The organism is Zobellella taiwanensis (genome assembly GCF_003012795.1).
Lineage (GTDB): Bacteria > Pseudomonadota > Gammaproteobacteria > Enterobacterales > Aeromonadaceae > Oceanimonas > Oceanimonas taiwanensis.
On the sequence record NZ_PXYH01000013.1, the window covers coordinates 57,672 to 99,893 of the forward strand.

43 protein-coding genes and 1 pseudogene (2 of these 44 running past the window's edge) are annotated in these 42,222 nt (G+C 60.5%); 16 read left to right on the forward strand and 28 right to left on the reverse strand.

Translation table 11 applies throughout. The features are described 5' to 3' along the window. Window positions 1-8, reverse strand: the start of a protein-coding gene (locus C7I36_RS10575) for a LutB/LldF family L-lactate oxidation iron-sulfur protein (RefSeq protein WP_106453684.1). The gene continues 1,411 nt to the left of window position 1, outside the view; 8 of the gene's 1,419 nt are visible here — the first part of the coding sequence; it begins with the start codon at window positions 6-8; the stop codon falls past the left edge of the window. Then, a protein-coding gene (locus C7I36_RS10580) for a (Fe-S)-binding protein (RefSeq protein ID WP_106453685.1) crosses the window boundary here: on the reverse strand, window positions 1-771 show its 5' portion. It extends 3 nt beyond the left edge of the window; 771 of the gene's 774 nt are visible here — the first part of the coding sequence; it begins with the start codon at window positions 769-771; its stop codon lies off the left edge, out of view. Before C7I36_RS10580 ends, C7I36_RS10575 begins: the two co-directional genes overlap by 11 nt. A 255-nt stretch (window positions 772-1,026) precedes the next feature. Next, a complete protein-coding gene (locus C7I36_RS10585) occupies window positions 1,027-2,727 on the reverse strand; it encodes an L-lactate permease (protein ID WP_245880093.1) in 1,701 nt (566 codons plus the stop codon). Window positions 2,728-2,885: 158 nt separating this feature from the next. On the opposite strand from C7I36_RS10585, the gene C7I36_RS10590 reads away from it, so the two are divergent. Beyond that, window positions 2,886-3,791 carry a LysR family transcriptional regulator gene (locus C7I36_RS10590; protein WP_181256353.1) on the forward strand — a complete coding sequence of 302 codons (906 nt, stop codon included), beginning with the start codon at window positions 2,886-2,888 and terminating at the stop codon, window positions 3,789-3,791. 9 nt (window positions 3,792-3,800) lie between these two features. Continuing rightward, window positions 3,801-4,838, forward strand: coding sequence for a Gfo/Idh/MocA family oxidoreductase (locus C7I36_RS10595; RefSeq protein WP_106453687.1), 1,038 nt, complete (start codon window positions 3,801-3,803; stop codon window positions 4,836-4,838). A 12-nt stretch (window positions 4,839-4,850) separates the two neighbouring features. Here the strand turns inward: C7I36_RS10595 and C7I36_RS10600 are convergent, their stop codons facing one another. Then, window positions 4,851-5,426 carry a TetR/AcrR family transcriptional regulator gene (locus C7I36_RS10600; RefSeq protein WP_106453688.1) on the reverse strand — a complete coding sequence of 192 codons (576 nt, stop codon included), beginning with the start codon at window positions 5,424-5,426 and terminating at the stop codon, window positions 4,851-4,853. A 142-nt stretch (window positions 5,427-5,568) separates the two neighbouring features. On the opposite strand from C7I36_RS10600, the gene C7I36_RS10605 reads away from it, so the two are divergent. Continuing rightward, window positions 5,569-6,615: an alkene reductase gene (locus C7I36_RS10605; RefSeq protein WP_106453689.1), complete on the forward strand. Its 1,047-nt coding sequence runs from the start codon at window positions 5,569-5,571 to the stop codon at window positions 6,613-6,615. Window positions 6,616-6,654: 39 nt separating this feature from the next. Here C7I36_RS10605 and C7I36_RS10610 read toward each other — a convergent pair whose 3' ends face one another. Together C7I36_RS10610 and C7I36_RS10615 are read right to left on the reverse strand one after the other, a co-directional pair. Then, window positions 6,655-8,292 carry a methyl-accepting chemotaxis protein gene (locus C7I36_RS10610; RefSeq protein ID WP_106453690.1) on the reverse strand — a complete coding sequence of 546 codons (1,638 nt, stop codon included), beginning with the start codon at window positions 8,290-8,292 and terminating at the stop codon, window positions 6,655-6,657. Window positions 8,293-8,377: 85 nt separating this feature from the next. Beyond that, window positions 8,378-9,127 (reverse strand): polyphosphate kinase 2 family protein, encoded by a 750-nt coding sequence (locus C7I36_RS10615; protein WP_106453691.1) that lies wholly within the window; start codon window positions 9,125-9,127, stop codon window positions 8,378-8,380. A gap of 333 nt (window positions 9,128-9,460) precedes the next feature. Here C7I36_RS10615 and C7I36_RS17980 point away from each other — a divergent pair, with 333 nt between their 5' ends. Together C7I36_RS17980 and C7I36_RS10630 are read left to right on the forward strand one after the other, a co-directional pair. After that, window positions 9,461-9,709 carry a type II toxin-antitoxin system RelE/ParE family toxin gene (locus C7I36_RS17980; RefSeq protein ID WP_425445046.1) on the forward strand — a complete coding sequence of 83 codons (249 nt, stop codon included), beginning with the start codon at window positions 9,461-9,463 and terminating at the stop codon, window positions 9,707-9,709. Window positions 9,710-9,723: 14 nt separating this feature from the next. Next, the gene (locus C7I36_RS10630) at window positions 9,724-10,053 is read left to right on the forward strand and encodes a HigA family addiction module antitoxin (RefSeq protein WP_106453721.1); all 330 of its coding nucleotides are present in this window, start codon (window positions 9,724-9,726) and stop codon (window positions 10,051-10,053) included. A gap of 6 nt (window positions 10,054-10,059) precedes the next feature. Here the strand turns inward: C7I36_RS10630 and C7I36_RS17565 are convergent, their stop codons facing one another. The 13 genes and pseudogenes from C7I36_RS17565 to C7I36_RS10685 all read right to left on the reverse strand — a co-directional run bounded on the left by C7I36_RS17565 (window position 10,060) and on the right by C7I36_RS10685 (window position 20,504). Continuing rightward, complete coding sequence (locus C7I36_RS17565; protein WP_219899640.1) at window positions 10,060-10,326, reverse strand: hypothetical protein; 267 nt, start codon at window positions 10,324-10,326, stop codon at window positions 10,060-10,062. Next, a complete protein-coding gene (locus C7I36_RS17570; RefSeq protein WP_425445047.1) occupies window positions 10,292-11,416 on the reverse strand; it encodes a DEAD/DEAH box helicase family protein in 1,125 nt (374 codons plus the stop codon). The genes C7I36_RS17565 and C7I36_RS17570 overlap by 35 nt, the downstream gene beginning before the upstream one ends. Before the next feature lie 210 nt (window positions 11,417-11,626). After that, window positions 11,627-12,245, reverse strand: a pseudogene (locus tag C7I36_RS17575) (TOTE conflict system archaeo-eukaryotic primase domain-containing protein); the annotation flags it as partial. A 206-nt stretch (window positions 12,246-12,451) separates the two neighbouring features. Beyond that, entirely contained in the window at window positions 12,452-13,540 is a 1,089-nt protein-coding gene (darG, locus tag C7I36_RS10640) for a type II toxin-antitoxin system antitoxin DNA ADP-ribosyl glycohydrolase DarG (protein WP_106453692.1), read from the reverse strand. Window positions 13,541-13,566: 26 nt separating this feature from the next. Then, window positions 13,567-14,211, reverse strand: a complete 645-nt coding sequence (gene darT, locus C7I36_RS10645; protein ID WP_106453693.1) for a type II toxin-antitoxin system toxin DNA ADP-ribosyl transferase DarT — start codon at window positions 14,209-14,211, stop codon at window positions 13,567-13,569. An 18-nt stretch (window positions 14,212-14,229) separates the two neighbouring features. Beyond that, entirely contained in the window at window positions 14,230-15,591 is a 1,362-nt protein-coding gene (mnmE, locus tag C7I36_RS10650) for a tRNA uridine-5-carboxymethylaminomethyl(34) synthesis GTPase MnmE (RefSeq protein ID WP_106453694.1), read from the reverse strand. Between the two features lie 118 nt (window positions 15,592-15,709). Beyond that, window positions 15,710-17,371 carry a membrane protein insertase YidC gene (yidC, locus tag C7I36_RS10655; protein WP_106453695.1) on the reverse strand — a complete coding sequence of 554 codons (1,662 nt, stop codon included), beginning with the start codon at window positions 17,369-17,371 and terminating at the stop codon, window positions 15,710-15,712. A gap of 3 nt (window positions 17,372-17,374) precedes the next feature. Beyond that, entirely contained in the window at window positions 17,375-17,620 is a 246-nt protein-coding gene (yidD, locus tag C7I36_RS10660) for a membrane protein insertion efficiency factor YidD (protein ID WP_106453696.1), read from the reverse strand. Continuing rightward, window positions 17,581-17,943 (reverse strand): ribonuclease P protein component, encoded by a 363-nt coding sequence (gene rnpA, locus C7I36_RS10665; protein WP_106453697.1) that lies wholly within the window; start codon window positions 17,941-17,943, stop codon window positions 17,581-17,583. Before rnpA ends, yidD begins: the two co-directional genes overlap by 40 nt. Beyond that, window positions 17,943-18,077: a 50S ribosomal protein L34 gene (rpmH, locus tag C7I36_RS10670; protein ID WP_082633349.1), complete on the reverse strand. Its 135-nt coding sequence runs from the start codon at window positions 18,075-18,077 to the stop codon at window positions 17,943-17,945. Before rpmH ends, rnpA begins: the two co-directional genes overlap by 1 nt. Before the next feature lie 250 nt (window positions 18,078-18,327). Next, a complete protein-coding gene (locus C7I36_RS10675) occupies window positions 18,328-19,068 on the reverse strand; it encodes an amino acid ABC transporter ATP-binding protein (protein ID WP_106453698.1) in 741 nt (246 codons plus the stop codon). A gap of 9 nt (window positions 19,069-19,077) precedes the next feature. Beyond that, window positions 19,078-19,743, reverse strand: coding sequence for an amino acid ABC transporter permease (locus C7I36_RS10680; RefSeq protein WP_106453699.1), 666 nt, complete (start codon window positions 19,741-19,743; stop codon window positions 19,078-19,080). A gap of 2 nt (window positions 19,744-19,745) precedes the next feature. After that, window positions 19,746-20,504: an amino acid ABC transporter substrate-binding protein gene (locus C7I36_RS10685; RefSeq protein ID WP_106453700.1), complete on the reverse strand. Its 759-nt coding sequence runs from the start codon at window positions 20,502-20,504 to the stop codon at window positions 19,746-19,748. Window positions 20,505-20,880: 376 nt separating this feature from the next. Here C7I36_RS10685 and dnaA point away from each other — a divergent pair, with 376 nt between their 5' ends. The 6 genes from dnaA to C7I36_RS10715 all read left to right on the forward strand — a co-directional run bounded on the left by dnaA (window position 20,881) and on the right by C7I36_RS10715 (window position 27,987). Continuing rightward, entirely contained in the window at window positions 20,881-22,245 is a 1,365-nt protein-coding gene (gene dnaA / locus C7I36_RS10690; RefSeq protein WP_106453701.1) for a chromosomal replication initiator protein DnaA, read from the forward strand. Between the two features lie 13 nt (window positions 22,246-22,258). Beyond that, a complete protein-coding gene (gene dnaN, locus C7I36_RS10695) occupies window positions 22,259-23,362 on the forward strand; it encodes a DNA polymerase III subunit beta (protein ID WP_106453702.1) in 1,104 nt (367 codons plus the stop codon). 1 nt (window position 23,363) lies between these two features. Further along, entirely contained in the window at window positions 23,364-24,464 is a 1,101-nt protein-coding gene (gene recF / locus C7I36_RS10700; protein WP_106453703.1) for a DNA replication/repair protein RecF, read from the forward strand. Continuing rightward, window positions 24,461-26,878 carry a DNA topoisomerase (ATP-hydrolyzing) subunit B gene (gene gyrB, locus C7I36_RS10705; RefSeq protein WP_106453704.1) on the forward strand — a complete coding sequence of 806 codons (2,418 nt, stop codon included), beginning with the start codon at window positions 24,461-24,463 and terminating at the stop codon, window positions 26,876-26,878. Before recF ends, gyrB begins: the two co-directional genes overlap by 4 nt. A 194-nt stretch (window positions 26,879-27,072) precedes the next feature. Continuing rightward, window positions 27,073-27,498 carry an Hsp20 family protein gene (locus C7I36_RS10710; protein WP_094038887.1) on the forward strand — a complete coding sequence of 142 codons (426 nt, stop codon included), beginning with the start codon at window positions 27,073-27,075 and terminating at the stop codon, window positions 27,496-27,498. A gap of 45 nt (window positions 27,499-27,543) precedes the next feature. Further along, the gene (locus tag C7I36_RS10715; RefSeq protein WP_106453705.1) at window positions 27,544-27,987 is read left to right on the forward strand and encodes an Hsp20 family protein; all 444 of its coding nucleotides are present in this window, start codon (window positions 27,544-27,546) and stop codon (window positions 27,985-27,987) included. A 50-nt stretch (window positions 27,988-28,037) separates the two neighbouring features. Here the strand turns inward: C7I36_RS10715 and C7I36_RS10720 are convergent, their stop codons facing one another. The 4 genes from C7I36_RS10720 to glyQ all read right to left on the reverse strand — a co-directional run bounded on the left by C7I36_RS10720 (window position 28,038) and on the right by glyQ (window position 32,830). After that, window positions 28,038-29,291 carry a valine--pyruvate transaminase gene (locus C7I36_RS10720; protein WP_106453706.1) on the reverse strand — a complete coding sequence of 418 codons (1,254 nt, stop codon included), beginning with the start codon at window positions 29,289-29,291 and terminating at the stop codon, window positions 28,038-28,040. A 125-nt stretch (window positions 29,292-29,416) separates the two neighbouring features. After that, window positions 29,417-29,758, reverse strand: a complete 342-nt coding sequence (locus C7I36_RS10725; RefSeq protein WP_106453707.1) for an antibiotic biosynthesis monooxygenase family protein — start codon at window positions 29,756-29,758, stop codon at window positions 29,417-29,419. A gap of 86 nt (window positions 29,759-29,844) precedes the next feature. After that, entirely contained in the window at window positions 29,845-31,914 is a 2,070-nt protein-coding gene (gene glyS, locus C7I36_RS10730; RefSeq protein WP_106453708.1) for a glycine--tRNA ligase subunit beta, read from the reverse strand. Window positions 31,915-31,918: 4 nt separating this feature from the next. After that, the gene (gene glyQ, locus C7I36_RS10735; RefSeq protein WP_106453709.1) at window positions 31,919-32,830 is read right to left on the reverse strand and encodes a glycine--tRNA ligase subunit alpha; all 912 of its coding nucleotides are present in this window, start codon (window positions 32,828-32,830) and stop codon (window positions 31,919-31,921) included. Between the two features lie 101 nt (window positions 32,831-32,931). On the opposite strand from glyQ, the gene C7I36_RS10740 reads away from it, so the two are divergent. Beyond that, complete coding sequence (locus C7I36_RS10740; RefSeq protein ID WP_106453710.1) at window positions 32,932-33,501, forward strand: DNA-3-methyladenine glycosylase I; 570 nt, start codon at window positions 32,932-32,934, stop codon at window positions 33,499-33,501. 86 nt (window positions 33,502-33,587) lie between these two features. Further along, window positions 33,588-34,238: an OmpA family lipoprotein gene (locus C7I36_RS10745; protein ID WP_106453711.1), complete on the forward strand. Its 651-nt coding sequence runs from the start codon at window positions 33,588-33,590 to the stop codon at window positions 34,236-34,238. Between the two features lie 46 nt (window positions 34,239-34,284). On the opposite strand, the gene C7I36_RS10750 is transcribed toward C7I36_RS10745, so the two are convergent. The 4 genes from C7I36_RS10750 to fadB all read right to left on the reverse strand — a co-directional run bounded on the left by C7I36_RS10750 (window position 34,285) and on the right by fadB (window position 39,040). Beyond that, the gene (locus tag C7I36_RS10750) at window positions 34,285-35,211 is read right to left on the reverse strand and encodes an AEC family transporter (RefSeq protein ID WP_106453712.1); all 927 of its coding nucleotides are present in this window, start codon (window positions 35,209-35,211) and stop codon (window positions 34,285-34,287) included. Window positions 35,212-35,290: 79 nt separating this feature from the next. Continuing rightward, window positions 35,291-35,536, reverse strand: a complete 246-nt coding sequence (tusA, locus tag C7I36_RS10755; RefSeq protein WP_106453713.1) for a sulfurtransferase TusA — start codon at window positions 35,534-35,536, stop codon at window positions 35,291-35,293. Between the two features lie 173 nt (window positions 35,537-35,709). Then, window positions 35,710-36,873, reverse strand: coding sequence for an acetyl-CoA C-acyltransferase FadA (fadA, locus tag C7I36_RS10760; RefSeq protein WP_106453714.1), 1,164 nt, complete (start codon window positions 36,871-36,873; stop codon window positions 35,710-35,712). 22 nt (window positions 36,874-36,895) lie between these two features. Then, window positions 36,896-39,040: a fatty acid oxidation complex subunit alpha FadB gene (gene fadB / locus C7I36_RS10765; RefSeq protein WP_106453715.1), complete on the reverse strand. Its 2,145-nt coding sequence runs from the start codon at window positions 39,038-39,040 to the stop codon at window positions 36,896-36,898. Window positions 39,041-39,269: 229 nt separating this feature from the next. Here fadB and C7I36_RS10770 point away from each other — a divergent pair, with 229 nt between their 5' ends. The 3 genes from C7I36_RS10770 to hemG are packed head-to-tail and all read left to right on the forward strand — an operon-like array spanning window position 39,270 to window position 41,904. Then, on the forward strand, window positions 39,270-39,890 hold the full coding sequence (locus tag C7I36_RS10770) for a YigZ family protein (protein ID WP_106453716.1): 621 nt from the start codon (window positions 39,270-39,272) through the stop codon (window positions 39,888-39,890). Between the two features lie 22 nt (window positions 39,891-39,912). After that, complete coding sequence (locus C7I36_RS10775; RefSeq protein WP_106453717.1) at window positions 39,913-41,370, forward strand: TrkH family potassium uptake protein; 1,458 nt, start codon at window positions 39,913-39,915, stop codon at window positions 41,368-41,370. Between the two features lie 9 nt (window positions 41,371-41,379). Next, window positions 41,380-41,904 carry a menaquinone-dependent protoporphyrinogen IX dehydrogenase gene (gene hemG / locus C7I36_RS10780; protein ID WP_106453718.1) on the forward strand — a complete coding sequence of 175 codons (525 nt, stop codon included), beginning with the start codon at window positions 41,380-41,382 and terminating at the stop codon, window positions 41,902-41,904. A gap of 7 nt (window positions 41,905-41,911) precedes the next feature. On the opposite strand, the gene C7I36_RS17580 is transcribed toward hemG, so the two are convergent. Next, window positions 41,912-42,222 (reverse strand): hypothetical protein (locus C7I36_RS17580; protein ID WP_219899643.1); only part of this gene is annotated, 311 nt, incomplete at its 5' end.

Below are 42,222 nucleotides of genomic sequence, written 5' to 3' on the forward strand. Positions count from 1 at the left end.
TTGTGCATGAGGTCCCTCCAGTCGTTCCAGCAGGAAGCTGGCCAGGTGAATGCCTTTCATTTCTTTCTTCTGGTATTCGAAGGCGCCGTTGATATTGAGCAGGCAGCCCCAGTCGGCGCTGATGAGCTGGGCGGCGCCGGTGTCGTTCAGGTGCTGGGTCTTGTCCTGCACCATGGCTTCGCTGATGGCCGGGTGGCGCACCGAGAAGGTGCCGCCGAAGCCGCAGCATTCGCTTTCGTAGGCCTGCTCGCGCAGCTCCACCCGGTCCAGCTGGCCCAGTAACTGGCGGGCGGTGATGTGCACCTTCATTTCCCGGCGGGCGGCGCAGGAGGTGTGCAGCACCACCGAGGTGGCCGGGCCCTGGTCGCTGAGCCGGATGCGGCAGACCTGGACCAGGAATTCGGTCAGTTCGAATACCCGATCACAGAATTGTTCGGCCTGCTGCTGGTGTTCGCTGCCGGCGAACAGCCGCCGGTAGTGGTGATGCATCATGCCGCCGCAGGAGCCGGACAGTACCACCACCGGCCAGGGCTCGGGGAACAACGCCATCTGGCTGAGGGCCGTGGTGCGGGCGTCGTCTTCGTAGCCGGAGGAGTAGGCGGGCTGGCCGCAGCAGGTCTGTTTGGGCACGTAGATGACTTCGACCCCGGCCAGCTCCAGCAGGCGGATGGCATCCAGCCCGCTCTGGGGCGAGAACATGTCCACCAGGCAGGTGGCGTAGATATACACCTTTTCTGGCTTGGCCGGGTAGATACGGATAGCGGACGACATAGACATTTACCTTCAGTTTTTAACAGAATTTGACAGCCCGGGAGTGGTCGACCAAAGGGCCGACTCCGCCGACACGCTGTAAATACATCCCTGTACGCTCGGACACGCCTTCCCTGGCGTGTCACGGTCGGCTGAGCCGGTCCCTTTGTTCTCCTTCCGGCCTTTGAGTGGCCTGCATGGGCCCGGAAGTCTGTCAGCCACCTGTATTGCTTCATCTTTTTATGCAGGGAGCCGGGTTTGTCCCGGCTCGGTCTGTCAGGATAACTTCAACAAGGGGTCCGAGATGCCCAGGCCATAGATGGCGATCATGCCGATGATGCCGATGGCCACCAGGTAGTAGAGGGTGGGCAGGGCGGTCTTGCGCAATGTGGTGCCTTCCCGGCCCAGCAGGCCGACGGTGGCCGAGGCCGCCACCACGTTGTGGATAGCGATCATGTTGCCGGCGGCGGCGCCCACCGCCTGCAGTGCCACTACCATGGCGGTGGACACGCCCAGGGTCTGGGCCACCTCGAACTGGAACTGGGAGAACATCATGTTGGACACGGTATTCGATCCGGCGATAAAGGCGCCCAGGGCGCCGATGACGCCGCTGATGGCGGGGAAGAAGTCGCCCACCAGATCGGCGGCCACCTTGGCGGTCATTACCGGCATGCTGGCGAGGTCGGCACCGTTGACCCCGGAGTTGATGAACAGGCGCACCATGGGCACGGTGAACATCAGTACGAAGCCGGCGCCGATCAGGGTTTTGGAGGATTCGCCGATCGCCGGACCAAAGGCCTTGAGGGAGCGGGTCTGGCTCAGCACCGCCACCAGGGAGACGAACACCAGTATGCCGCCGGGCAGGTACAGGGGCTGGATGCCGGCACTGATGCCCGCCTCGCCCAGAATGTTGCTGAAGGCGATGTTCCAGCCGCTGAGCAGGGCCTTGAAGCCCTCATGGGTGCGGCTCAGCACCAGCAGCACCGGCAGCAGCAGGTAGGGGAACCAGGCCAGGCCCAGGCTGATCGGCTTTTTGGTCAGATCGTCGGTGTTGATGGTGAGCGAGCCCAGCCATTCCGCCGGCCAGTCTTTTTCCTGCGGAAAGTCGAAGGTGCTTTTGGGCACCAGGAACCCCTTGCGGGCGGCGGTCACCACCAGGGCCAGGCCGACCAGGCCGCCAACCAGGGAGGGGAACTCGGGACCGAGCAGCACGCCGGTGAGGGCGTAGGGCACGGTGAAGGCCAGGCCGGCAAAGATGGCGAAGGGCAGGATTTCCAGACCTTCCTTCCAGCTTTTGTTGTTACCGAAGAAACGGGTCAGCATCATGCACATGAACAGCGGCATCAGGATGCCGACAATGGCGTGGGTAATGGCCACGTTGTCGGTGACGGTCTGCAGGTAGGCCTCCCAGCCGGAGCCGCCGGCGGTGAGGGTACTGTTGATGGCGCCATTGTCCAGGCCGGTGGTGACGCCCACGATAATGGGGGTGCCGACGGCGCCGAAGGAAACCGGTGTGCTCTGGATCAGCATGCCCATCAGCACCGCCGCCAGGGCGGGAAAGCCCAGTGCCACCATCAGCGGGGCGGCCACGGCGGCGGGGGTGCCAAAACCGGAGGCGCCCTCGATAAAGCAGCCGAAGCACCAGGCGACGATAATGGCCTGGATGCGACGGTCGGGCGAAATGGATGTGAAGCCGTTACGGATGGTAGTGATGGCGCCGGTATGCTTTAAGGTGTTGAGCAGCAGGATGGCACCGAAGATGATCCACAGCAGCGACAACGAGATCACCACGCCCTGCAGGGTGGAAGCAATCACCCGGGTGGTGCTCATGTCCCACACCCAGAGAGCGATGACAACGGTAAGCAGAAAGGCCAGGGGCATGGCGCGCTTGGCCGGCCATTGCAGGCCCACCAGCAGGACGGCAGCGAGCACTATCGGCGAAAACGCCAGCAGCGCCAGTAGGGTATCGTTCAGCATGGTTGGTCACATCCTTGATTTTGTAGGGTCATCACAGACTTGTTTTTACTATAGGGTACGTGTGCAAGCTTGTTGTTAAGCGGCTGTGACTTTAATTCCTTGTTTTTTGTGGATATATAGATTTAATGAAACTCATTGTTTCCAAAAGTGGATAAATAATGCCGAGAACCGACGATCTCATCCTGTTTGCCCAGGTGGTGGAGCAGGGGTCTTTCAGCAAGGCGGCGGAGGTGAGCGGACTGGCCAATTCGGTGGTCAGCAAGCGCATTGCCCGGCTGGAGGAAGAGCTGGGCAGTACCCTGATCCACCGCACCACGCGGCGGCTGACGCTGAGCGAAGCAGGCCAGGTGCTGTACCAGCGGGCACGTTTGGTGGCCCAGGCGGCACAGGAGGCATTCGACGCCGTTACCGGCTATAGCCAGGCACTGCAGGGCCACATTCGCATGTCGGTGCCGACCATTTCCGGCGAGCTGGTGCTGGCCCGGGCCGTTGGCGAATTTTGTGAACTGCATCCGGCTATCACGGTGGAAATGTCGCTGGAGAACCGCTTCGTGGATCTGATTGGCGAGGGCTACGACCTGGTGATCCGTACCGGCCACCTGGACGACTCCAGCCTGATTGCCCGACATATTCTGGACTCGCGCTGGACCATCTGTGCCGCTCCCGCTTATATTAGCCGTCACGGCAAGCCCCAGGTGCCGGAAGACTTACTCCAACATAACTGCCTTATCTATAGCTATCAGGAAAGCGGTGCCCGCGACTGGCTGTTTACCCGCCACGAAGAAATATACCCCCTGAGGGTGAGCGGCAACTTCTCCACCGACAATGCTGCGGCCCTGCGCCAGGCGGCCCTGTCCGGTTTTGGCCTGGCCTACCTGCCCCGCTGTCTGGTCTACCCGGATCTGCAGGCCGGCCGGCTGGTGGAGCTGCTGCCCCGACAGGTGGGCAAGGTACTCGGTATCTATGCGGTATATCCCTACAGCCGCCAGCCACCACGCAAAATAAAGCTGTTGATCGAGCATATCCGTGCCCGTTATATGGATATCAAGCATTACTTTGGATGAGGTTGAACCATGATTAAAACCGCAGTGATTGGCTACGGCCAGTCCGCCAGTATTTTCCACCTGCCCTTTATCGACAGCCTGCCGGAATTCGAACTGGTGGCCATCCATACCTCCAGGCCGGAAAGAGTGGCCAAGGACTGGCCCGAGATCGCGGTGTATACCGATGTGGACAAGATGCTGGAGGAATCCGGGGCCCGGCTGGTGGTGATTACCGCTCCCAACGAAGTGCACTACGAGCTGGGACGCAAGGCGCTCAATGCCGGCCTGCACGTGGTAATGGAAAAACCCATGGTCACCCAGATCCACCAGGGTGTCGAACTGATGAAACTGGCGGCGGCCAGGAACCTGTGCCTGATCCCCTTCCACAACCGCCGCTGGGACAGCGACTTTCTGACCATCAGGAAACTGCTGGAAGAGCAAAAGGTCGGGCCCGTTCACGCCTTCGAGTCCCACTTCGACCGTTTCCGGCCCACGCCGCGCCAGCGCTGGCGCGAGCTGCCCGGCGAAGGCGTGGGCACCTGGTTCGATTTGGGCGCCCACCTGGTGGATCAGGTGCTGGTGCTGTTCGGCAAGCCGCTGGCGGTGACCGGCCGCTGCCTGTCAATGCGTCCGGGCTCGCCGGTCACCGATTATTTCCATGTGCAGTTGCATTACAGCGACAAGGAGGTACTGCTGCACTCCAGCCCCTACCATCCCGGGCCCACACTGAGGTTCAAGCTGCAAGGCGAGCACGGTTGCTACATCAAGCGGGGGTTCGATCCCCAGGAGGAGCGGCTGCGCGACGGCATAGTGCCCGACTCTCCCTTCCTGGCGAAGGAGGCCGAAAGCGATTACGGCATCTTTTATTCAGACGAGGAACCCGAGGTGATCGAATCCGTGGTGGGGGGGTATCGCAATTTTTACCAGGCCACCGCCAGGGCCATTCGCGGTGAAGGCCCCTTGCCGGTGACCATCCAGGATGCCCTGGACGGGCTCAACATTATCAACCTGGCGGAAAAAAGCACGGCCGAGGGCCGCACTCTGCCGGTGGGTTCCACCACCTTCTGAGCCGCCTCTGCCCTAGGCCCGCAGCGCCGCCAGCAGCCGTGCAGCGGTTTCCTGCAGGCAATCCGGCGCCGGATGCTGGTGGGCGTAGGTACGCAGGCCGTAGATGCCGATCATCAGCAGCCGGGCCAGCTGCTCCGGGCTGGCGTCGGCGCGGGCCTCGCCGGCCTGCTGGGCCAGGGCCAGAGCCCGGGCCAGCCGCCGCTCCAGATCGTCCAGCAGGCCGCCCAGGCGGCGGGCGACATCGGCGTCCTGTTCGTTCAGCTCCTGCAGGGCCTTGGTCAGCAGGCAGTCCATGGAATTGCAGTGGCGGGTTTCTTCCACCACCTGCGCCAGGTAGCGCTGCAGGCCGGTAAAGGGCGAGACGCCCTCGAAGCAGGCCTCCAGCGCCCGCTGCCGGTCGGCCACATAATGATCCACCGCCGCCAGCAGCAGCCCCTTCTTGTTGCCGAAGGCGCAGTAGATACTGCCCGGGTGTAGCCCGGTGGCGGCCACCAGATCCTGCATGGTGGTGGCGGCAAACCCCTTGTGACGAAAGGCCTGCATGGCGGACCGTAAAACGTGGTCCCGATCGAAACTGGCTGTGCGCATCATTGTCCTCCCCGCTGGCCCCTAGTGTAACCCCGCCGGCGGTTTCGGCCAAAACACACTTGAATGAGCATTCAAATAACCCTTGAAAAGTGCCGGTCGCGCCCCTATCTTGAATAGGCATTCAAATTAACGGGAGCCCCTTATGTCTGCTCATCAATCCTTGTTCGAACCCTGTGTGCTGAACGCCAGCCTGACCCTGGCCAACCGCATCGTCATGGCGCCGCTGACCCGCTGCATGGCCGGCCCCGGCCTGGTGCCGACCCAGGCCATGGCCGATTACTACGGCCGCCGGGCCGACGCTGGCCTGATCATCAGCGAGGCCACCATTATCCGGCCCGATGGCCAGGGTTATCCGGACACCCCCGGCATCTACACCCAGGCGCAGATCGAGGGCTGGAAAAGGGTGACCGACGCGGTCCATGCTGAGGGCGGCAAAATTTTCCTGCAGCTGTGGCATGTGGGCCGCCTGGCCCATTCCCACTTTTCCGGCGAGCAGCCGGTGGCGCCCAGCGCCATCGCCTTTGAGGGCACGGTGCCGCGCATGCGTGATTTGAGCTACGAAACGCCCAGGGCGCTGGCGCAGGAGGACATTGCCCGGCTGGTGGAGGACTACGCTCAGGCGGCGGAAAACGCCATTACCGCGGGGTTTGACGGGGTGGAAATTCACGGCGCCAACGGCTACCTCATCGATCAGTTCCTGCATTTCGACACCAACCATCGCGACGACGACTACGGCCGGACGCCGGAAAACATGAGCCGGTTCGCGCTGCAGGTGGTGGATGCGGTGGTGACCCGGGTGGGGGCCGAGCGTACCGGCCTGCGCCTGACGCCGGGCGCCTACACCCACATGGCGGCGGACGCCCGGGACCGGGAGGTGTTCGATTACCTGCTGGCCCGGCTCAACGAGCGGGAGCTGGCCTACCTGCACCTGGGCATTTTTGATGACAGCCTGACCTTTGACTTTCTCGGCGGTCGCGCCAGCGAATACCTGCGCCGCCATTACAGTGGCACCCTGATCGGCGTGGGCGGGCTGACCCCAGAGAGCGCCAGCGAAGGGCTGGCCCAGGGCAAATTCGATCTGGCCGCCATCGGCCGGCCCTTTATCGCCAACCCGGACTATGTGCGCCGGGTTCAGCAGGCCGAGCCGCTGGTGGACTATCACCAGGACATGCTGGCCGAGCTCGTGTAATCAGGGGGCCGTCGCCCTGACGGCGACGGCCCTGCTTGCTCAGTGCCCGGCCAGGCTGAATTTCTGCACCAGCCGGTGCAGGTTGCCGGTCAGGGATTCCAGCTCCTGCGAGGCGGACGAGGTATGGCGGGCGCTGCCGGCGACCTGGTCCGACATGCGGTTGATGCCGGCCAGGCTGCCGTTGAGCTCCGCCGCCACCGCGCTCTGCTGCTCGGTGGCGGTGGCGATCTGCATGTTCATCGCCGTCATCCGCGCCACTGCCTCGCTGATCTGCTGAATGGAATCCGCCGCGTGGCGGGCTTCCTGTACTCCCCCCTCGATGATCTGCTGACTGTTGTCCATGGCCTGGGTCACGGCTTCTGCCTGCTGCTGCAGGCTGCTGATGGTCTGGTTGATCTCCGCGATCGACTGCTGGGTGCGCTGGGCCAGGTTGCGCACTTCCTCCGCCACCACCGCAAAGCCCCGGCCCGACTCCCCGGCGCGGGCCGCCTCGATGGCGGCGTTGAGCGCCAGCAGGTTGGTCTGCTCGGCAATGTCGCTGATAACCCGGGACACCACGCCGATGCGGGCGCTGTCCTGCTTCAGCGCCAGGGCCAGGGCGCCGGCCTGGCCGATTTCCCGGGCGGCCATTTCCACCTGGCGGGTCGACTGCAGCACCACCCGGTTGCTCTGCTCGGTTTGATCCGCCGCCTCGCGGGCCGCGCTGGCCGCATCCTGGGTATTGAGCGCCACGTCGCGAAAGGTGGTTTCGAGCTGGTGCATGGCGTCGGCGATGCGGGCGATTTCCTGCTGCTGATCATCCAGGGCGCCGGAAGACTCGACTGACATCTGGCGCAGCTGCACGGTGGCGCCGCCCAGGCGGTCGAGGCTGGTGGAAATTTCCTGCACCAGATCGTGGATGCCGGCCTGCATGTCGATAAAGTCGCCGGCGGCCTTGCCCAGCTCGTCCCGGGAGAAGTGGCGGCGATCGAGCCGGTCGCCGAGACGGCCGTTTTTCACCTTTTCCATCTGGGCGTTGAGCCGCGCCAGGGGCAGGCGAATGCGGCGGTTGATGATGATGCCCATGGTCAGCATAAAGGCGGCAAGCAGCAGGCACAGCACCAGCACCATGACGCTGATGCGGTCGATCACCGCCGATTCCCTGTCCTTGATGGCCTCCGCCTCGGCGGCGATCAGCCGCTGGGTGTCGCCGAGCAGGGCGACGATTGCATCAAAGGGCGCCAGCATGTCGGTCAGCATTTTTACCCGGGCCGCGTCTATGTTTCCCGCGTCGATCAGCCGCAGGTAATCGTCCTGCATGCCCTTGTAGGCGGTGATGCGGCGGCGGAAGTCGTCGATAAAGGCGCGCACCTCGGGGCTGTCGGCCTGGCGCTGCATGGCCTCCAGGTAACGCTCCACCTGTTGGTCGTTGTGGTTGATCTTGGCCAGGATGTCGGCGTGCTCGCGCCGGTCGGTGGTGAGGCCGTAGTCGAGGGCGAAACGGCGGTAGGTGACGGTGCTGTAACGCAGGTTGGAAATGGTCTGCAGCAGGCTGATGTTGCGTTCCACTATGCTTTCCATCTGCCGCTGTATGCCCTGCATGGACAGGTAGACATAAAAGCTGAAGGCCAGTACCGCCAGCAGCATGGCGCCAAACGAGGCGGTAAGCAGTGTCTTGATGGATAAACGCGCGATCATGTCCTTGACTCCCGAAATGGTGGTTTCGGGAGTATAAACAAGGGTTATTGAAAGATTAAATTTATATAATCTTTTGAACTAATCGTTATTTCCGATTGTTGGCAGTGTCGGTCTTGCCGAAGAAGTGGGCAATGTCCGGCGCCGGCTTGGGTGGGGTCAGATCGAGATTCTTGCCCAGCTGATCGATCAGCAGGCGGAAACTGTTCATCCTGGCCTGATGCTTGTTGTTGGCATCTATCCGATGCCAGGGGGCACCCTCGGTGTGGGTCAGTTCCAGCATCTGATCCCGGGCCTGCTGGTAGTCCTGCCATCTGGCCCTGTTGCGCAAATCTTCCGCCGTCAGTTTCCACTGTTTGGCCGGATCATCAAAGCGCGCCTGAAAGCGTGCCAGCTGGGTATCTTCGCCGATATCCAGCCAGATCTTCACCAGCCGGATATGCTCGGCGGTGATGCTGCGTTCGAACTCGTTAATCTCCCGGTAGGCCCGTTGCCAGGCCTGCGGTTCGGCGAAGCCTTCCACCCGCTCCACCAGTACCCGGCCATACCAGGAACGATCGAATACCGCCCAGCGTCCCTGGGACGGCAGCCGCTGCCAGAAGCGCTGCAGCCAGTGCTGCTCGCGCTCCCTGGCATCGGGGGCGGCGATGGGCCACACGCTGAGCCAGCGTGGATCCAGGCACCAGGCCAGGCGGCGGATGATGCCGCCCTTGCCCGCGGCGTCCGGCCCCTCCAATACGATAACGGCGCTCTGCCCCTGCCGGCCCATGGCCTGGTGGATCTGCGCCAGCTGTTTTTGCAGCGGCTTGAGCTCTTCCTTGTTCTTTTGCTTGTTCATCTTATGGTCCTTGTGCCCGCGGGAAGGCTGCAATGACGCTTCCCGCCTGTATGTTCGGTCGTTCACTCTCTGCCGGTCGTCAGCCGGGAAGATCTGGTTTTGACTCCTCCCAGTATTGAGTCGCGGATGTGGTCGGGGAAGTCGTTTGGCAACGGGTTACTGACCTTGTCAATGGAGGTATCAAAAGAGTCTGTTACCTTCGGCCAGAATAGTCGCCATTCCCTCCTGAGCAAAGCCTACCGTTTTTGCACAATGTTGTTGTGCATATATGGTTAAAAAATGTTTGGTTAACCATGGCAGTTGAATTCAGGGATGCATGGCTTGAGGCTTTCTATGAGGAGGACAAGGGCCATAAAAAGATACCCAGTATTATTGAAGCCGCTCTTCAGAAAGCTTCAGATCCTGGATGCGGCAGCTCAGGAAGCAGACTTGAAAATTCCGCCCGGTAACCGGTTTGAGCACTTGCAGGGGAGCCTGGCGGGATGGTGTTCCATCCGTGTGAACAAGTATCGTCTGATTTTTCGCTGGCAGGATGGAGTAGCCCAGGAGACGTATCTGGACCCGCATGTGTACAAGGGGTAATGGAGGTGAAGGCAATGAGAACTACAAAACGTCGTCCGGCGACAGTGGGGCAGATGCTTGCCACTGAATTTCTGGGGCCGATGAACATCGAAATCAGCGAGCTGGCTGATGCCATGGGCGTTCACCGGAACACACTGAGTCGCATCGTGCACGATAAGGGAGCCCTGACCGCCCCCATGGCGATTAAGTTGGCGGCTGCGCTGGGCAATACTCCCGAGTTTTGGCTGAATATTCAGCATGCGGTGGAGCTCTGGGATGTACGGCACAGCGCCTACGAGCAGGAAGCGAAAAATGTTCGCCGGGTGGAGCCTCATCTTTCCCATGGCAAGGCAATAGCCAGTTAAGAGGCGTTACAGCAGTGCGATTTGTTCCGATGTGACAAACCGGTAACCCATGGCCAGGTAGCCTTTCTCCCGCTTGTGGAACATTCTGAGTAGCATGGGCAGGCCGGTGTCGACATAGTCGTAGATGGTGACGGACTGCTTGCCTGTGGCCTCCCTGTGCAGCCGGCCGGCATATTGGGCCAAAGTGCCTTTCCACGCGATGGGCAGGGCCAGAAACAGCGTATCCAGCCGGGGCAGGTCAAACCCCTCGCCAATGTACTTGCCCGTGGCCACCACCACCTGCGCATCGGGCAGCGGCTTCCACTTTTCTGCGTTCCTTCGCGCCCATACCACCCCTGAGCACCACGGCGCTGAGGGCGGCATCGGACAGCATGCCAGCCAGCGTTTCGGCATGTTCCCGGCGCTCGGTCAGCAGCAGGCAATTCCCGCCTTGCTTCACGCTCGCTATCACATCCTGAATGACTGCTTCGTTGCGCGCCGGGTTCTCGGCCAGCCAGCGGTACACAGTGGCAATATGGGGGCGCTCTTCAGGTTGGCGGAGTTCGGCTGGCGGAGCTTCCTGGCGTTTTCTCACGATCACGCGCTGGTCAAAGCCTGACTGGTGATCGGACTGAGCCCGGTGACGGATTGGGCCGGCGGTCATCAGCATGATTTTCTGGTGTCCGTCCTGACGGTTTGGTGTGGCCGTCAGGCCAAGCACATATCTGGCGTTGAGTTCATTGAGCAGCAACTCATAGCGAGGGGCCGAGATATGGTGGCACTCGTCGATGATGATCTGGCCGTAATCGCGAACGAAGCCGGCAATGGTGTTGTCTTTCCGGTCGATCAGGCTCTGATAGGTAGCCACATCCACCTGGCCAGTGGCCTTTTTCCTGCCGCCGCCGAACACACCGACAGTGACTCCTTCAAGGACGCTTTCCAGCCGCTCCTTCCATTGATCCAGCAGTTGCCGGCTGTGGGTCAGCACCAGAGTATTGACCTTGCGGCTGGCAATTACGCCGATGGCGGTGATGGTTTTGCCAAAAGCCGTGGGCGCATGCAATATGCCGGTATCGTGTTGAGTGAGGGCATCGACGGCGGCTTGCTGGTTGTCTCGTAGCGGCAGCCTGAGTGCCAGCTGTGGTAAGGGCGAGCCTGTAACCCGGCGGTCTTCCATGTCCACTTGTATGTTCTGCTTGCGCAACAGGGCAAGCACCTCGTCCAGGCAGCCTCTGGGCACCGACAGGTAGCCCTGCTCGATGCGGGCGCAAGAGATATAGCGGGGAATGCCATGGGTGGAAAAGCGCAGCGCCTGGGTCTTGAAGAACACCGGGTTGGCAAAGCTCGCCAAGCGTTTGATGCGTGCCGCCAGCGGTGCAGGCATGTCGGCCAGCCTGATATAAACATGATTGGCCAGGGTGACGGTGATGCGTTCGGGGCAGTTCGGTACAGGCCCTTTCTCTATATGCAGCCCCTGTTCCCAGGGAGCGGTCTCATCGTTGTTGGAGGCAGGCTCTGGTGGCTCCCCCACCCATTCCTGCAGCTGGGCGGGGCTGACCCGTGTTAACTCGCGCAGAAATGCCCACTGGTCTTCATAAGGCTGCAGCTCGTCATTGACGAATACGCTGCCGCCACGGGCCCGAGCTTCGTATTGCAAGGGCAGGGCGATCAGGTTGCCAAAGCCACCCTGAGGCATTATGTCCTGATTAGGGAACAGACGGTCGTAGGAGTCAAAGGATAAACCGGGGTGCAGCTCCATGGCCTTGTCGAGCAGCCTGAAACCCAATGCCCGGGCAGACCATGCCGGCGCCGGTGCCGAGAAAAATATCCACACATGGGCTCCGGCCCCGGAGCGGGATATCTCCAGTGCATAAGGGAGCTGCTTCTGGCGGCAGATGCGCGATTGCCTTCACATCTGCCTTCCAGTCTGCCTTGTCAAAGTCCATCGCCAGCAAGTGGCAATGATGATCCGGCTGCATAGGGTAGAGGCCGGCAACCAGTTTTCCCGACAGGTGGGCGAATAGCACTTGGCTGTCCAGCGGAGTGAATCGGCGGTGAGGGCAATCGCCGCACTTGATTTTCGGCTTCAGGCAGATGCCCTGAACCCACTCATTGCTGCAGGCCACTGCATAACCAGCGCGGCCATCAGCTTTTTCCCAACGCACTGCATGCACATCGGTACGACCACGGAATAATCCCTGAAACAGCTCCACCTTTTGCTGCGGTGTCAGCAGTTCGTTAACAGGTTCAGATCGGAACAGCTCCTGTCTGCGGGCAAGCAGAGCCGCTTTTTCACGCTCCAGCTCCGCCAGTCGCGTATCAATCGTCTTTATTTCATCGTCTGGTTGGATGTCTGGGTCCTTCCATTCAGGTCGCAGGTTTACATGAAGGCAATAATTTCCGCGTATTTACCGATTACCTACATCCTTGAAATCGCCGCCTGTAAAGGCACCTGTTGCAGACGGTGCAGGGCCAGGCTCAACTTTGGCTGGTCAAATAACCTGAGCTTGCGTCGAGCCCAGGTCTCACCCGCTGGCCATTTACCAAGCCCCTCAAGCAGGGCACCGGGCTCGGGGGCGATGCGCTCTTTGGCCAGCAGCCAGTCTACGGTGGACAACAGCTCAAGCCCAAATGGGGACTCGAAGCCGTCAATCAGCCGGGTTGCCTTGTCCAGAGCAGGCAAATAATCCTTGGCGTTGGTGTTCAGATACTCTTCTATCTTGTCGCGCTTGGAATCGTTGAACCAGATGGTATCCAGTGGGTCGCAGTCGTTGATGCGTTTGTCGCTTTTCAGGTAGCTGCCATCCAGAGCACCCAGCAGGTGGCGCAAGCGGTCGGCATAGGGGCCATAGTTGCTGGCTTCAAAACGGAGGTCGAGAGGGTTTTTCAGGCCTTCGGCCTCAATGGCCCGCTCTAGAAACCAGGCCAGTTTCTGAATTTCCAGCAGGCTGCATTCCATGCCCAGCACCCAGTAGCGGCGCACCAGCTCGGCGATCAGGGCGCGGGCGGGGGTCAGTTTTTCCACGCCCTTGGGCTTGGAGACATTCTGATATTGGGCAGAGGGTTCATAGATAACAATCTCCACCCCCTCCAGATCGCCCAGTATCTTCTCGATATGAAGCTTCACTTCTGCCCACTTGAGGCCACCATTGCCTGCTCCCAGGGGAGGGATGGCAATGGAGCGCACCTGGTTCATTTCAATAAAGTGGCGCAGATCAGCCAGACCGTCGATAACCCACTGTAGCTGTGACTTGGCACGCCAGTGCTGCTTGGTGGGAAAGTTAACGATCCAGCGTGGGCCTATCAGCTCGCCGGTTTCGGTGACGAACATGCGGCCGGTCTTTACCTCACCAGCCTTGCAGGCGTTGGCGTAGGCGGCCATATTGGTGGGAAAGCGCTCCTTGAACATTAGCGCGATGCCCTTGCCCATCACACCAACCGTATTTACTGTGTTCACCAGCGCCTCTACCTCGGCGTCGAGCAGGTTGCCGGTGGTGTAGCTGATCATTTCGTTCTCCTTCAAACGGCCTGGTTTCAAAAGTACCACTGAGGCATGCAGTGAATATCCAGTTGGACACCCAGTGTGGCCGTCTGTTCTTGTAATTCTGTCTTAATATCCGGGGTATAGCACACCGCACCCAGCAGTGCCTGAACGGGTACCTGGTCATAAATTAGTGCTTCGGCCTGGTAGCGCTCTACCTTCTCGGGATCGTTCGGGTCACGTTGAAAGTTGCGCTGCTGCAGTAGCGGCCAGTCGATGGCATTCAGCCGGGATAGCTCATTATAGTAATTTGCGGTTATGGTGTACGCATGACGATCGGTAAACACGAAGGGCAGCCCCAGCTCGGTAATCCAGTGCAGACTGGACACCAGTATCACAATATCGGCGTTGGCAACATGGGCAACGCCACCTCGCCCAGTATGAATGTTGTACAACATGGGCGAAAATGGTGTGAAGTAAAAAGGCACATAATCGTTCAGCATGCCGTGCGGTGGCAGCGGTACCGGCCGGTGTGCACGGCGATCGATCAGCTCCAGGTTGCCGATGGTCATCCAGCCCGACGAGCGGACCGGGCTGTTGCCTGCATGCAGACCGTTGGCCAGAATCCACGGCAGGTTGTGACGGTGAGTAATCCGCCAGATAAGTGCCTTGCCGGGATTCAGGTTCGTGTATGCCATCAGTAAAAAGGCCTTAAGTTATTTCCCGATACAGAACGACGAGAAAATCCTTCCTAACAAATCATCTGAAGTGAATTCGCCGGTGATCTGGCTGAGCTGTTCCTGGGCCAGGCGCAGCTCTTCCGCCACCAGCTCGCCGGCCATGTACACCTCGAGTTGTTCCCTGGCCATGATCAGGTGCTGGTCGGCGTGGTGCAGGGCATCCAGATGGCGCTGGCGAGCGCTGAAGCCGCCTTCGCCGCCGCCCTGAAAGCCCATGCAGGCCTTGAGGTGCTCCTTGAGCGCCTCCACTCCTTCGCCGGTGCGGGCGGAGATGGGATAGACCGGATGCTCGCCGTCGCTGGTCAGGGTGAGCGGCTCACCGGTGAGATCCGCCTTGTTGCGCACCACGGTCAGGCCAATGTGGGCCGGCAGCCGGTCAACGAAGTCGGGCCAGATGTCCTTGGGGTGTCGCGCCTGGGTGGTGGTGCCGTCCACCATAAACAGAATGCGGTCGGCCTGTTCAATCTCGGCCCAGGCCCGCTCGATGCCGATGCGCTCCACCGCGTCGCTGGCCTCGCGCAGGCCGGCGGTGTCGATGATGTGCAGGGGCATGCCGTCCAGGTGAATGTATTCCCGCAGCACATCCCGGGTGGTGCCGGCGATGTCGGTGACAATGGCCGACTCCTTGCCGGCCAGGGCGTTGAGCAGGCTGGACTTGCCGGCGTTGGGCCGGCCGGCGATCACCACCTTCATGCCCTCGCGCATAATGGCGCCCTGGCGGGCTTCCCGCTGCACCTCGGTGAGCCGGTCCATGATGCCGTAGAGCTCGCCGGCGATCTTGCCGTCGGACAGAAAGTCCACTTCCTCGTCGGGAAAGTCGATGGCCGCTTCCACGTAAATGCGCAGGTGAGTGAGCGCTTCCACCAGGCCGTGCACCCGGGTGGAAAATTCGCCCTGCAGGGATTGCAGCGCCGAGCGGGCGGCCTGCTCGCTGGAGGCCTCAATGAGGTCGGCAATGGCCTCGGCCTGGGCCAGGTCCAGCTTGTCGTTGAGAAAGGCCCGCTCGCTGAACTCGCCGGCCCGGGCCGGGCGCAGGCCGGGCAGGGCCAGAATGCGGCGTACCAGCATGTCCAGCACCACGGGGCCGCCGTGGCCCTGCAGCTCGAGCACGTCTTCACCGGTAAAGCTGTGAGGGCCCTTGAACAGCAGGGCGATGCCCTGGTCCAGCACGGTGCCCTGTTCATCCTTGAACGGCAGGTAGTCGGCGTAGCGTATCTTGGGCACCTTACCGAGCACGGCCAGGGCCACGGTTTCGGCCCGTGGGCCGGAGACGCGGATAATGCCGACGCCGCCGCGTCCGGGGGCGGTGGCCTGAGCGACGATGGTGTCGTTGGACATGAGTTCTGTTACTCCGGAATTCGCTGTTCGGTTCAGTATGGCGGTGCTGCCTGCCAATAAAAAAGGCGGCCCTCAGGCCGCCCAGTGTATTGCGTTAATGCCGCTCAGGCCAGTGGCCTCAGGAGGCGGCCTTGCCGTGCAGGCCTTTCTTCTCCAGCTGGCGGAAGATGAACCACTGCTGGACTATGGTAACCACGTTGCTCACCAGCCAGTACAGGGTCAGGCCGGCGGGGAACCACAGGAAGAAGAAGGTAAAGATGATCGGCATAAACTGCATCACCTTCTGCTGCATCGGGTCGGTGACCGTGGTCGGGCTCATCTTCTGGATCACGAACATGCTGGCGCCCATCAGAATAGGCAGCACGAAGTAGGGGTCACGCACCGACAGGTCGTCAATCCACAGGAAGAAGGGCGCGTGGCGCAGTTCTACCGACTCCATCAGCACCCAGTACAGGGCGATGAAGATGGGCATCTGCACCAGTATGGGCAGGCAGCCGCCGAGCGGGTTGACCTTTTCCTTCTTGTACAGCTCCATCATGCCCTGGGACATCTTCTGGCGGTCGTCGCCGTAGCGTTCGCGCAGTGCCAGCAACTTGGGCTGCAGCATGCGCATCTTGGCCATGGAGGTGTACTGGGCCTTGGTCAGGGGGTACATGATGCCGCGTACCACGAAGGTGGTGAGGATGATGGCCAGACCCCAGTTAACAGCAAAGCTTTGCAGGAACTGCAGCAGTTTGAACAGCGGCTGGGCGATAAACCACAGCCAGCCGTAGTCCACGGTCAGATCCAGATTGGGAGCGACTTCGGCCATTTCGTCCTGCAGCTTGGGACCCAGCCACAGTTTGGCGGAAACGTGCTGCTCGCTGCCCGGTTCAACGGTGACCGGCGGCGCCTTAAAGCCGATGATGGCCTGGCCCTGGTTGGCGAGAAAACGGGTATACAGCTGGTTTTGCTGGTCCTGCGGGGCAATCCAGGCAGACACGAAGTAGTGCTGCAGCATGCTCACCCAGCCGCCTTCGGTGGTGCGGTTGAGGTTGGCCTCGCGCACTTCCTTGAAGTCGTACTTGCTATAGCGGGTTTCGCTGCTGGAGTAGGCGGGACCACGGTAGGCAGAGGCCATCAGCATGCTGCCGCCCTTGGCATCGGGATCGGTTTCGCTCTGCTTGAGCTGGCCGTAAAGCTGGACCTGTACCGGGTTGGCACTCTGGTTGTCGATCCGATAGCCTACTTCAACCACATGCTCATTGCGCTTGAGGGTGAAGGTCTTGGTGAACACCACGCCCTGCTCGTTGGTGAAGGTCATGGGCACGGTCAGGCTGTCCTGGCCCTCGGCAAGCTGGTAATCGCTCTGCTCCACCTGGTACACCGGGCGGCCCTCGGCGCGGCCGTCGGGGCCATCGCGGCCGATAAGCCCGCTCTGGGCCACATGTACAAAGCCTGAGGTGTTGCTCAGCAGGACGAACTTGTCGTCCGAATCCAGGGTTCTGTCGTGCTCGAGCAGCTCGGCGCGAACAATGTCGCCGCCCTGGGTGTCCACGGTCAGCCGGAGCGAGTCGGAACCGATGGTTACCAGGCGACGGCTGGCGGCGGCCGGTACTTCTCCGGTCGGGATTTCGCCACTGACCTGATCCGCTTCCGGAACGAAGGTTTCCTCACCGGCGCTGGTCTGGGTGCTTTGCGCCGTTTCTGGCTGCGGCGCCTTGTCCGTTTGCCACTGTTGCCAGATGAGGAAACTCACCAGCAGCAGAGCGATAAGAAGGATATTGCGTTGAGATTCCATAGTTTATTTTCTTCGCTTTGTCGGGACCGGATCGTGGCCGCTTGGACCTAAAGGATGGCATTTTAATAGACGTTTGACGGTTAACCAACCGCCTTTTAAAAAACCGTGGAGCCGGATGGCTTCAATGGCGTATTGGGAGCAGGTGGGGGTGAAACGGCACCTGGGACCGAGCAGGGGGCTGATAACCAGCTGATAAAAGCGGATAAGGCCTATGCTGAGCCATTGCAGCGGCGAGAAAGAGTGCGCCATAGTCTATCCAGCAGCTCGAACAGTTCGTCATTGGGCACATCCCCTATGCCTTTTTTGGCGACCACCACGATATCGATGGCGGGCAACTGGTGCTGTCGCAGGCGAAAGGATTCCCGTACCACCCGCTTGACCCGGTTACGCCAGACGGCACGTTTGAGTGCTTTTTTGGGCACGGCGAGTCCCAGTCTGGGATGACCCAGTTCATTCGGTTTGGCAAGCAAGGTGAGGTGGGGTGAGGCGGCTCTGACGGGGTTGTCGAAGACGTTTTTGAAGTGGGCGGGAGTTAGCAGACGTAACTCCCGTGTAAAGGCATGCCTGGCCATTAGGCGCTCAGACGGGCACGACCTTTGGCGCGGCGGGAAGCCAGTACCTTACGGCCGTTTTTAGTGGCCATACGAGCACGGAAGCCGTGGCTGCGCTTGCGCTTCAAATTTGAAGGTTGAAAAGTGCGTTTCATCGTTATTACCGCTTGTCAGTTTACTGTACAGTTTGACCGCAATGCCGGGAGATGCTGGCACCCACCGCTAACGGCCCCACAAAAGAGGCCGAATTCTAAACAGTTAAGCGCCCGGCGTCAATCGGCATGGCATGAATCTCGACACGGTCTCGCCGCATGCTGGCCTGACCGGATCGATCCGGGATCCCGAAGATCGCGGAGCCCGGATTATACAGGGCCGCGTCGCCTTGGCAAGCCGTTAGGTGCTTGCTCAGGCAGCTGGCAGCACCTTGCGCAGAAAGGCGCGGGTGCGGGGATCCTGGGGGTTGGTGAGCAGCGTGGCCGGCGGCCCCTGCTCCACGATACGACCGCCGTCCATAAAGATCACCCGGTCCGCCACGTCCCGGGCGAAGCCGATTTCGTGGGTCACCACCACCATGGTCTGGTGGGCCAGGGCCAGTTTCTTCATCAACCCCAGCACCTCGTCAACCCATTCCGGATCCAGTGCCGAGGTGGGTTCGTCGAACAGCATCACCTTGGCGTGGCTGGCCATGGCCCTGCCAATACCCACCCGCTGCTGCTGGCCACCGGACAACGAGGAAGGATAGGCGCCGGCTTTTTCTGCCAGGCCGATATCGCCGAGGATGCGCATGGCTTCGGCACGGGCTTCGGCTTTCGGCTTTTTCCACACGGTGATCAGCCCCTCGGCAATATTGTCGCGGGCGGTCTTGTTGGCGAACAGGGCGTAGTTCTGGAACACGAAGGAAGTGCGCTTGCGCAGTTCTATGGCCTGTTTGCCATTGTGCCGGGCCAGATCGATATGAAAGCCGTCGATCTCCAGGGTGCCGGCTTCCGGGGTTTCCAGCAGGTTGAGGCAGCGCAGCAGGGTGGATTTACCGGTGCCGGAGGGCCCCAGTATCACCACTATCTCCCCCTTTTGGATATCCAGGTCGATGCCGTCCAGTACCGTCTGGCCGTTGTACACCTTGGTCAGGTTACGCAGTGTGATCATGAGGGCCTCCTAATACGCCGAGTTCAGGCGCCGTTCCAGCCGCCCCTGCAGATGGGTGAAGAACACCACCACCGCCCAGTAGATCAGGGCTACGGCGATAAAGGCCTCGAAGAACTTGAAGCTGCTGGAGGCTTCCTTCTGGGCCGAGGCCATGATCTCGGCCACTCCCAGGGTGAAGGCCAGGGAAGTGCTCTTGATCATGTCGATGAAGTAGTTCATCAGCGAGGGCGTGGCGATGCGCGCCGCCTGGGGCAGAATGATGCGGCCCATGGCCTGGCCGCGGGTCATGCCGATGCTCATGGCCGCTTCCATCTGGCTCTTGTGGATACCGAGGATGGCGGCGCGGATCGACTCAGCCATGTAGGCGGCGAAGTGCAGGGTCAGGCCGATCACCGCGGCGGTGAAGGCGTTCATGCCAATGAATATCGGAAAAATCTGGGGCAGGCCGTAATACAGCAGAAACAACTGCACCAAGAGCGGGGTGCCGCGGAAAAATGAGATGAACAGCCTGGCCAGGGCATTGAGCCCCGGCAGTTGGAAGGTTCTGATCACCGCCAGCGCCACGGCGATGATCAGGGCGAACACAAAACCCAGCAGCGCCATTTCCATGGTGGTGCCCAGATACCTGAACAGGATGGGAAACAGCGCCAGGGTGTAGTCGAGATCAAATTGCATGCTTATTTACTGGTGATGTCCGCGCCCAGCCATTTCTCGGAGATTTGCGCCAGGGTGCCGTCGGCGCGCATCTCGGCCAGGGCCTGGTTTACCTCCGCCAGCAGCGCCTGTTGCTCCGGCTTCTTCACGAAGGGGAAGGCGTTTTCCATGGTCTCGAAGGGGTGGCCGGCCAGTTGCAGCGGCAGGCCCGCTTCCTTGATCAACTGGGCGGATCCGACCCTGTCCATCACGAAGGCATCGATCCGGCCCAGGGCTACATCCTGCTCCAGGTTGGTCTCATAGGTGATGATGTCGATCTCGTTGTTGGTGTCGTGCTGGCGCATCAGCTGTTCGAAGTTGGAGCCCAGGTTGACCGCCACCTTCTTGCCCTTGAGATCCTCCAGGCCCTGGATGCTGTCGTTGCCCCGCCGCACCACTATCTGGGCGCCGTCATAGACGTACGGGTCGGAGAAGTCGTATTTTTCCTTGCGCTCGGCGGTCACGGTGATCTGGTTGGAAATGGTGTCGATGCGGCCGGTTTCCAGCATGCCGAACAGGCCGGAGAAGTTGGTGGTCACAAACTCCACGTCCCGGCCGATGCGCTTGCCGATTTCGTTCCAGACGTCGACCTCGAAGCCCTGCAACTGGTCCTGTTGTACGAAGGTGAAAGGGAAATAGCGGCCCGACATGCCGACCTTGACCGCATCGGCGGCCATGGCGGGGGTCAGCAGGGTGGTGGACAGGGCCAGGGCGGCGCCCATCAGTTTCAGTGACTTCAACATGAGAATTCTCCCGGTGGAAATGGCATGACGGCAACAGGCGCAGTCATTATTGCTACAGCATATATGATGGTGCCCTTTTTATACCAGCAAAGGCGGTCTGGCCAGTTTTTTGCTGCAGGCCCGGCCGTGCTGGAAGGCGCCCAGTAAAAAGCTCAAATCGAGTCTGTCTATGGTTTATCAACAGGCTGTCCGGGAAAGGGATCCTGATGTGCGTAGCTTGTTTATAACATGGCGGATCCTGTGCATGAGGTTGTGATGATCCGACGGAAGTCAAGGATCATATTTTCCCGGATCGGCGCGATCCGGCTAGAGATCCCGCCCCCGGCTCAGTAGAATAACTGCCCCTTGATTGATCCCTTATGTTTCAGGAGTTCTGATGAGCGCTATGCTTTGGCAGCAGTGTCTTAACCGGCTACAGGATGAATTGCCTTCCGCGGAATTCAGTATGTGGATCCGGCCGCTGCAGGCGGAGCTGGGCGACGATACCCTGACCCTTTTTGCCCCCAACCGCTTCGTGCTGGACTGGGTGCGGGATAAGTACCTGATCCGGATCAACAGCCTGTTGGGGGAGTTCTGCGGCAGCCAGTGCCCCCAACTGAAGTTCGAAGTGGGCAACAAGCGCACCCAGATCAACCTGGTGGCCAATAACAAGCCTCAGGCCAGGGCCCAGGCAGCGCCTTCCTGGATCGAGCAGGCCGAAGACAAGCCCCAGATCAATCACAAGAGCAACATGAATCCCAACTATACCTTCGACAACTTCGTCGAGGGTAAATCGAACCAGCTGGCCAGAGCCGCTGCCCGCCAGGTGGCGGACAATCCGGGTGGGGCCTACAACCCTTTGTTCCTGTATGGCGGCACCGGCCTGGGCAAGACCCACCTGCTGCACGCTGTGGGTAACGGCATCCGTGCCCGCAAGGCGGACGCCAAGGTGATCTACATGCACTCCGAGCGTTTCGTGCAGGACATGGTCAAGGCGTTGCAGAACAACGCCATCGAGGAATTCAAGCGCTACTACCGCAGTGTGGATGCCCTGTTGATCGATGACATTCAGTTCTTCGCCAACAAGGAGCGCTCCCAGGAGGAGTTTTTCCACACCTTCAACGCCCTGCTCGAAGGCAACCAGCAGATCATCCTGACCTCGGATCGCTACCCCAAGGAGATCGACGGGGTGGAAGACAGGCTCAAGTCCCGCTTCGGCTGGGGACTGACGGTGGCGATTGAGCCGCCGGAGCTGGAAACCCGGGTGGCCATCCTGATGCGCAAGGCGGCCGAGAACAACATGCACCTGCCGGATGAAGTGGCCTTCTTTATCGCCAAGCGGCTGAGATCCAACGTGCGCGAGCTGGAAGGAGCACTGAACCGGGTGATCGCCAACGCCAACTTTACCGGGCGGGCCATCAACATCGACTTTGTGCGCGAGGCATTGCGCGACCTGCTGGCGCTGCAGGAAAAACTGGTGACCATAGACAACATTCAGAAGACGGTGGCCGAGTACTACAAGATCAAGGTGGCGGATTTGTTGTCCAAGCGCCGTTCCCGTTCCGTGGCCCGGCCGCGCCAGCTGGCCATGGCCCTGGCCAAGGAGCTGACCAATCATTCGCTGCCGGAAATCGGCGATGCCTTTGGGGGACGCGATCACACCACTGTGCTGCACGCCTGTCGAAAAATTGGCCAGCTGCGGGAAGAGAGTCATGATATAAAGGAAGATTATTCCAATCTTATCCGTACCCTGTCTTCCTGAACCGGAGAGCCCCATGCAGTTTACCATCAGCCGCGAAGCCCTATTGCGCCCCTTGCAATTGGTATCCAGTGCCCTGGGTGGCCGGCCCAACCTGCCGATTCTCAACAATATCCTGCTGAGTGCGGGGGCGGACTCGTTGTCGATGACCGGCACCGATACCGAGGTGGAAATGGTGGCCCGGGTGCCCCTGACGGCGCCGGTGGTGGAAGGGCGCACGACAGTGCCGGCGCGCAAGATGCTGGATATCTGCCGGGGCCTGCCCGACGGCGCCGAGCTGACCTTCACTCTGGAAGGAGAGCGGCTGCTGTTGCGTTCGGGGCGCAGCCGCTTCAATCTGTCCACCCTGCCGGCGGCGGATTTTCCCAATATAGAGGAATGGAGCTCGGAGCTGGAGTTCGACATCAACCAGCTGGCCCTGAAGAAACTGATAGAGTCCACCCAGTTTTCCATGGCCATTCAGGATGTGCGTTACTACCTCAACGGCATGTTGTTCGAAACCGAGGGGCAAAATCTGCGCACCGTGGCCACCGACGGTCACCGGCTGGCGACCTGCCAGCGGCCGCTGCTGGCGGAGGAATTGCCGGCCCAGCAGGTAATTGTGCCGCGCAAAGGGGTGTTGGAGCTGGTCAAGCTGCTGGAACACGAGGATCAGGACGTACGCCTGCAGATCGGCAAGAGTAATCTCAGGGCAGTGACCCCGGGCTTTATCTTCACCTCCAAGCTGGTGGACGGACGTTTTCCGGACTATCGCCGGGTACTGCCGCGGGAATGCGACAAAACCCTGATTTGCGGCCGGGAAGAGCTGAGGCAGGCCTTTACCCGGGCAGCCATTCTCTCCAATGAAAAATTCCGTGGTGTCAGGCTCAATCTGCTGGAACAGACCCTCAAGATCACCGCCAACAACCCGGAACAGGAAGAGGCGGAAGAGATGCTGGATGTGGACTACCAGGGCAGCCCGCTCGAGATTGGTTTTAACGTTTCCTATGTGCTCGACGTGCTGGGGACCCTGAAGTCCGACAAGGTCAGGATAAGTTTGAAGGATGCCAGCAGCAGCGGCCTGATTGAAGCGGAGGACAGCGGGGACGCCCTCTACGTGGTGATGCCGATGCGGCTGTAACATGGCCCTGCTCAACCTGCAGCTCAAGGATTTTCGCAATATCCGCCATGCCCGGCTGGTGCCGGCACCCGGCATCAACCTGCTGGTCGGCCCCAACGGCAGCGGCAAGACCAGCATACTGGAAGCCATTCACTACCTGGGGTTCGGCCGTTCCTTTCGCACCCACCTCACCGGCCGGGTGATCCTGCAGGGAGAGCAGGCCTTTACCCTGTTTGCCCGAGTGGCGAGGGAGCCGGAAAGCCTGCCGGTCGGCCTCAGCAAGACCCGGGGCGGCGGTACCCGGCTCAAGGTGGGTGGTCGGATCGCTGATCGGTTGGCCGACCTGGCCCATATCCTGCCCATTCAGTTGATCCATCCGGAAGGGTATAATCTGTTGACCGGCGGGCCCAAATTGCGGCGGGCCTACCTGGACTGGGGGCTGTTTTATTCCCATCGAGAATTCTTTGCCGCCTGGGGCCGCTTCCGGCGCCTGCTCAAGCAGCGCAACGCCCTGCTGCGCCAGCAACGGCCCTGGCGGGAGCTGAGCTACTGGGATACCCAGCTGGTTGCCGCCGGCGAGCAGTTGACCGGATTCCGGCAGCAATATGCCGAGGCCATCAGTCCGGTCATCCGGGATATTGCCACCGACTTCCTGCCCGAGTTTGATTTCACTTTCGATTTCTTCCGGGGCTGGGATCGCCAGTCCGAACTGGCCCGGGTGCTTGAGCAAGGCTATGAGCGCGATTTGTCGCTGGGTTATACCCAGTCCGGTCCCCATAAGGCCGAAATCCGCATCAAGGCCAGGGGCATGCCGGTGCAGGATTTATTATCGCGCGGCCAGCTCAAGTTGCTGGTATGTGCCATGCGCCTGGCCCAGGGACTGTATCTTAAGCAGCAGTCTGGCCAGGATTGTATTTTTTTGATTGACGACTTTGCGTCCGAGCTGGATGAGCAAAAGCGGAGCCTGCTGGCGGAGCGGTTGAATCAACTCGGTGCCCAGGTGTTTATTTCCGCCATCGACATTACCCAGCTTGGTCAAATGATCACACGGGACAACAGTAAGCTGTTTCACGTGAAACAGGGTGAAATCACCGAAAACCCAGGAGTGCGAGTAAGCCAATGAGTGAACACACTTACGACTCTTCGAGTATTAAGGTATTGAAAGGCCTGGATGCAGTCCGGAAGCGTCCGGGCATGTATATCGGCGACACGGATGATGGCACTGGCCTGCACCACATGGTGTTTGAGGTGGTGGACAACTCTATCGACGAGGCCCTGGCGGGTCATTGTAAGGACATTGTGGTCACCATCCATGCGGATGGCTCCGTTTCCGTGTCCGACGACGGCCGGGGGATTCCGGTTGATATCCACCAGGAAGAAGGGCGCTCTGCCGCCGAGGTCATCCTCACTGTACTGCATGCGGGCGGCAAGTTCGATGACAACTCCTACAAGGTATCCGGCGGTTTGCACGGGGTGGGGGTGTCGGTGGTGAATGCTCTGTCGGAAAAGCTGCAACTGACTATCTGGCGCAACGGCAAGGTACACGAGCAAACCTACCGCCATGGCGAACCCCAGGCACCCCTGGCTGCGGTGGGCGAAACCACCAAGTCCGGCACCTTGATCCGGTTTTGGCCCAGCCACGAAACCTTTACCGACACCGACTTCCATTACGACATCCTGGCCAAGCGGCTACGGGAACTGTCTTTCCTCAACTCGGGCGTGTCCATCCGCCTGCTGGACGAGCGCGACAACAAGGAAGCCCACTTCCAGTACGAGGGCGGCATCCAGGCCTTTGTGGAATACCTGAACCGCAACAAGACTCCTATCCATCCCAAGGCCTTCCATTTTTCCAACGAGCGGGAAGACGGCATTGCGGTGGAGGTGTCCATGCAGTGGAACGATTCCTACCAGGAAAATATCTACTGCTTTACCAACAATATCCCCCAGCGCGACGGCGGTACTCACCTGGCGGGTTTCCGGGCGGCGCTGACCCGCACCCTGAACAGCTACATGGATAAGGAAGGCTACAGCAAGAAGGCCAAGACCTCCGCTTCCGGCGATGATGCCCGGGAAGGTCTGACTGCGGTGGTTTCGGTCAAGGTGCCGGATCCCAAGTTCTCCTCTCAGACCAAGGACAAGCTGGTGTCGTCCGAGGTGAAGACGGCGGTGGAGCAGGCGATGGCCGAGCGGCTGAACGAGTTTTTGCTGGAAAACCCCAACGACGCCAAAATTGTGGTCAATAAAATCATCGACGCGGCCCGGGCTCGGGAAGCGGCGCGTAAAGCACGGGAAATGACTCGCCGCAAGGGCGCCCTGGATCTGGCGGGACTGCCCGGCAAGCTGGCCGATTGCCAGGAGAAGGATCCGGCCCTGTCCGAGCTTTACATAGTGGAAGGTGACTCGGCGGGCGGCTCCGCCAAGCAGGGGCGTAACCGCAAGTACCAGGCGATACTGCCGCTCAAGGGCAAGATCCTGAACGTGGAGAAGGCGCGCTTCGACAAAATGCTGTCTTCCCAGGAGGTGGCAACACTCATCACCGCCCTGGGCTGCGGTATCGGCCGGGACGAATACAACCCGGACAAGATGCGTTACCACCATATCATCATCATGACCGACGCCGACGTGGACGGTGCCCACATCCGTACCCTGCTGCTGACTTTCTTCTACCGGCAGATGCCGGAGATCATCGAGCGTGGCTATGTCTATATCGCCCAGCCGCCCCTGTACAAGGTGAAGAAGGGCAAGCAGGAGCAGTATCTGAAGGACGAGCCGGCCATGCTGCAGTTCCAGACCAGCCTGGCCCTGGACGGCGCTGCCCTGCACGTCAACGAGTCAGCTCCGGCCATCGCTGGCGAGGCGCTGGAGAAGTTGGTCAACGACTATCGCAAGGTGCAGGAGTTGATTACCCGGCTATCGCGCCGGGCGCCGGAAGTGGTGCTCAACGAGCTGATCTACCAGCCCGAGCTGAGCCTGGAAGCACTGATCGACGAGACACAGGTGCAGGCCTGGGTGGCGGCCATCAACCTGTCACTGGAAAACAACAACACCAATGGTGCCCAGTATCTACTCGATTACAGCTTCTTCGAGGAGCGCAACTGCTACCTGCCCAAGGTCAAGGTGCGCCAGCATGGCATGGAGCGGGAGTTCCCCATCAGTTATGATTTCTTCGCCTCCGGTGAGTACCGCAGTATAGTGGCCCTGGGCAAGGGGATCGCCAACCTGATCGAGGAAGGTGGTTATGTGAAGCGGGGTGAGAAGAGCAAACCGGTGACCAGCTTTGCCGAGGCGCTGGACTGGCTGATGAACGAGAGCAAGCGCGGCCTCTATGTGCAGCGCTACAAGGGGCTGGGCGAGATGAACCCGGACCAGCTGTGGGAAACCACCATGGATCCGGAAACCCGCCGTATGCTGCGGGTGACCATAGAGGACGCCGTGGCCGCCGACCAGCTGTTTTCCACCCTGATGGGTGACCACGTGGAGCCGCGCCGCGACTTTATCGAGACCAACGCCCTCAAGGTGGCCAACCTGGATATTTGATCCCGCCTTCCTTAATGGTTGAGCGCCGCCCACCGGGCGGCGTTTTTATTGCTGCAACAAAAATCCGGACAAGGCCCTTGAAAACCCTTTCGGCCTTCCCCATATAAACAATGAAGGCGCCGACAGGGCCTTCAGCAACCCCAAGCCCGTCGTAGAGAGGGCAACCACAGTATCGCTCATTGGAGGATATGATTATGTCACGCTTCGATTTTTCACCCCTGTACCGCTCCGCCATCGGCTTCGATCGCCTGGCATCCCTGATGGAAAACGCCGCCAGCGGCACCGGCAACAACGGCTACCCGCCGTACAACATCGAACTGCTCAGCGAGAACCAGTACCGCATCTCCATGGCCGTGGCCGGTTTTGGCCGCAACGAGCTGGAAATCACCAGCCATGAAAACACCCTGATGGTGAAAGGCCACAAGGAGCAGGAGCAGAACCCCAGGAATTATCTCTATCAGGGCATTGCCGAGCGCGGCTTCGAGCGCCGCTTCCAGCTGGCCGACCACATCCGGGTGGTGGGTGCCGATCTGGAAAATGGCCTGCTGCACATCGATCTGGTGCGCGAGGTGCCGGAGGCCGCCAAGCCGAGGACCATCGCCATCGGCCAGGCCGAGTAAAACCAACTCTGCACATCAACCTATTGCTTAATGGAGGATAGGAACATGAGCCGTTTTGACTTTAGCCCCCTGTATCGCTCCGCCATCGGCTTTGACCGGCTGATGGGCGATCTGGAAAACCTGCTGCAGCACAAGGGAGAGGCGTACCCGCCTTACAACATCGAGAAGCAGGACAACGATCACTACCGCATCAGCCTGGCGGTGGCCGGTTTCCGGGAGTCCGAACTGCAGCTTTCCGTGGAGCAGAACATGCTGCTGGTGAAGGGCAGCCGGGAAAAGTCCGCCGGCGACAGCCGCTACCTGTACCAGGGCATCACGGAGCGGGACTTTGAGCTGAAATTCCGCCTGGCCGATCATGTCCAGGTGGCCGGCGCCCGGCTGGACAACGGCCTGCTGGTAATCGATCTGCAGCGGGAGGTGCCGGACGAGCTTAAGCCCCGCCGTATTGAAATCGGCCAGGGCCGTACTCTGGAGCACAGTACCGAGTAAACCTGATTCTTGAATGACAACGCCGGCATCAGCCGGCGTTGTTGTTTCTGCTATGACTGGCCGTAAAGCGCCAGTATTTCCCGTGCCAGTATCGCGATGCCGGCCTGTACGTCCGCTTCCGGCTGGGCGTAGTTGAGGCGGATGCACTGCTTGCTGTGTGCCCAGCCTTCATCTTCTATACCGGGGAAGAAATAGTGCCCCGGCACCACCAGCAATCCTTGTTGCTTGAGGCGTTGGTACAGCTCCTGGCTGTGAATGGGCAAGTCCTCAAACCACAGCCACAGGAACAATGCGCCTTCCGGTTTGTGGATATGGAACTGGGGCAGGGGAATCGCCTCCTGCAGCCAGGCTACTGCCTGCTGGGCTTTGTGCTGGTAAAAGGGACGGATCACCTCGTTGCTGAGGCGGATAACGTCGCCGCTTTCCATCATCGGCAGGGTCAGGGCCGGGCCCATGCTGCCCGGTGCCAGGTTGACGATACCGCTGATGTTGGTGATGGCCTGGATGATGGTGGGGTTGGCCACCACTATGCCGCAGCGCACCCCGGGCAGCCCGAGTTTGGACAGGCTCATGCACAGTATGGTGTTGTCGTTCCAGAACGGTCTGGCATCGGTGAAGATGATGTTGGGGAAGGGCGTGCCGTAGGCATTGTCGATCAGCAGCGGTATGCCCTTGTCCCGGGCAAGCTGATCCAGGTGCACGATTTCTTCATCGGTGAGTACGTTGCCGGTGGGGTTGGTGGGACGGGATACGCAGATCAGGCCGATGTCGTCGCCCACCTCCAACTGCTCGAAGTCGACGTAGTATTTGAACAGGCCGTTTTCCAGCTTGCGGATATCCGGCTTGCAGGCGACAAAATGATCGTCGCTGAGTGCCCCGTCACCGTAGCCGATGTATTCCGGCGCCAGGGGGAAGAGCACCTTCTTCTTGCGGCCGTTGGCGAACTCGCCGGCCAGCAGGTTGAACAGGTAAAAAAAGGCGGTCTGACTGCCGTTGGTTAGGGCGATATGCTCGGGGCCTACCTCCCAGCCCAGCTCGCGGGACAGCAGGCCGGCCAGGGCGCGGATGAAACTGTCCTTGCCCTGGGGGCCATCGTAGTTGGCCATGGCCTTCAGCAGCTCACCGGTCTTCAGCAACTGCTGGGCTTGCCGGTCCAGATAGGCCAGCACCTCGGGAATGGCGGCCGGGTTGCCACCGCCCAGCATGATGGTGTTGGGGGCGGTCAGGCCCTGGTTGAGATCGTCCATCAACTGGGTGATGCCAGAATGGCGTGTGAATTTTTGTCCGAATGCGGAGAATTCCATGATCAGGCTACCGAAAGGGGTCTGTTGCGAAACGCCCACGTTAGCCGATATTGGCGAGGCTGTCGACCGGGCCCTGGACAGCCCGGCCGTTATTAAATCCCTGTTTCACGTGAAACAGGGAGGAATCAATAAGTGTAGGTTTGGGTTGGGCGTGCGTATTTTGATGGTTGCGCTTCATAGCTGACCTTGAGGGCCAGCACGGTGCATTTTTCGTCACTCTCGAGGAAGGGGGCCAGTTCGTTGAGCATGTGCTGCCGCTCGGATGAATCATGCCAGCGCTCCCAACTGCCGATATTTTCCCAGTTGGAGATCACATAGAAGTGGTTGGGATGATTGACGTCGCGATAAGCATCGCCCTTGAGGAAGCCGGGCCTGTCGGTGATCTCCTGCATCAGGCGGCGCACCGTTTCCTGATAAACCTCTTCCAATCCTTCGGCGACGTGACGTTCGATAATGACCTTGATCATGGGCAGTATCCTTGCTGCTGAGTGAATCTCTTAATATGTAACACAGATTGCAACAAAAAGCCCCGCACTGGGCGGGGCGGAGTGGTTTATTGCAGTAGCGAAATATCCGCAATCTGCAGGAAGAGGTTGCGCAACTGGTTGAGCAGGGCCAGGCGGTTGAGGCGAACGGCCTCGTCGTCGGCCATCACCATGACCTGGTCGAAGAAGCTGTCCACGCCCTCGCGCAAACTGGCGAGTTCATTCAGGGCGTTGCCGTAGTCGCCGGCGGCGAACAGGGGAGCAAGCCGGACAGAAAGTTCCGCAAGCTGAGTAGCCAGCACTTTTTCCGCCTCATCCTGCAGCAGGGCCGGATTCACTTCGGCGGGGATATCGCCGTCAAACTTGGTCAGGATATTGCCCACCCGTTTGTTGGCGGCGGCCAGGGCGGCGGCGGCTTCCAGCTGGCGGAAGGCACTCACGGCCCTGACCCGGGCGTCGAAGTCGGCGGGGCGGGTCGGCCTGCGGGCCAGCACCGCCTGGATGACGTCCACCTCGTGGCCCAGATCCTGGTACCAGGCGCGGAAGCGGCCGAGCATAAAGTCCAGCACCTCGTCGACCACCCGGTTGTTGGAGAGTTTGTCGCCGTAGAGAGTGCGGGCCTGTTCGATCAGCACCACCAGGTCCAGGTCGTAGCCCTTTTCGACAATGATGCGCAGGGCTCCCAAGGCGGCCCGGCGTAGGGCGAAGGGATCCTTGTCGCCCTTGGGGGCCTGGCCGATGCCGAAGATACCCACCAGGGTATCCAGCTTGTCGGCCAGGGCCAGGGCGGCGGAGATATCCTGGCCGGGCAGCTCGTCACCGGCGAAGCGGGGCTGGTACTGCTCCTTCAGGGCCAGGGCTACGGCCTCGGACTCACCATCGTGGCGGGCGTAGTGCATGCCCATCACCCCCTGGGTATCGGTAAACTCGAATACCATATTGGTCATCAGATCGCACTTGGACAGCAGGCCGGCTCGCTCTGCCAGGATCCTGTCGGCGCCGATGGTGGTCGCGATAAGGCCGGACAGGGCACTGATACGCTCGGATTTCTCCCGTACCGTCCCCAGTTGCTGTTGGAACAGTACATGGTCCAGCCGCTCCAGGCGGGAGATCAGCGGCGCCTTGCGGTCGGTATTAAAGAAGAACTCGGCATCAGACAGGCGCGGGCGCACCACTTTTTCGTTGCCCAGCACAATCTGGTTCGGATCTTTTGATTCGATGTTGGTGACGAAGATAAATTTCGGCAGCAGGCGGCCGTCGGCGTCGTATACCGGGAAGTACTTTTGATCACCCTTCATGGTGTATACCAGGGCTTCCGCCGGCACCGCCAGGAATTTCTCCTCGAAGGAGGCGGTGAGTACCACCGGCCATTCCACCAGGGAGGTGACTTCTTCCAGCAGCTCGTCATCCAGGTCGGCGACGCCGCCCACGGCGGCGGCGGCCTGTTCGACACCGTTCTGGATAATGGTCTTGCGGCGTTCAAAGTCGGCCAGTACCTTGCCGCGCTCTTCCAGCTGTTTCAGATAGTGATCCGCATGGTCCAGCTGGAATTCCGGCTCGCCCATAAAACGGTGGCCGCGAATGGTGCGGGCGGAGTCCACGCCCAGAATGGTAGCCGGCAACAATTGGCTGCCCAGCAGCAGGGTGAGGGTGTGCACCGGGCGGATGAACTGGGTGGTTTTGTCACCCCAACGCATGGCCTTGGGGATGGGAAGCCGGGCAAGGGCCTGTTCAACCATGGCCGGCAGCAATTCAGCGGCGGGTTTGCCCTTGACGTCGGCCAGGTGCACCAGCCACTCGCCCTTGTCGGTTTTCAGCCGGTTGGCCTGTTCCACACTGATACCATTGCCCCGGGCCCAGCCAATAGCTGCCTTGGTGGGATTGCCTTCTGCATCGAAGGCGGCCTGTACGGCGGGACCGCGCTTCTCGATTTGTTTATCGGCCTGGGCTGGTGCCAGGCCAACGACCTGCACCGCCAGCCGGCGAGGCGCGGCGTACCAGCGCACGGTGGCGAAGGGCAACTCGGCGTTGGTCAGCTCATGTTGGAGGTTGTCGGCGAAGGCTTCGCCCAGGGTACGCAGTGCCTTGGGCGGCAGTTCTTCGGTACCGATCTCTACCAGGAAATTCTGTTCGGCCATGCCCTTATCCTTCTTTTTTGCACATGGGGAAACCCAGGGCTTCGCGGGAAGCGTAGTAGGCTTCGGCGACGGCCTTGGTCAGGGTGCGGATGCGCAGTATGTAGCGCTGGCGTTCGGTCACTGAAATGGCCTTGCGGGCATCCAGCAGGTTGAAGGCGTGGCCGGCCTTGAGGATCCGTTCGTAGGCGGGCAGCGGCAGCGGTTTTTCCAGGGCCAGCAGGTACTGGCATTCTTTCTCGCACTGCTCGAAGAAACCGAACAGGAAGTCGACGTCGGCATGCTCGAAGTTGTAGGTGGACTGCTCCACTTCGTTCTGCTGGAAGATGTCACCATAGGTGGTTTTGCCCAGGGGGCCGTCGCACCACACCAGGTCGTAGACCGAATCCACCCCCTGGATATACATGGCCAGGCGCTCCAGACCATAGGTAATCTCGCCGGTCACCGGTTTGCACTCCAGGCCGCCCACCTGCTGGAAATAGGTAAACTGGGTTACCTCCATGCCGTTAAGCCAGACTTCCCAGCCCAGGCCCCAGGCGCCAAGGGTCGGGTTTTCCCAGTTGTCTTCCACGAAGCGGATATCATGTACCTGGGGATCCAGGCCCAGCGCCTGCAATGAACCCAGGTAGAGTTCCTGCAGGTTGTCCGGCGAAGGTTTGATCATGACCTGGAACTGGTAGTAATGCTGCAGCCGGTTGGGATTTTCCCCGTAGCGGCCGTCGGTAGGGCGGCGGGACGGCTGTACATAGGCGGTGGCGATGGGCTCGGGGCCAATTGCCCGCAGGCAGGTCATGGGATGGGAGGTACCGGCACCCACTTCCATATCCAGCGGCTGGACAATGGTGCAGCCTTGCCGGGCCCAGTAATCCTGCAAGGTCAGGATCAGCCCCTGAAAGGTATTGATATCGAATTTTTGCATGGTGTTCGCGCCTTGATATAGGTGCATTCGCAGTGTGAAACTAGGCCAAAGAGTATACCTGCTGACCCGGTGTGAATATAGGCTGAATTGGAGGACGGACCATGCTGGAGCGCTGTGCCTGGGTCAATCTGGACCCGCGTTATATCGATTATCACGACCATGAATGGGGGGTACCCGAATACGACGGCAAGACCCTGTTCGAGAAGCTGTGCCTGGACGGTCAGCAGGCCGGCCTGAGCTGGTTCACCATCTTGTGCAAAATCCCCGCCTACCGGGCCGCTTTTGCCGGCTTCGAGCCCGGGCTGATCGCCCGCTTTGATGAGCGGGATGTGGCGCGGCTGATGCAAGACAGCGGCATAGTGCGCAACCGGCTCAAAATCCAGTCGGTCATCAACAATGCCCGGGTCTACCTGGCGATGGAGGAAGACGGGATCGATTTTGGCACCTGGCTGTGGGACTTTGTCGGCGGTGAGCCGGTGGTGAACCGCTGGTCCTGCCCGGAACAGGTGCCGATCACCACGCCCGCATCGGACGCCATGGCGAAGGCGCTGAAGCAGCGGGGCTTTTCCTTTGTGGGCAGTACCACCTGCTATGCCTTTATGCAGGCGACTGGCATGGTGAACGATCACCTGCTGGGCTGCCATTGCCATCCGGATAACGTCAACTGCTGACAACCGGGATGATTGCAGACTTTGTCGAACGGCGGCTGCGGCGCTATATTGTCTGGTACTTATGCTTGTTATAAACGGAACCCGATATGAAAAAAGTCTGTTTGGCTCTGGCCGCCGCCATGGCCCTTTCTGCCTGTACCACCAACCCCTATACCGGTGAACGCCAGGCGTCCAAGGCCGCTATCGGCAGTGGCCTGGGCGCACTGGCCGGCGCCGTGATCGGCGGCGCTTCCGCCAGCTCCAGTGACCGGGAAAAAGGCATTCTGATCGGTGCCGCCAGCGGCGCGGCCCTGGGCGGCGGCGTGGGTTACTACATGGATGTGCAGGAGGCCAAGCTGCGGGATCAGATGCGCGGCACCGGTGTCAGCGTGTCCCGCAACGGCGACAATATCGTCCTCAACATGCCGAGCTCCATCACCTTTGCAGTGGACAGCGCCGACTTGTCACCCAGCTTCTACAACACCCTGAGTGGCGTGGCCATGGTGTTGAAGGAATACGAGAAAACCTGGGTCAATGTGGTCGGCCATACCGACAACACCGGCTCAGCCAGTTATAACCAGGCTCTGTCCGAGCGCCGCGCCGCTTCCGTGGGCCAGTTCCTGATCAGCCAGGGCGCAGCCGCCAACCGTTTCAATATCCGCGGTGTGGGCTTCAACCAGCCGGTGGCCAGCAACGATACCGAACAGGGGCGGGCGCAGAACCGCCGGGTGGAGATTACCCTGAGCCCCATGCAGTAGGCTCGCTGCATCACTATCATGATCCATGCCCGCACCGCGGGCATTTTTATGCCTGCAACCAGGCCAGCAGCGACATCCATACCGGCAGTACCGCCATGGCCAGCAGGGTTTGGCCGGTAATGATGGCGGCCATCAGGGGAGCATTGCCGCCCATCTGCCGGGCCAGGATATAGGACGAGGTGGCGGTGGGCAGGGCGGTGAAGAGCACCACCACCCCCAGCTCTGTTTCGCCCAGCCCGCTCAGCCAGCCGATCAGCAGGGCCAGCAGGGGCAGGGCGGCGAACTTGATGGCGCAGGCCTGCCAGAAGGCGGGGCCGGTGCCGCGCAGTGCCTTCAGTTGCAGCGCCACGCCTACGGCAATCAGTCCCAGTGGCAGGGCTGCCTGGCCGGCCAGGCTCAGGGTATCCCGGCTCCAGCCCGGCAGGCCTATGCCGCTGATATTGAGGGCAATGCCGACCACGCAGCCCAGCAGCAGGGGATTTTTGGCCAGGGCCTTGATGGCGCTCCACAGGCCAGACTGGCCGCTGCCGTCTGTGCCCACGAATACCAGCACGCAAAGAATGTTGACCAGAGGGACCATGACCGCAATGGCCACGGCGGCGGCGGTGATGCCGGCATCGCCGTAGAGGGCGGCGGCGCCGGCCAGGCCCACGTAGGTATTAAAGCGCAGGGCACCCTGGAATACCGAGGTGAAGGAGGGCATATCCAGTCCCAGTCTGTTCCTGGCCAACCACAGTATAATGGCCAGCAGCACCAGCAGGCCGGCGAGCAGGCCCACCATGCCGGTGAAGGCGACCTGGCCGAAGTCGGCGGTGGCCAGGGTGCTGATCAGCATGGCCGGAAACAGCAGGAAATAGATGAAACGCTCGGCACCGTGCCAGAACTGTTCGTCGGGAAAACGCAGCCGGCGCAGCACAACGCCGGTCAGGATCAGCAGGAAGAGGGGGCCAAGGGCATGGCTGACGGCCAGCATGGAGTGTCCTTACAAGAGAGTGGTTCGCCCCCCAGCTTATCAGCTTGTGACGGGCGGCCATATCCGCCCTTCGGCGGGGTCAGGCGCCTTTTTGGATCAGGAACTGATAGGGCAACCGCTCGACCTGGCTGGACAGCAGTACATGATCCATAAAGCGGCAGAAACTGGGGATATCGCGGCTGGTCGAAGGGTCGTCGGCGGTGATCAACAGGGTCTCGCCACTGGCCATGGAGCGGACCTGCTTGCGCACCATCATGACCGGCTCGGGGCAGCGCAGGCCGGTGGCATCCAGACGGTGCTGGGCATCGGAAAAGGAAATGTTCATGGTTCTACTACCTGGTCGTTAACCCCGCCTATATTACCCTTGCTGAATAAATGGTCAACCGAGACCGGGATCAAAAAAGGGCAGGGAAAGCCCCTGCCCAATACCGACCATAGACGATTTTGTTGTGCCCTGGACTGAGCCCTTTAGCACCTGGCCGAGGCTGAGTAGCAGTATCAGACCCGTTCAAATACGGTGGCGATGCCCTGACCCAGGCCGATACACATGGTGGCCACGCCCAGGGTGGCGTCCCTGCTCTCCATCAGGTTGATCAGGGTGGTGGAGATGCGGGCGCCGGAGCAACCCAGGGGGTGGCCCAGGGCGATGGCGCCGCCGTTGAGGTTGACCTTGTCGTCCATCACCTCCAGCAGCCCCAACTCCTTCAGCACCGGCAGCGACTGGGCGGCGAAGGCCTCGTTCAGCTCGAACACGTCGATGTCCTGCATCGACAGGCCGGCCCGCTTGAGCGCCTTGTGCACCGCCGGTACCGGGCCGTAGCCCATGATGGAGGGATCACAGCCCGCCACCGCCATGGCCCGGACGCGGGCGCGGGGCCTGAGGCCCAGGGCGGCGGCCTTGTCGGCGGACATCACCAGCATGGCGGCGGCGCCGTCGGACAGGGCGGAGGAGGTGCCGGCGGTGACGGTGCCGTTGGCCGGATCGAAGGCCGGGCGCAACTGGGCCAGGGACGCCAGGCTGGTTTCCGGGCGGATCACCTCATCGGTCTCGAACCGGGTCAGGCTGCCGTCGGCGGCATGGCCGTTGGTGGCCAGGATCTCGTTGGCAAAGCGGCCTTCCACCGTGGCCTGGTGTGCCCGCTGGTGGGATCGCACCGCGAAGGCGTCCTGCTGCTCCCGGCTGATGCCGTGCAGCCGGCCCAGCAGTTCGGCGGTGAGGCCCATCATGCCGGCGGCCTTGGCCACGTTCAGCGCCAGGCCGGGATGGAAGTCCACCCCGTGGTTCATAGGTACATGGCCCATGTGCTCGACCCCGCCGATGATGAAGACGTCGCCGTCACCCACCATGATGGCGCGGGCGGCGTCGTGCAGCGCCTGCATCGAGCTGCCGCACAGCCGGTTGACGGTGACGGCGCCCACTTCCTTGGGCAGACCGGCCAGCAGGGCGGCGTTGCGAGCCACGTTGAAGCCCTGCTCCAGGGTCTGCTGTACGCAGCCCCAGTAGATGTCTTCCACCTCGCTGGCGGCCAGGGCCGGGTTGCGGGCCAGCAGCCCCTGCATCAGGTGGGCGGACAGATCCTCGGCCCTGACATTGCGGAATGCGCCGCCTTTGGAGCGCCCCATGGGGGTGCGAATACAATCGACAATGACCACGTCTTTCATGTTGTCGTCTCCTTCCGCCAAATCAGTAAAAGGTCTTGCCGTCGGCGGCCATCTGGCGCAGTCCGGGGCTCACTTGATAGAGGGGGCCCAGGTGGGCGAACTGGTCGGCCAGGGCCACGTAACTGGCCAAGCCCAGGGTGTCCAGGTAGCGGAACACGCCGCCCCGGAACGGCGGGAAGCCGAGGCCGTACACCAGCGCCAGATCCGCCTCGGCGGGGGAGCCGATAATGCCTTCTTCCAGGCAGAGCACCACCTCGTTGATCATGGGGATCATCATGCGGGCGATGATATCGTCCTGGGCAAACTCCGCCTGGCCGGTCACCACGGCCTGCAGCAACTGGTAGCTCTGCGGGTCGGCTTCCTTCTTCGGCTTGCCCTTCTTGTCCTGGCTGTAGGCGTAGAAGCCCTTGCCGTTCTTCTGGCCGAAACGCTGCTGTTCGTACATGACGTCGATGGCATCCTTGCCGGCCTTGCTCATGCGCGCCGGGAAGCCTTCGGCCATGACGGCGGCGGCATGGTGGCCGGTGTCGATACCGACCACGTCGAGCAGGTAGGCGGGGCCCATGGGCCAGCCGAACACCTTTTCCATCACCTTGTCGACCTGCACAAAGTCGGCGCCGTCGGCAATCAGCTTGCCAAAGCCGAAGAAGTAGGGGAACAGCACCCGGTTGACGAAGAAGCCGGGACAGTCATTCACCACCACCGGCGATTTGCCCATGGCGGCGGCGTAGGCCACCACCTTGTTGATGGTGTCGTCGCTGGTCTGCTCGCCGCGGATGATCTCCACCAGGGGCATGCGGTGCACCGGGTTGAAGAAGTGCATGCCGCAGAACCGTTCCGGGCGCTTGAGGCTCCTGGCCAGGGTCGAGATGGGAATGGTGGAGGTGTTGGAGGCGATAACGGCGTCCTCGCTCACTTTGGTTTCCACCTCGGCCAGCACCTGGGACTTGATCCTGGGGTTTTCGACCACGGCTTCCACCACCATATCCACTCCCTGCAGGCCGTCGTAGCTCAGGGTGGGGGTGATGCTGGACAGCACCCGGGTCAGCTTGAAGCCATCGATCTTGCCCCGCTCCAGTTGCTTGTTGAGCAGCTTGCCGGCCTCGTTCATGCCGAGCGCCAGGGCCTGGTCATTGATGTCCTTCATGACCACCGGTATGCCTTTCACCGCCGACTGGTAGGCGATGCCGCCACCCATGATGCCGGCACCGAGCACGGCGGCCTTGCGGGTGGCGGGGGCTGCTTTGGCCGCCTTCTTGGCCTTGCCCTTGATGAACTGATCGTTCAGGAAAATGCCGACCAGGGCGCGGGCCACCGGGGTCTTGGCCAGCTTGACGAAGTTGTCCTGTTCTATCAGGAGGGCGGCGCCACGGCCCAGGGCGGCGGCGGCCTCGATGGTTTTCACCGCGGTGATCGGCGCCGGATAGTGGGGGCCGGCCTTGGCGGCCACCATACCCTTGGCGGTGCTAAAGCTCATCATGGCTTCCAGCTTGTCCAGGGTCAGGGGCGCGCATTTGCGGGCGCGCTTGCCCTGCCAGTCCTGACGGCCGGCGGCGGCGTCCTGCAGCAGGCGAATGGCGGCGTCCTGCAACTGCTCTGTGTCGACCACGGCGTCCAGCACGCCCACGGCCAGGCAGGCCTCGGCCTTGTTTTCCTGCCCCGTGGTGATCCATTCCATGGCGTTGTCTGCACCGATGAGGCGCGGCAGGCGCACGGTGCCGCCGAAGCCGGGCATGATGCCGAGCTTGGTTTCCGGCAGGCCGATGCGGGCGCTGGTATCACCGATACGGTAGTCGGTGGCCAGGATGCATTCGCAACCGCCGCCCAGGGCATAGCCCCTGACCAGGCTTAGGGTGGGGAAGGGCAGGTCTTCGATGCGGTTGAAGATGGCGTTGGCCTTGGCCAGCCAGTCGCCGAGCTCGGCGTCCGGCAGCTCGAACAGCCCCAGAAATTCGGTGATGTCGGCACCGACGATAAACGCCTCCTTGGCGCTGGTCAGCATCAGGCCGCGGATACCGCTGGTCTGTTCCAGCGCCGTCACCGCCTGTTCCAGCGACAGCAGGGTGGCGCGGTCGAGCTTGTTGATGGCGCCGGTGCCATCGAATCGCAGTTCAGCAATACCGTCTTGCAACAGTTGTACAGAGAGGGCTTCGCCTTGGTAGATCATCCTCATGTCTCCTTGTTCCCTTGTGCTGCACCGGTTATCCCGGGCAGGGATGGGCTCACTATGAACAGAAAAAAACCATATTTCAACACCTATTTAAAACGTTTGTTTAAATTCGTTAACCGGTTAAATGCCCCTCGCGCCTGCCTATCACAGAGCTGTGCTATGATGTGCGGCTTCATCTATCCGGGTCGGTTTGAGCATAGCCGGCCAAGTGTGTTCAGGGGCGGTTATGGGATCATCTCCCTATCTTATTCCCGCTGCTCCCATCGTATGGGAGCAAGAGATCAAAAAAAGTCGCTTTATTGCCTGCCTGGCGCACACTCCCGATATTGCATCGGCGCGCGCCTGGATTGGACAACTGCGTGATGCGCATCCGCAAGCCGGCCATCATTGCTGGGGGTTTGTGGCGGGAATGCCCGGCGATTCCCGGGTATTGGGGTTCAGCGACGATGGCGAGCCGTCGGGTACCGCCGGCAAGCCGATACTGGCTCAGTTGCAAGGTGCCGGCATTGGTGAAGTGACAGCCGTTGTCGTCCGATATTTTGGTGGTATCAAGCTGGGTACCGGTGGACTGGTCCGTGCCTATGGTGGCTCCGTGGCCGCGGCCCTGGCAACGCTTTCCACTCGCGAAAAGTGTATCCTCGGTCGCCTGGCCGTTGAGGCTGACTACAGCGACATGGCGCAGTTGGAAAGCCTGCTGAAGCAGGCCGGCGCCGATTGGGAACGGGTGGATTATGGTGCCAGGGTTAGTGGAATTTTGCTGGTCGATGTCCGCTTGCTCGCGACGTTGGCTCGTCAGATACTGGATCGGACTCAGGGAAGAGTGATCGCCCGCCCGATCAACGATTAATCGCTTTCTCACTGGATAGAGCATGCATATTCGCACGATCATTCGCATAGTCGGTATTCTGGTAGCCTTGTTCAGCGTCACCATGCTGGCGCCGGCTCTGGTCGCTTATATTTATCGCGACGGCGCCGGCCTGGAGTTTTTCAGTGCTTTTGTGATTTGTCTTATCCTGGGATTGGCACTGTGGTTTCCCAACCGGACCCACAATAAGGATTTACGCGCCAAGGAAGGGTTTTTGATTGTCGTACTGTTCTGGACCGTGCTGGGCAGTGTGGGGGCCATCCCATTTATGCTCAGCGCCGAACCCAAGATGTCTGTGGCCGAAGCGTTTTTTGAATCGTTTTCCGGATTGACCACGACGGGCGCCACCGTGGTCAGCGGGCTTGATGAGCTGCCCAAGGCGATATTGTTTTACCGGCAGATGCTGCAGTGGCTGGGGGGCATGGGTATCATAGTGCTGGCGGTGGCCATTCTGCCCATCCTCGGCATTGGCGGCATGCAGCTGTTTCGGGCCGAGATCCCGGGGCCGGTCAAGGATAACAAGGTTGCGCCTCGCATTGCCGAAACCGCCAAGGTGCTCTGGTACATTTACCTGGTACTGACCATCGCCTGCGCGTTGTTGTTGTGGCTGGCAGGCATGAGCCTGTTCGATGCCATTTGCCATTCGTTTTCCACCGTCGCCATTGGTGGCTTTTCCACCTACGATGCCAGCATAGGCCATTTCAACAGCTCGACCATCAACTTCATCATAGTGGTGTTTTTGATGATCGCCGGGGTCAATTTCAGTCTGCATTTCGCGGCTTTCTCCAACCGCGGGTTACGCCTGTCAGTGTATCGGCTGGATCCCGAGGTCAAGGTTTTCATCGGGGTGCAGCTTGTGCTTACCCTGATTTGCATGTCGGTGCTGTTGGCCCATCGCATTTATGATAATCCCTGGCAGGCGCTGGATCAGGCATTGTTCCAATCGGTTTCCATTGCCACCACAGCTGGATTCAGTACCACTGGTTTCGCCGAATGGCCACTGTTTTTGCCGGTGCTGCTGATGTTTGCCTCCTGTATCGGTGGTTGCGCCGGCAGTACGGGAGGAGGTATCAAGGTAGTGCGTATCATGCTGCTGAACCTGCAGGGCATGCGCGAGCTGAAGCGCCTTATCCACCCGCGTGCCGTCTATCGAATAAAGCTTGGCAACAAGGCCCTAGCTGATAGAGTGGTGGAGGCCGTCTGGGGCTTTTTTGCCGCCTATGCCCTGATTTTCGTGATCTGCATGCTGGCCCTGCTGGCTACCGGTATGGATGAACTGACCGCTTTTACCGCCGTTGTCGCAACCCTCAACAATCTGGGCCCTGGCCTGGGCGAGGTAGCGGCCAATTTCGGTGCCACTACGGACAGTGCCAAGTGGATCATGATCCTGGCCATGCTGTTCGGACGTCTGGAAATTTTTACCTTGTTGGTGCTGTTTACGCCGGCCTTCTGGCGAAGCTAAGAGGAGTCTATGGGAAAACTGTTGGTGCTTTATTCGTCTCGCAATGGTCAGACGACAAAAATCATAGATGCGATGCGGGATGAGTTTGGTGGCTATGAGGTGGAAAGCGTGGATCTGCACACCCTGCCGAAGAAAAATTTGAGTAAATATGACAAGGTCTTGATCGGCGCCTCAATCCGCTATGGTCATTTTCACGATAGCCTCTACACCTTTATACACACTCACAGCGAACAGCTGGAGGTGGCGGATGCCGCCTTCTTCTGTGTCTGTCTCACGGCTCGCAAGCCGGAGAAGGCCAACCCCGCCAACAATGCCTATATTCGCAAATTCCTGACCAAGTCTGCCTGGCGACCACGGACCATGGGAGTTTTTGCCGGCGCGCTCAGGTATAGTGAGTACAACTGGTGGCAGACCCGCATCATTCAGTTGATCATGAAGATTACCGGTGGCAGTACGGATACCACCCAGGATCTTGAGTTCACTGATTGGGACAAGGTAAGGGAATTTGCTCGCGGCTGGATACAAAAACGCTAGTTGAAGATTAATGAAATATTAACAAATGGCGGCTTTGGTGTGTTTTTTGTCCAAAGTCGCCTTTTTTCATAAAAATATCAAAAAAGCCCTTGCGCAAATCCGGCGGCTCCCTATAATGCGCCCTCACTGACACGGCACAACACGCCAACGTCAACAAGCAGTAAAAACTTCGGTTTAACTGCTTGACGAATACCAAGGATTGCGTAGAATACGCAGCCCTGACCCGATAACGGTCAACGCTCTTTAACAATCTATCAAGCAAACTGTGTGGGCACTCGCAGTCGATTGGGAAACAAAAAATACTGTTTTTCAATGATT

Coding starts and splice junctions, on each gene's coding strand:
- C7I36_RS10600 (WP_106453688.1), bottom strand. CDS start 5,426: ATGCGCACAGCCAGTTTCGATCGGGACCACGTTTTACGGTCCGCCATG.
- C7I36_RS10745 (WP_106453711.1), top strand. CDS start 33,588: ATGAAAAAAGTCTGTTTGGCTCTGGCCGCCGCCATGGCCCTTTCTGCC.
- mnmE (WP_106453694.1), bottom strand. CDS start 15,591: ATGTCCAACGACACCATCGTCGCTCAGGCCACCGCCCCCGGACGCGGC.
- C7I36_RS10750 (WP_106453712.1), bottom strand. CDS start 35,211: ATGCTGGCCGTCAGCCATGCCCTTGGCCCCCTCTTCCTGCTGATCCTG.
- C7I36_RS10675 (WP_106453698.1), bottom strand. CDS start 19,068: ATGATCACACTGCGTAACCTGACCAAGGTGTACAACGGCCAGACGGTA.
- C7I36_RS10725 (WP_106453707.1), bottom strand. CDS start 29,758: ATGATCAAGGTCATTATCGAACGTCACGTCGCCGAAGGATTGGAAGAG.
- C7I36_RS10605 (WP_106453689.1), top strand. CDS start 5,569: ATGTCTGCTCATCAATCCTTGTTCGAACCCTGTGTGCTGAACGCCAGC.
- glyS (WP_106453708.1), bottom strand. CDS start 31,914: ATGGCCGAACAGAATTTCCTGGTAGAGATCGGTACCGAAGAACTGCCG.
- rpmH (WP_082633349.1), bottom strand. CDS start 18,077: ATGAAACGCACTTTTCAACCTTCAAATTTGAAGCGCAAGCGCAGCCAC.
- C7I36_RS10710 (WP_094038887.1), top strand. CDS start 27,073: ATGTCACGCTTCGATTTTTCACCCCTGTACCGCTCCGCCATCGGCTTC.
- C7I36_RS10775 (WP_106453717.1), top strand. CDS start 39,913: ATGCATATTCGCACGATCATTCGCATAGTCGGTATTCTGGTAGCCTTG.
- fadB (WP_106453715.1), bottom strand. CDS start 39,040: ATGATCTACCAAGGCGAAGCCCTCTCTGTACAACTGTTGCAAGACGGT.
- dnaA (WP_106453701.1), top strand. CDS start 20,881: ATGAGCGCTATGCTTTGGCAGCAGTGTCTTAACCGGCTACAGGATGAA.
- fadA (WP_106453714.1), bottom strand. CDS start 36,873: ATGAAAGACGTGGTCATTGTCGATTGTATTCGCACCCCCATGGGGCGC.
- C7I36_RS10595 (WP_106453687.1), top strand. CDS start 3,801: ATGATTAAAACCGCAGTGATTGGCTACGGCCAGTCCGCCAGTATTTTC.
- C7I36_RS10740 (WP_106453710.1), top strand. CDS start 32,932: ATGCTGGAGCGCTGTGCCTGGGTCAATCTGGACCCGCGTTATATCGAT.
- recF (WP_106453703.1), top strand. CDS start 23,364: ATGGCCCTGCTCAACCTGCAGCTCAAGGATTTTCGCAATATCCGCCAT.
- yidD (WP_106453696.1), bottom strand. CDS start 17,620: ATGGCGCACTCTTTCTCGCCGCTGCAATGGCTCAGCATAGGCCTTATC.
- glyQ (WP_106453709.1), bottom strand. CDS start 32,830: ATGCAAAAATTCGATATCAATACCTTTCAGGGGCTGATCCTGACCTTG.
- C7I36_RS10615 (WP_106453691.1), bottom strand. CDS start 9,127: ATGAACAAGCAAAAGAACAAGGAAGAGCTCAAGCCGCTGCAAAAACAG.
- yidC (WP_106453695.1), bottom strand. CDS start 17,371: ATGGAATCTCAACGCAATATCCTTCTTATCGCTCTGCTGCTGGTGAGT.
- C7I36_RS10770 (WP_106453716.1), top strand. CDS start 39,270: ATGGGATCATCTCCCTATCTTATTCCCGCTGCTCCCATCGTATGGGAG.
- C7I36_RS17980 (WP_425445046.1), top strand. CDS start 9,461: ATGAGGAGGACAAGGGCCATAAAAAGATACCCAGTATTATTGAAGCCG.
- tusA (WP_106453713.1), bottom strand. CDS start 35,536: ATGAACATTTCCTTTTCCGATGCCCAGCACCGTCTGGATGCCACCGGC.
- C7I36_RS10715 (WP_106453705.1), top strand. CDS start 27,544: ATGAGCCGTTTTGACTTTAGCCCCCTGTATCGCTCCGCCATCGGCTTT.
- C7I36_RS10610 (WP_106453690.1), bottom strand. CDS start 8,292: ATGATCGCGCGTTTATCCATCAAGACACTGCTTACCGCCTCGTTTGGC.
- C7I36_RS10685 (WP_106453700.1), bottom strand. CDS start 20,504: ATGTTGAAGTCACTGAAACTGATGGGCGCCGCCCTGGCCCTGTCCACC.
- C7I36_RS17570 (WP_425445047.1), bottom strand. CDS start 11,416: ATGCCTGCACCGCTGGCGGCACGCATCAAACGCTTGGCGAGCTTTGCC.
- C7I36_RS10720 (WP_106453706.1), bottom strand. CDS start 29,291: ATGGAATTCTCCGCATTCGGACAAAAATTCACACGCCATTCTGGCATC.
- C7I36_RS10590 (WP_181256353.1), top strand. CDS start 2,886: ATGCCGAGAACCGACGATCTCATCCTGTTTGCCCAGGTGGTGGAGCAG.
- hemG (WP_106453718.1), top strand. CDS start 41,380: ATGGGAAAACTGTTGGTGCTTTATTCGTCTCGCAATGGTCAGACGACA.
- darG (WP_106453692.1), bottom strand. CDS start 13,540: ATGATCAGCTACACCACCGGCAACCTGCTCGACGCCGAGGTAGAGGCG.
- darT (WP_106453693.1), bottom strand. CDS start 14,211: ATGGCATACACGAACCTGAATCCCGGCAAGGCACTTATCTGGCGGATT.
- C7I36_RS10680 (WP_106453699.1), bottom strand. CDS start 19,743: ATGCAATTTGATCTCGACTACACCCTGGCGCTGTTTCCCATCCTGTTC.
- rnpA (WP_106453697.1), bottom strand. CDS start 17,943: ATGGCCAGGCATGCCTTTACACGGGAGTTACGTCTGCTAACTCCCGCC.
- C7I36_RS10630 (WP_106453721.1), top strand. CDS start 9,724: ATGAGAACTACAAAACGTCGTCCGGCGACAGTGGGGCAGATGCTTGCC.
- C7I36_RS10585 (WP_245880093.1), bottom strand. CDS start 2,727: ATGCTGAACGATACCCTACTGGCGCTGCTGGCGTTTTCGCCGATAGTG.
- gyrB (WP_106453704.1), top strand. CDS start 24,461: ATGAGTGAACACACTTACGACTCTTCGAGTATTAAGGTATTGAAAGGC.
- dnaN (WP_106453702.1), top strand. CDS start 22,259: ATGCAGTTTACCATCAGCCGCGAAGCCCTATTGCGCCCCTTGCAATTG.